Genomic DNA, 57,671 nt, shown 5'->3' with positions numbered 1-57,671 from the left:
TCCGGCGGGAAGAAGTTCCTGTACTGCTCGTAGGTGTTCTTGGAATACTTGGGATGCTGCGGCTTCAGCATGTGAGCTGGGCCGGGGCAGAAGGTGCCGTAGGCCATGTTGTAGAGATACTGCTTGGGGAAGGCGTCCTTGAAGGTCCATTCCACCGTGTAGTCGTCGATCGCCTTCAGCGTCGTACCCTCGCCGAAGGTGGCGGCGGTGGCGCCGTTGGTCGGCGAGACGTTCGGATCGAGGACGTTGTCCTCCCAGTAGAACATCAGGTCTTCGGAGGTGAAGGGCACGCCGTCCGACCACTTGGCACCCTCGATGAGGTGCATGGTCAGCTTGTGGCCGTCCTCGGACCAGTCCCAGCTCTTGGCGAGGTTGGGCAGCGGCTCCATGTCGTCGGCCTTGACCTCGAACAGTTGCGCGGTGCGCGTCAGGCACTCGTACATGCCGATGTCGATGCCGCCCCAGCCCTGGACCTGGCCGGCCTGGTTGTTCCAGCCTTCCGGCCGACCGCCGATGACATGGCGCAGCACGTCGCCGTAGACGCCGATACCGTCGGGCATGTTGGCGGTCTTGAAGACCAGCGGCTCCTTCGGCAGACGGTCCTTGACCGCCGGCAGGCGACCCTTGTCGACGAAGTTCTTGGTGATGTACTCGGGCTCGTGATAGGCCGGCAGCGCCTTGTACTCGTAGATATCGCTGCGGTTCACGTAGTTGACCTTGCCCTGGCCCTGGAATACCGGGGCTTCCGGCACGACGGTAAGCTCGGACGCGAAGGCGGCGGTCGCAAAGAACGACGCGCCGAGCATCAGAGCCGACGTCAATTTCATCCGATATGTCATTCCGTCATGTCCTCCCTCATGAGACCGGCCCCCGGCTCCGGCCGGCGGACGGTCGATGCGATGGGCAGCGTCGGAACGCACCCCCCCGCTCTCTCTTCCCAAGCCGGCCAGCTTCCTCTTGCCTCGGCCGACTTCCTCGATTGCGGCGACCCTCAGTCGCCGCGCCCGACGCGGAATGACCCGCGCCGGAAGCCGTTTCGGTCCTCTCAGACCTTGGTACGCGCCTTCTCGGCACGGATCTCATCGACGCCACGGGCCTCGCGACGGGCAGCCCCCTGCCAGTCGCCCGTCTTGACCGTCGATTTTGCCACTCTCTCCTTAGCGGCATCGATGGCATGGGCATATTGCGGCAGCCAGCGCGCCTGGGCGACCAGCATTTCGTCCACCATCGCCCACACCTCCTCCGGCGTGCAGATGGCGCCGACCAGCGGGTCGTGCAGCACGGCGAGCTTCAGGAGATCGACGTCGCCGCTGACCGCCGCATGCACCGACATGCGCTGCACGTTGATCGAGGCGAGGCAGGTGGCGGCGCAGGCCTCGGGCAGCGTGATGCCCGCCGCCATGTTGATGCCGAAGCGGTCGACGAAGCCGGGCGATTCGATGATGCAGTCTTCCGGCAGGTTGGTGATCACGCCCCTGTTTTTCTGGTTGAAGTGGCCGCGATAGACCCGGCCGGTCTCCAGCGCCTCGATGATGCGGCTGGCGTGCTCGCTCGACCGCTGCGCGGGGTCGATCTTCTCCTCGGCTTCCTTCAGGAATTCCGGATATTCGGTCTCGAACCAGTTGCGCTGCTCGGTGGTGAAGCGCAGGTAGCCGCCGGTCTCGCCATGAATCCAGTCGGACATGTCGATCCAGTTCATGATCTCGCCCGGCCGCTTGCGATACCACGGCAGGTATTCGGAGAGATGGCCGTTGCTCTCGGTGGAGTAGACGCCGAAGCGCTTCAGCACGTCGATGCGCACCTTCTCCTGCTTGGAGTAGACCGGATGTGCCTCGAAGGCGGCGAGAATCTCGTCCTTCTCCACCTTGCGGCCGCGGATGCGGACGTCGACGAACCAGGTCTGGTGGTTGATGCCGGAGCAGATGTAGTCGATCTCGTCGTGGCCGACGCCGAAGATGTCGGCGATCTGCTCGCCGCCGTGCTGCACGCCGTGGCAGAGGCCGATGGCGTCGACCTTGCCGTATTCGATCGCCGCCCAGGTGTTCATGGCCATGGGGTTGGCGTAGTTGAGGAACTTGGCGCCGGGCTCGGCCACCTCGCGGATGTCCTTGCAGAAATCGAGGATCACCGGGATATTGCGCTGGCCGTAGAGGATGCCGCCGGCGCAGATGGTGTCGCCGACGCACTGGTCGACGCCGTATTTCAGGGGGATGCGGATGTCCTCCCTGTAGGCGTCGAGGCCGCCGACGCGGACGCAGGAGATGACGTAGCGCGCCCCCTCCAGCGCCTTGCGGCGGTCGGTGGTGGCGGTGATCGTGGCCGGGAGCTTGTTGACTTCGACGACCTTTCTCAGGATCGTCGCGATCATCGTCAGATTGTGCTCGGAAATGTCGGTCAGGGCGAACTCGACGTCGGCAAACTCCGGCACACAGAGGATGTCGGTGAATAGCTTCTTGGTGAAGCCGACGCTGCCCGCGCCGATGATCGCAACTTTGAAGGCTGCCATGCTGTCCTCGTTCACTCGCCTAAAGCGGTCGGAAATAAGGATACTTTCAGGTAATACGAAAGGGTTGCGCGGCCGACACTGTCGTCGCACAGCTCACATCTTGCCTTGGGAAAGTCCCTGGGTCCGCCCGTTCCGTTCTTCTTGTTGGGCGCATTAAGACGTAATATGGCCAGCAAGGCCAGACGAGGATTGTGCTTCGATGGGTAATTCTATGCTCGAGAAACTGCGGCAAAACGGTCCGGGAATGACCACCATGTCATTGCCGCGCGGGCGAAACCTGTTGCACACCATGCCGACAAGTACCGGCTATGATATTCAAACTTCAAAGGAATATTCCTGGGATGGGCGGAAGCGCGGCCAGACGCCGTTCACCGTCCTGCAACATACAATTTCCGGGCATGGAAATTTGCGCTATGAGGACAAGCATTATCGTATCGGCGAGGGCGAGGCGATGCTGGTGCTTGTACCGCACAACCACCGGTACTGGCTGGAGGACGGCGGCCGCTGGGAGTTCTTCTGGATCTCCATGAACGGCGAGGAGGCGCTGAGGCTGCATCGTTCGGTGATGGCGGTGACCGGACCGGTCTTGCACCTCAAGCCGCGCACCGTGGAAACGCTGGCCGACTGCTGCCTGCGGATGATGGAGGGCGAAGGCGAAACGCCCGGCGCCGCCTCGGCGCTCGCCTACCGCGCCGCCATGGCGCTCTACGACGACGTGTTCGCCGGCACCTATTCCGACGCCACCCAGGCGAGCCCGATGGCGCCAGTGATCCGGCACATCCTCAACAACCTGCAAAGCGACCTTTCCGTGGACGAGCTGGCCGGCGTCGCCGGCCTCAGCCGCGCCCATTTCAGCCGCGTGTTCACCGCCACCGAGGGGCGGCCGCCGTCGGAATACGTGCTGGCCGAGCGGATGCGCCGGGCCGCCAAGCTGTTGGCCGTCAACACCGAGATATCGGTGAAGGAGGTGGCGACGCTGACCGGCTTCTCCGATCCCAACTATTTCTCCAAAGTATTCCGCCGCTTCTTCGGCGCCAGCCCCACCGAGTTCCGCACCACCGGCATGTATGCGACGCAGACCATCGGCACCGATGGCTGAGCGGCCGGCGATTCGGCAGGAACGAAGGGTCCTTTTCCGGTCCGGGATGGTCCGCCTTCGCGGACCATGACACTGAAAATAAAAGGATAGTCATGGTCCGCGAAGGCGGACCATCTCGGGCAGAATGGGGCGCCCCCTACCCGCCGTTGGCGGCGATCCATGCCCCGAGCGCGTCACGCTCGCTCCGCGTGATGCCGGTCTCGTTGCCGAGCGGCATGACCTCCGAATCGACTGCCTGCATCCTGATCAGCGGCGCGTAGCGGCGGATGTGGTCGATGTCGGTGAAGACCAGGCCCTTGGGCGGCTCGGAGAAGCCCTCGTGGGTCGGCCTCGCCGCGTGGCACATCACGCAATGGGTGGCGGTGATGCGGAGCACGTCCGAATCGCTGACGGCGGCGGTCTGGCCGGCCGCCTCGGTGCGCGGCGCCGGTGCGGTGGCGAGGATCGCCAGCGCCAGCGCCAGGGCAGCGCCGGGCAGCGCCCACCAGTACTCCCTGAAGGGGTCGCCGGCCTCGTGGCGGTTGAGGAGGTGACGCACCATGCCGCCGATCACCAGAATCAGCGCCACCAGCAGCCAGCCGTGCGGATGGCCGGTGAGCAGCGGATAATGGTTGGAGACCATCATCAGCAGCACCGGCAGCGTCAGGTAGTTGTTGTGGATGGAGCGCTGCCGGCCCTGCAATCCCAGGGCCGGATCGGGCTTCTCGCCGGCCATCAGCGCGGCGGCGATCTTCTTCTGGTTGGGGATGATCACCCGGAAGACGTTGGCCGCCATGATAGTGCCGACCAGCGCGCCGACGTGGATGAAGGCGCCGCGGCCGGAGAACAGATTTCCGAACAGCACCGCGAAGCCGACGATCAGCAGGAACAGGCAGAGGGCGACGAGGCCGGGATACTCGTCGGTGGTGTGGCGGATCAGCCCGTCATAGGCGAGCCAGCCGAGGAGCAGCGACAGCACGGAAATGGCGATCGCCTGCCAGGGGGCGAGATCGGCCACGCTGGGGTCGATCAGATAGGCGCGGGCGTTGAAATAGTAGACCGTCGTCAGCAGCAAGAAGCCGGAGACAAAGGTAAGATAGGCTTCCCAGCGATACCAGACGAGGTCCTCCGGCAGTTCCTCGGGCGCCACCGCGTATTTCTCGACATTGTAGAAGCCGCCGCCGTGCACCAGCCAGGCGGTGCCGTAGACGCCGGGGTTCATCTTCGCGCGCTTCCTGAGGCTGAGGTCGAGGGCGATGAAGAAGAAGCTGGTGCCGATCCAGCCGATGCCGACCACCAGATGGAACCAGCGGATCAGGATGTGCAGCCATTCGACGGCAAAGCTCAGCATGTCAGCCCGATTCCCCGATGCGCCAGCCGACTGACCCAACAATCAGGCATAGCGCATTCATACGCATTTGCCCTAGGCTAGTTTGGGAACAGCCGGCAGCACAAGCCGAACTTCCGGCGGCCATTGCCCATAAATTCCGCAGACCACCCATGCCTGACTCAGCGGCTCAGGCCTCGGCGTTCGACGGGGCAGCGGCCGATCGGGCGCGGCGCAGGCGGGCGCGCGCCACCGAGCGCTGCACCAGATAGTGGACGGCGAACAGGGCAATCTTGGATGCCACGGGGAAGATGGCGATGAAGGCTGCCCAGGTGGCCGCGTTGGCTTCGCGCGACACCAGGAGATTGAGCGCCGCCGTCGCCAGCATCAGCGCGGCCCACAGGAAGCCGAAGACATAGGCGACGTCGCCGGACAGCTCGCGCGCCCGGTCGCTCATGTAGCGATTGATCCAGCCGGGTTTCAGCATGGCAAGGCCGATGACCGCGTAGATCACCGTCGGCTTCAGCATGGCGATGCGCGGGTCGTCGGCGATCAGGCTGGCGGCGCCGAAGCCGGCCACCAGGAACAGGCTGACGCCCTGCATGGCGCTGACGCTGCGGCCGGCCCTGATTTCCCAGGCAAGCTGGCCGACGCCGATGAGGACGCCGCTGCCGATGGCCAGCGCCAGATGGCCGCTGGCGGCATAGATGAGCGCGAACACCAGCGTGGACACCATGTCCTCGGCCAGACGTCGGCCAGCGTAGAGAAGACCCGCCATGACATGCCCTGCGAAAGATCGGCACCGGGGTACGATTGCCCTGGCCGGCCATGCCGTAAAGGAGAAACGGGGCCGCCATGCGGCGACCCCGTGCCAGGTTCGGTGCGGTCGATCGGCCGGCGCTTACTGCGGCAGCTTGTCGTCGACGCCCTTGACGTACCAGTTCATGCCCAGGAGGTCGCCGTCCGGGGCGACAACGCCGGCCGCGTAGCGCTCCTTGCCGTCCTGATCGACGATCGGGCCGGTGAAGGGGTTCCAGCCGCCGACGATCTTGGCCTGCGTCTCCTCGGCCAGCTTCTTGGTGTCGTCGGCCATGTTGGCGTATTCGGCCATGTGGACGGTGCCGTCCTTGATGCCTTCCCACACGTCGTCGGCCTTCCAGGTGCCGTCGAGAACGGCCTGCACCGCCTTGATGTAGTGCGGGCCCCAGTCGTCGACGATGGCGGTCATCTGCGCCTTGGGCGCGAACTTGATCATGTCCGACGACTGGCCGAAGCCCTTCAGGCCGCGCTCCTCGGCGACCTGGATGGCGGCCGTCGAGTCGGTGTGCTGAACGATGATGTCGGCGCCCTGGTCGAACAGCGCCTTGGCGGCGTCGGCTTCCTTGCCGGGGTCGAACCAGGAGTTCACCCAGACGATCTTCACCTTGAAGTCGGGGTTGATCGACTGCGCGCCGAGCATGAAGGCGTTGATGCCCATCACCACTTCCGGGATCGGGAAGGAGACGATGTAGCCGGCCAGCGCCTTCTTCGACTCCTTGGCGGCGATCTGGCCGAGGATATAGCGGCCCTCGTAGAAGCGGGCGTTGTAGAGGCCCATGTTGGGGGCGCTCTTGTAGCCGGTGGCGTGCTCGAACTTCACGTCGGGGAACTTCTTGGCCACCTTCAGCTCGGCGTCCATGAAGCCGAAGGAGGTGCCGAAGACGATGCCGCAGCCTTCACGGGCGAAGCGCTCGAACACGCGCTCGGCGTCCGGACCTTCCGTGACGTTCTCGACATAGGCGGTCTCCACCTTGTCGCCGAGCGCCTTCTCGACGGCGAGGCGGCCCTGGTCGTGCTGGTAGGAGTAGCCGAAGTCGCCGATCGGGCCGGTGTAGACCCAGCAGGCCTTCAGCTTGTCGGCGGCGGCGGCGCCCGAGACGGCGCCGATGGCGAACGCCAGGGCCGTGCCGGCGAGAAGCGCGAGTTTCTTCATGTCCATTCTCCCCTGGTGTGGGTTGCCCCACGGTCTGTCACGGTCTTTCCGCGAGGCGCCGGTCGACCGTACCGCCGGCGCTTGGAAAGGCGATTGGCCGGCCGCCTCAGCGGTCGGGCACGAAGGGCTTGCCCAGGCTGGCGGGCGTGTTGAACAGCGTCGCCCGCCGATTGCCGGAGATAGCCACCAGCACGACGATCGTGGCGAGGTAGGGCAGCATCGACAGGAACTGCGACGGGAAGCCGATGCCGAGCGCCTGGGCATGAAATTGGAGCACGGTGACGGTGCCGAACAGATAGGCGCCGAACACCGCCCGCCAGGGCAGCCAGGAGGCGAACACCACCAGCGCCAGGGCGATCCAGCCGCGGCCGGCCGTCATGTTCTCCACCCAGAGCGGCGTATAGGCCACCGACATGTAGGCGCCGCCGAGGCCGGCCATGGCGCCACCGAACATCACCGCCAGATAGCGGACGCCGATCACCGGATAGCCGAGCGCGTGCGCCGAGGCATGGTTGTCGCCGACGGCGCGCAGGATCAGACCGCCGCGCGTCCGGTTGAGGAACCAGGAGACGCCGAACACCGACGCGAACGACAGGTAGACGAGGATATCCTGGCCAAACAGCAACTTGCCGACAAAGGGCAGATCGGTGAGGCCGGGGATGTAGAGGCTCTGGAGCTTGATGCCCGGCTGGCCGACGAAGCTCTCGCCGATCAGGCCGGACAGGCCGAGGCCGAACAGCGTCAGGGCGAGGCCGGAGGCCACCTGGTTGGCAACCAGCGTCAGCGTCACGAAGGCGAAGATCAGCGATACCAGCACGCCGGCGACCGCGCCGCCGAGGACGCCGAGAAAGGGACTGCCGGTGGTGATGGTGACGGCGAAGCCGGCGACGGCGCCCATCACCATCATGCCCTCGACGCCGAGGTTGAGCACGCCCGACTTCTCCACCACCAGCTCGCCGATGGCGGCGAGCAGCAGCGGTGTCGCGGCGGTGACGACGGTGAGGAGGATGGCCTCAAGCATGAAGGCTCTCCCCCTCGCGGCCGGCGACGATCCGCACCCTGTAGAGGATCAGCGTGTCGGCAGCCAGCACGAAGAACAGCAGCACGCCCTGGATGACGGTGGCGAGCTTCGACGACATCTGCAACGACGTCTGGATGGCCTCGCCGCCGAGGTAGGACGAGGCGATGACCAGGCCGGCGATCAGGATGCCGACCGGATTGAGCCGACCGAGGAAGGCGACGATGATCGCCGTGAAGCCGTAGCCCGGCGAGATCACCGGTTGCAGCTTGCCGATCTCGCTCATCACCACCATCATGCCGGCGAGGCCGGCCAGCGCGCCCGACAGCGCGAAGGCGAAGGTGGTCATGCGGCGGTTGGAGAAGCCGGCGAAGGTTCCGGCGCGCGGCGACTGGCCGAGCACACGGATTTCGAAGCCCTTCAACGTCGAGCGCATCACCACCGCCAGCACCGCGACGAGGATCAGGGCGATCGGCGCCGACAGGTTGACGTAGACGCCGCCGATGCTGACCGGGTTCAGCACCGCCCACTCGTGGAAGTCGATGGTGATCGGAAAGTTGTAGCCCTGCGGGCTGCGCCAGGGGCCGCGCACCATCCAGTCGAGGAACAGGTTGGCGCAGTAGACCAGCATCAGGCTGGTCAGGATCTCGTTGGTGCCGAAGACGGTCTTCAGCTTGGCGGGGATCATCGCGTAGAGCGCGCCGCCGGCCATGGCCATCACCAGCATCAGCGGCAGGACGATCGGGTTCACGAAATTCGGGAACAGGATCGGCGGGATCGAGCCGACGATGGCGCCGATGGTGAGCTGTCCCTCGGCACCGATGTTCCAGTTATTGGACAGGTAGCAGACCGAGAGGCCGAGGGCGATGATGATGAGCGGCGTCGCCTTGGTGATCAGCTGCTCGACGCCCCACAGCGAGGAGACCGGTTCCAGGAAGAAATACCAGACGCCGGTGAAGGGGTTCTGTCCCTGCGCGGCGAAGACCACGCCGGCGAACACCACCGTCGCCGCCACGGCGAGCAACGGCGACAGCACGCTCATCAGCCGGCTCTTGTGGGTTCTCTTGACGAGTTCAAGGCGCATCATGCCGCCGCCACTCCGTGCTTCTCGGCGCCGCCGGCCATCAGCAGGCCGACCTTTTCCGGCGTCAGCGTATCAGCGTCCTCGGCTGCCGACAGCTGGCCGCGCGAGATGACGGCGATGCGATCGGCGATCTCGAAGATCTCGTCGAGGTCCTGCGAGATGATCAGGATGGCGGCGCCCTGGCGCGACAGGTCGATCAGCGACTGGCGGATCACCGCCGCCGCGCCGGCGTCGACGCCCCAGGTCGGCTGGGCGATGATCAGGATCTTCGGCGTGCGCTGCACCTCGCGGCCGACCACGAATTTTTGCAGATTGCCGCCTGACAGCGACCGCGCCTCGGGATCGACGACGCCCTTGCGGACGTCGAACAGGCTGACGACCTTTTCGACGATACGGCCGGCCCTGCCGAAGCGGGTGAAGCCGCGGCGGGCGATGCCCTCGCCGGTGCCGTGGCGGGTAAGCACGACGTTCTCGGTCAACCTCAGCCCCGGCACGGCACCGTGGCCGAGTCGCTCCTCCGGCACGAAGGCGGCGCCGAGCAAGCGGCGCTCGTTGATTCTCATCCGTCCGGCCGCCTCGCCGGCGAAGATCACCATGTCCGCCCGCTCCGGCCGCTCCTCGCCCGACAGCGCGCCGAACAGCTCCTTCTGGCCGTTGCCGGCGATGCCGGCGATGGCGACGATCTCACCGGCGCGCACCGACAGGTTGATGTCCTGCAGCGACACGCCGAAGGCCTCCTGCGAGGGCAGCGTCAGCCCCTTGATGAGAATGGCTTCCGGCCCGAGTTTGCCCTTCTCGCGGGTGACGCGGGTGATCTCGTTGCCGACCATCAGCTGCGCGAGCGTGCCAACCGTTTCGGTGGCCGGATCGGTCTCGGCCACCACCTTGGCCCGCCGCATGATGGTGGCGTGGTGGCAGAGCGCCCGCACCTCCTCCAGCCGGTGGGAGATGTAGAGAATGGCGCAGCCCTCGGCGGCGAGTCGCCTCAAGGTGACGAACAACTGATCGGCCTCCTGGGGCGTCAGCACCGAGGTCGGCTCGTCCATGATGATCAGTTCGGGATTTTGCAGCAGGCAGCGGACGATCTCGACGCGCTGCCGCTCGCCCACCGAGAGGTCGGCGATATGGGCGTCGGGATCAAGCGACAGGCCGTAGCTTTCCGACACGCGGGAGATGGTGTCGGCCAGTTGGCGCGTCACCCGTCCCTCGGGCAGCGCCAGCGCGATGTTCTCGATCACCGTCATCGCCTCGAACAGCGAGAAGTGCTGGAACACCATGCCGATGCCAAGGGCGCGCGCCTCGGCCGGCGAGGCGATCGTCACCGGCTCGCCCTTCCACAGGATGTCGCCGGCGGTGGGTTGCAGCGAGCCGTAGATGATCTTGACCAGCGTCGACTTGCCGGCGCCGTTCTCGCCGAGCAGCGCGTGGATCTCGCCGGGCATCACCTTCAGCGAGACGTCGTCATTGGCCGCGAAGCGGCCGAAACGCTTGACGACATGGCGGACTTCGAGCAGCGGCGTGTCGCCCCCCACCCGGCGGAGCATCTCTCCGGTACTGTCCCCAGTCACTTCGCTCATCAGAGCCGTTGTCCCCGTTTCGCCGACCTGTCTATTTTCTGTGCAGCATAGAAGCACGATTTCGCCGACCGGACGCGCCAAAAGATTCAGCCGCGATACTCGAATAATTGGGCAGCCTGCCCGCTTGCTGGGCGATCGGTCGTTTCCCCGCCGCCAGACTCTCCGAGCGGGGTCCTACGAAGTTTCTCGTCGACAATCAACAGTTCCGCCACCACGGAAGCGGCGATATGCGCCGGTTCTTTCGAGGTTATCCCCGGCACACCCACCGGACAGGTGAAAGCCCTTATGCGGGGGCCGGGATGGCCCAGTTCGGACAGCCGGTGCTCGAAGCGGGCGCGCTTGGTGCGCGAGCCGATCACCCCGACATACGGGAACCGCTGCTCGGTGAGCGCGGCATGCAGGATGTCGAGATCGAGGGCATGATCGTGCGTCATGATCAGCACGAAGGCGCCTGATGCCGCCGCCTTCAGCTCGGCGGCCGGCGTATCGGTCGCCACCTGTTCCAGACGGGCGAGCGGCAGGTCGGGGAAGACGTCCGCCCGGCCGTCGATCCAGCGGACGCGGAAGGGCAGCGGCGCCAGCGCCAGCACCACCGCCCGGCCGACGTGGCCGGCGCCGAACAGCAGCAGATCGCGGCAGAGTTCGCCGAAACTCTCCGCCAGCCGGCCGTCGGGGCCGATGACGGCGGTCGGCTGGCACCAATCGGTCGCCACCAGGCGCCGGTCGACGGGCGCCTCGCCGTTCAGGGTCGCCACGGTCTGGAACGGTCCCGCCGCCTCGGCCGCGGCGAGCCGGGCCACCGCCGTCAGCCGGGCGGCGGTAAAGGTCTCGATCAGCAGGCTGACGGCACCGCCGCAGCACTGGCCGATCGACGGGCCAAGCGCCAGATCGAGGCGAAGGCTGCCGTCGCGGCCGGCCCGGATGGCGGCAAGCGCCCGCTCCACGGACTCCAGCTCCAGCCGGCCGCCGCCGATGGTGCCGGACAGCGCGCCGTCGGCCGCCACCAGCATGCGGGCGCCAGCCTCGCGCGGCGTCGATCCCCTCGCCCCCACGACCGTCACCAGCGCCGCGATGCCGTCGCGAGCGATCAGGCGATGCAGCGGGGCGAAGGTCTCCCTCATGTCATGCCTCGGCCCGTCGCATGAAGGACACCGCCCGCATGATCGCCTCGGGCGTCGCCGGCGCGTCGAGCGGCGGCACCACGCCGGGCTTCAGGCTGGCGACGGCGTCGAAGATCGCCGAGAACACCGAGGCGGCCAGCATCAGCGGCGGCTCGCCGACCGCCTTCGAGGAATGGATGGTCTCCTCGCGGCTGGCGCCATCCCAGAGGCGGGTGTTGAAGACGGCCGGCACGTCGGAGGCGGTCGGGATCTTGTAGGTGGAGGGGGCGTGCGTCGCGAGGCGGCCCTTGTCGTCCCACACCAGCTCCTCGGTGGTCAGCCAGCCCATGCCCTGCACGAAGCCGCCCTCGATCTGGCCGATGTCGATGGCCGGGTTCAGCGACTTGCCGCAGTCGTGCAGGATGTCGACGCGGTCGACGGTCATTTCGCCGGTCATGGTGTCGATGGTGACTTCCGAGCAGGCGGCGCCATAGGCGAAGTAGAGGAACGGCCGGCCCTCCGCCTTCTGCCGGTTCCAGTGGATTTTCGGCGTCGCGTAGTAGCCGGCGGCCGACAGTTGCACGCGGTTCTCGTGGCAGGCGCGGGCGAGTTCGGAAAAGGCGATGGAGCCGCCCGGCCAGCTCACCCGGCCGCCGGCGAAGGTCACGGTCTCCGGCGCGATGTTGGCGGCGGCCTCAAGGTGGCCGACCATGCGCGCCTTGATCTCGTCGCAGGCCTTCAGCGCCGCCATGCCGTTGAGGTCGGAACCGGAAGACGCGGCCGTCGCCGAGGTGTTCGGCACCTTGGCGGTGCTGGTGGCGGTGATGCGCACGCGATCCAACGGGATGCCGAAGGCATCGGCCGCTACCTGCGCCACCTTGATGTTGAGCCCCTGCCCCATCTCGGTGCCGCCGTGATTGAGGTGGACCGAGCCGTCGGCGTAGACGTGCACCAGCGCGCCGGCCTGGTTGAGCTGGGTCAGCGTGAAAGCGATGCCGAACTTCACCGGCGTCAGGGCGATGCCCTTCCTGAGAATGCGGTTGCGCGAATTGAAGGCGCGGCACTCCTGCCGGCGCTTGGCGTAATCGCAGGCCTTTTCGAGGTCGGCGATCAGCTCGGGCAGGATGTTGTCCTCGACCTTCTGGCCATAGGGCGTCACGTCGCGGCCGGGGCCGTAGATATTGCGCTTGCGGATCTCCAGCGGATCGATGCCGGTGACCACGGCCAGCGTATCCATGATGCGCTCGGCGACCACCACGCCCTGCGGCCCGCCGAAGCCACGGAAGGCGGTGTTGGTCACCGTGTTGGTCTTCAGCCGCTCCGACCTCAGCGCGACGTTGGGATAGAAATAGGCGTTGTCGGCATGGAACAGCGTGCGGTCGTTGACGCCGCCGGAGAGGTCGGCCGAATAGCCGCAGCGGGCGGCGAAGGCGATGTCGGCGGCCAGAATCTTGCCCGAGCTGTCGTAGGCCACCGAGAAGTCGGTCAGCATGTCGTGCCGCTTGCCGGTCATCACCATGTCGTCGTCGCGATCGAGCCGCAGCTTGCACGGCTTGCCGGTGACGCGCGCGGCGAGCGCGGCGAGGCAGGCCCACTGGCTCGCCTGGCTCTCCTTGCCGCCGAAGCCGCCGCCCATGCGCCGCACTTCCACCGTCACCATGGCGCTCGGCAGGCCGAGCATGGCGGCAACGCAGTGCTGCACCTCGCTCGGATGCTGCGTCGAGGAATGCACCAGCATGTCGCCGGCCTCGCCGGGGATGGCCAGCGCCACCTGCCCCTCGAGATAGAAATGCTCCTGACCGCCGGTGCGCAGATGGCCGTCGAAGCGACGCTGGGCGCTCTCGAACGAGCGGGCGACGTCGCCCCGGCCGTAGCCGTAGTCGTCGAGCACGCGCAGGCCCTTGGCCTTCGCCTCCTCGACGGTGAGCACCGGCGGCTCGGCCTCGCCCTCGAACAGCGCGAGGCGGGTCGCCCGGCGGGCGGCATCGCGGCTGGTCGCCACGACGCAGAACAGCACCTCGCCCCAGAACTCCACCTCACCGTCGGCAAGAATGGGATCGCCGCCGATCGACGTCGACCAGTCGTTGCGGCCGGGGATGTCGGCGGCGGTCAGCACGGCGACGACGCCCGGCGCCTGACGGACGCGGGAGAGGTCGATGTCGCGGATGCGGCCGGCCGCCATGTCCGGGCAGAAGCCGGGCGCCAGATGCAGCGTGCCGACCGGCTCGATCATGTCGTCGATGTAGACGGCGCGGCCGGTGACGTGCAGCACGGCGCTGTCGTGCGGCGTCGGGCGGTGGACGGCCGGTTCGGCGGCAACGGCAGGAACATCGGGCTCGGGCGCGTTCATCAGGCCACCTCCGCTTCCGGTGCTTCGCGGCGGCCGACGACGCGGGTGCGGCTCGACGGCGCGCCGGCACACTCGACCAGCGCCTTGGCGAGCAGCGCCTTGGCCGTTTCCATGCGATAGGCGGCCGAGGCACGCATGTCGGACATCGGCGCGAAGTCCTCGACGAGCGCCTCGATGGCGGCGCCCCAGGTGGCCGCCCGCGCCGGCTCGGCGCCGCTCAGGCGGGCCTCGGCGGCGCGCGCCCGCTTCGGCGTCGCCGCCATGCCGCCGAAGGCGACGCGCGCCTCGACGATCACGCCGTCCTCGATGGTGAAGCGGAAGGCACCCATCACCGCCGATATGTCCTGGTCGAAGCGCTTGGACACCTTGTAGGCACGAAACACCTGATTGGGCATCAGCTTCGGCACCAGCAGGCCGGCGACGAACTCGCCCGGCTGGCGGTCCTGCTTGCCGTAGGCGATGAAATAGTCCTCAAGCGGCAGCGCCCGGCCGTCCTCGCCATGGGCCAGCTCCAGCGTGGCGCCGAGGGCGATCAACGCCGGCGGCATGTCGCCGATCGGCGAGCCGTTGGCGATGTTGCCGCCGATGGTGCCGACGGCGCGCACCTGCCGCGAGCCGAGGCGGCGGACCAGTTCGCCGAGATCGGGATCGAGGGCGGCGAAGGCCGGGGCGGCGTCCTCATAGGTGACGCCGGCGCCGAGGATCAGCGCGTCGCCGACGTCCTCGATCTGCCTCAGCGCGGCAACGCGGCCGACGTGGATCACCTGCGAAATCGGCGACATCCGCTTGGTGATCTTGAGGCCGACGTCGGTGCCACCGGCCAGCAGCGTCGCCTCGGGATGCTTCATCGTCAGTTGCGACAGCGCCGTCAGGCTGGCGGGCGCAGCGAAGAAGGCGCTGTTGGAGCCGAGGAAGACGTCCTGCCCGTCGGCGAGGAACTGCAACAGGCCGGCCGTCTGGCCCATGGCCTCGACGAATCGGTCGGCCGGCGGCCCGTCCAGCGCGGCGAGCGCCGCCTCGACGATCGGCCGGTAGCCGGTGCAGCGGCAGAGATTGCCGGCCAGCGCCGTGACGATCTCCTCGCGCGGCGGCGGGCCGTCGCGGCCCTCGCGGTGATAGAGCGCGAACAGGCTCATCACCACGCCGGGCGTACAGAAGCCGCATTGCGAGCCGTGGGCGTCGACGAGAGCCTGCTGCACCGGATGCAGCCGGCCGTCCGGCCAGGCGAGATCCTCGACGGTGACGATCTCCTTGCCGTCCATGGCGCCGAGGAACTGGATACAGGAATTGACCGGCCGGTAGCGAACCCGGCCGCCCTGCCATTCGCCGATGACCACGGTGCAGGCGCCGCAATCGCCCTCGTTGCAGCCTTCCTTGGTGCCGGTGGCGCGCTCGCGAAGGCGCAGATAGTCGAGCAGCGTCTCGGTCGGGCCGACCTCGTCGATCTCGACGATCCGCCCGCGGCGGACGATGCGGATGGAATCGCGCATGGGTTCAGCTCCCGCGATAGGTTGAATAGCCGTAAGGCGAGATCAGCAGCGGCACGTGATAATGGGCCGAGGCGTCGGCGATGCCGAAACGGATGGGGACGACATCGAGGAAGGCCGGAGCGGGCAGCACATGCCCGGCGGCGCGCAGATAGTCGCCGGCATGGAAGACAAGCTCGTAGGTGCCGGCGACCAGCGCCTCGCCCGACAGCAGCGGACCGCCGGTGCGGCCGTCGGTATCGGTGCTGGCCGTAACGACAAGCTGGCGGCCGCCGTCGGCGCCGAGCGCCCAAAGCTCGATCCTGAGGCCGCCGGCCGGCCGGCCCGCAGCCGTGTCGAGGACATGGGTCGTCAGACGCCCCTCGGTCACGCTTCGTCCTTCCTGTCTTTTGCCGGCCCGGACGGCCGGCCTGTTGCACAGACGTTCTGTCTGGCACGACTTGTCGCCTTTAGAAAGGCCCGTTTCCTGAAACGGCCGGCAACGACCAGGATATCCACCGGCCGGAATGCAACATCGGCCGGAAAGGGAATAGACTTAAGAAACAAATCGCTCGCGCCGTTCTTCAAAGCGACGCTTGAAGATGCGTGGCGGGCGCCGGCGATCCGGCGCCCGCCTTGGGGTCAGTGCAGGATCTGGCCGAGGAACAGCTTGGTCCGCTCGTGCATGGGGTTGGAGAAGAATTCCTCCGGCTCGTTCTGCTCGACGATCTGGCCCTGGTCCATGAAGATGACGCGGTTGGCCACCTGGCGGGCGAAGCCCATTTCGTGGGTGACGCAGATCATGGTCATGCCCTCCTCGGCGAGGCCGACCATGGTGTCGAGCACTTCCTTGACCATCTCTGGATCGAGGGCCGAGGTCGGCTCGTCGAACAGCATGATCTTCGGCCGCATGCACAGCGAGCGGGCGATGGCGACGCGCTGCTGCTGTCCGCCGGAGAGCTGGCCCGGATACTTGTTGGCCTGCTCGGGGATCTTGACGCGGGTGAGGAAGTGCATCGCCACCTCCTCGGCCTCCTTCTTCGGCATCTTGCGCACCCAGATCGGCGCCAGCGTGCAGTTCTCCAGGATGGTCAGGTGCGGGAACAGGTTGAAGTGCTGGAACACCATGCCCACCTCGCGCCGCACCTCGTCGATGCGCTTGAGGTCGTTGGTCAGCTCGATGCCGTCGACGATGATCTTGCCCTTCTGGTGCTCTTCCAGACGGTTGATGCAGCGGATGGTCGTCGACTTGCCGGAGCCGGACGGCCCGCAGATGACGATGCGTTCGCCGCGCTTGACGGAGAGGTTGACGTCGCGCAGCACGTGGAACTCGCCGAACCACTTGTTGACGCCGATCATCTCGACGGCGGTCTCGGAGGCGGGTGTGTCGGCTAAGGCAATATCGGCCATGAATTCGAGTCCCTTCGGCGGAATACGGGCAGCGCCGGGCGCGCGGCTAGCGCTTGCGCCCGGTGTTGAGCTTTCTCTCCATGTACATGGAATAGCGTGACATGGAGAAACAGAAAACCCAGAAAACGGCGGCGGCGAAGATCAGGCCCGTCGGGGCGATCGACGGCGTCGACCAGTTGGCATCGGAAAAGTTGCGCTGGATCGAGCCCAGCAAGTCATAGAGGCCGATGATCATCACCAGCGAGGTATCCTTGAACAGCGAGATGAAGCTGTTGACGATGCCGGGAATGACGATCTTCAGCGCCTGCGGCAGCACCACCAGCCGCATCGATTGCCAGTAGCTGAGGCCGAGCGAGGCGGCGCCCTCGTACTGCCCCCTGGGAATGGCCTGCAGGCCGCCGCGTATGGTCTCGGCCATGTAGGCGCCGGTGAACATGGCGACGCCGATCAGGGCGCGCAGCAGCTTGTCGAAGTTGACGCCGTTCGGCAGGAACAGCGGCAGCATCACCGAGGCCATGAACAGCACGGTGATCAGCGGCACGCCGCGCCAGATCTCGATGAACACCACCGACACGATCTTGATGAACGGCAGCTTGGAGCGCCGGCCGAGCGCCAGCAGAATGCCGAGCGGCAGCGAGGCGACGATACCGGTCACCGCCACCACCAGCGTCACCAGCAGGCCGCCCCAGTTGGACGTCTCGACCACCGGCAGGCCGAGGCCGCCGTAAAGCAGCCAGAAGGCGGCGACCGGGAAGGCGGTCAGCATCAGCCAGACGATGCGCCGCCGGCCGGGCGTGCCGGGAACGGCCACGGCGGCGAGGCCGAGGAAGAAGACGATCATCACCAGTGCCGGCCGCCAGCGCTGGTCGGCCGGGTAGGAGCCGAAGGTGAACTGCGCCAGCTTGGCGTTGACGAAGGCCCAGCAGGCGCCCATCGGCTCGCCGTTCTTCGGCAGGCAGGCCTCGCGGTTGCTGCCGGTCCAGACGGCATCGACGAACAGCCAGCGGATGAGCGGCGGCAGCGCCCAGGCGACGAACAGCAGCATCAGCAGGCTGATGGCGATGTTGAGCGGCGAGGAGAACAGGTGGCGGCGCGCCCAGCCGGGGAAACCGCCGAACGAGGCCGGCGGCGGTTCGGGAGAGAGAAAGTCGCGGCGGACGAAGACGGTGTCGGTTTCGATGCGGCTCATGACCGTCTCCTCAGCGTTCGACCAGCGCCACGCGGGCATTGAACCAGTTCATCACCGCAGCGGTGATCAGGCTCAGCGCGAGGTAGACCGCCATGGTGATGGCGATGACCTCGATGGCGTGGCCGGTGATGTTGAGCGTCGAGCCGGCGAACACCGCCACCAGGTCGGGATAGCCGATGGCCAGCGCCAGCGACGAGTTCTTGGTGAGGTTGAGATACTGGCTGGTCAGCGGCGGGATAATGACGCGCATCGCCTGCGGCACGACGATCAGCCGCATGGTCTGGCCGGGCTGGAGGCCGAGCGAAAAGGCCGCCTCGCTCTGACCGACGGAAACGGCGAGGATGCCGGCGCGCACCGTCTCGGCGATGAAGGTGGCGGTATAGAGCGACAGGCCGAGCACCATGGCGATCAGTTCGGGATGGATGACCATGCCGCCGACAAAATTGAAGCCCTTCAGCACCGGAATCTCGAAGGTCAGCGGCGCCCCGAGCGCCAGGAAGACCAGGAGCGGCAACCCGACGACGAGACCCGCCGACGCCCAGAACACCGGAAACGGCTGCCCGGTGGCCGCCTGCCGTGTCCGCGCCCAGCGCGCCAGGCCCCAGGCGATCGCCGCGGCAACCAGCAAGGCCCACATGACGAAGTCGAAGCCCTGGCCGAAGATCGGTCGCGGCATGGTGAGGCCGCGGTTGGACAGGTTGGTGGCGAGCGGCAGCATGTAGCCCTGGCGCGGGCCGGGCAGCACCGACAGCACCGCCTTGTACCAGAACAGGAGTTGCAGCAGCAGCGGGATGTTGCGCAGCGTCTCGACGTAGACGGTGGCCGCCTTGGCCAGCAGCCAGTTGTTGGACAGCCGCGAGATGCCGACGATGAAGCCGATGATCGTCGCGAAGACGATGCCGAGCACCGACAGGATGATCGTGTTGAGCAGGCCGATCTTGAAGGCCTGGGCGTGCGAGGAATCGAGCGTGTAGTCGATCGGCTTCTGCGAGATGTCGAAGCCGGCGCGCATGTGGAGGAAGTCGAAGCCGAAGGGAATATTGGCGGCGCGCAGGTTGGCGGCCGTGTTGTGCAGGATCCAGAGCGTCAGCAGCAGCAGTACAACCAGGACCACAGCCTGGAACACCCAGCCACGAATTCGGGCGTCGTAAAGAGCGGCACGGACCCAGGATCGGGGCGAGTCCTCCGCCGTCTTGTCTCGAAGCGTCATATGCCAGCCTCGCGAGAAGGCGCCGGGCGGCGCCATGAGCCGCGTTTCTTCACGTCAGGAAAACCGTAGTCGAGGCGGCCGGAAACGGTCGCGGCCCGCGTGGGCAGCCGCCTCCGCAGCGAGGACGGCCGTATCCCACGCCGGCGCCGGGCGATGTCCCGTCCGTCGGATGGATGGGGAAGCGCCATCGGCGCCTCCCCTCGCCTCGGCGATCAGCGGATCGGCGGGGCGTATTGCAGGCCGCCCTTCGACCACAGGGCGTTGAGGCCACGGGCGATCTTCAGCGACGAGCCCTCGCCGACGTTGCGCTCGAAGGACTCGCCGTAATTGCCGACGCCCTTGATGATGTTGTAGGCCCAGTCCTTGGTGAGGCCGATCGGCGAGCCGAAGTCGACGCCCTCGCCGACGCCGAGCAGGCGCTGCACTTCCGGGTTCTCCGAGGTCTTCATCTCGTCGACGTTGGCCTGGGTGACGCCGAATTCCTCGGCGATCAGCATGGCGTAATGGGTCCAGCGGACAATCGATTCCCACTGGTCGTCGCCCTGACGGACGGCCGGCCCGAGCGGCTCCTTGGAGATGATCTCCGGCAGCACGATGCTGTCGTCCGGGTTGGTCATCTTGAGGCGGATCGAGTAGAGGCCCGAGGCGTCGGTGGTGTAGGCGTCGCAGCGGCCGGCGTCATAGGCGGCGTCCGCTTCCTCCTGCTTCTCGAACACCACGGCGTTGAAGGTCATGCCGTTGGACTTGAAGTAGTCGGCGAGGTTCAGCTCGGTGGTGGTGCCGGACTGCACGCAGACCGAGGCGCCGTCGAGGTCCTTGGCCGAGGAGACGCCGAGCGATTTCTTCACCATGAAGCCCTGGCCGTCGAAGTAGTTGACGCCGGTGAAGGTGATGCCGAGCTGCGTGTCGCGGCTCATGGTGTTGGTCGAGTTGCGGGCCAGCATGTCGATTTCCTTCGACTGCAGGGCCGTGAAGCGTTCCTTGGCGGAGAGGCCGGTGAACTTCACCTTGGTGGGATCGCCGAAGACGGCGGCCGCGACGGCGCGGCAGGCGTCGACGTCGAGGCCCTTCCAGTTGCCCGCGTCGTCCGGCGCGCCGAAGCCGGCAAGGCCGGCGCCGTTGACGCCGCATTGCACGAAACCCTTGGCCTTGACGTCGTCGAGCGTGCCGGCCGAGGCGGCAACCGCGCCGGCACCCAGGAAGGCGGCGCCGAACAGAAGCTTGCTGAGTGTGTTGGAACCCATGATTGTCTCCCCTGATGACCAACCAGGGCCCGACGCGAGGGTGGTGTTATTGTTGTCGACACCCACCGCGATTGCCGCAGCGCCGAGGCGCCTCCGGCTTTCCGGGCCTGTTCTTGGGAGCGACTTCCGAGGCTTCCCCAGGACCCCTTGAGATCGAAGGAAGAAACCGGCGGCCATCGCCCCGCGCCTGCCGAACCGACAGGCTCTTCAATTACTAGATTACAAATTATGCCGATGGTCAATCGCAAAGCGCCACAAAATGACCACAAACTACACATGCGCAAATGATAATCGAACTACCGCCTACGAAATGGGCACTCAGGTTGTTTTTTATTCAGACGACAGATTACTTAAGAACAGCTGGGGCAATGCGCCCCAGAAGCCCCAAAACAGTCCTGCCGAATTCATGAAAAACGCCGCCGCGCCGTCACGTGTTTTCACGTAGACGATGGTCATCTTGGCACAGGGGCGGACTGACGGGTGCCGGCACGGATGCGACCCGGCGATGACGGTCGGCAGGCAGCAGCGATCCGGGTATCGATCCCCGGATCGCTGTTCATCAATTTGTCCTAGTGGCGAGGCTCACAGCTTCGGCTGGAAGGTGTTCTCGATGCCGGGGAAGCTGCGCGCCTTGACCTCCTCGGCATAGGCGGCGGCCGCCTTCGACACCTCGGCGCCGAGGTCGGCGAAACGCCTGACGTGGCGCGGAATGAACTCGTTGTAGAGGCCGAGCATGTCCTCGCTGACCAGGATCTGGCCGTCGCATTGCGGCGAGGCGCCGATGCCGATCACCGGGATGGGCGATTCCCCGGTGATCTCGCGCGCCACCGGCTCCATGGTGCCTTCCAGCACGAAGCCGAAGGCGCCGGCCTCTGCCACGGCGCGGGCGTCGGACTTCAGCTTGGCGGCCTGGAACTGGTTGCGGCCTTGTGTCTTGTAGCCACCGTAAATGTTGACCATCTGCGGCGTCAGACCGATATGGCCGAGCACCGGCACGCCGCGGTCGGTGAGGAAGCGGATGGTTTCGGCCATCTCCTCGCCGCCCTCCAGCTTCACCGCCTGGGCGCCGGTTTCGGACAGCACGCGCGAGGCCGAGCGGAAGGCCTGCTCGCGGCTCTCCTGGTAGGAGCCGAAGGGCATGTCGACCACCACCAGCGACGTCTTGGAGCCGCGCACCACGGCGGCGCCGTGGGCGATCATCATGTCGAGCGTCACCGGCAGCGTCGTCTCGAAGCCGTAGACCACCATGCCGAGCGAGTCGCCGATCAGCAGGAAATCGACGTGCGGGTCGAGGAGAGCCGCCATCGGCGCCGTATAGGCGGTGAGGCTGACGATCGGGCGCACGCCCCTCAACGCCTTGATGTCGGCGACCGAGGTGCGACGGGAACGGACGGGAGTGCTCATCTCAATACCTCCGGGATATCCGGTCAGGAAACGGCCACGACGCGCTGGTCGATCAGGCGCGTGCGGCCGATGCGGACGGCGATCATCAGGGCAATGGCCGGCGGCGGCGCCTCGGGGTCTATGGAATCGAGCGTGTCGGCGGCGGCGATGGCGACGAGGTCGGGCTCGGCCAGCGGCTCGGCGGCGAGCGTGCTGCGAATGATCGCCTCGATATCGAGGGGATCGACGGTGCCGGCGGCGATCGCCTCGGCGGCGGCGGCGAGCGACCGGCTCAGCACCGGCGCGGCGGCCCGCTCGGCCGGCGAGAGGTAGACGTTGCGCGAGGACAGCGCGACGCCGTCGACATCGCGCACCGTCGGCACGCCGACGATCTCCAGCGGGAAAGACAGGTCGGCCACCATGCGGCGGATCACCTGAAGCTGCTGGTAGTCCTTCTCGCCGAAATAGGCGCGGGTCGGCTGCACGAGGTTGAACAGCTTGCCGACCACTGTGGCGACGCCGCGGAAATGGCCGGGCCGCCGCTCGCCTTCGAGGCGGGCCGAGAGACCCTCCACCTCGATATGCGTGGCGACCGGCCGGGGATACATCTCCTCGACCGACGGCGCGAAAACGATATCGGCGCCGTGCTCGGCCAGCAGCTTGCGGTCGGCGTCGAGGTCGCGCGGGTAGCGCGCGTAATCCTCGTTCGGCCCGAACTGCAACGGATTGACGAACACCGTGACCACCACGACGTCGTTGCCCTCGCGCGCCCGATCGACCAGCGTGGCGTGGCCGCGATGCAGGTACCCCATGGTCGGCACCAGACCGATGCTCCGCCCGGCCAGCCTCGGCTCAAGAAGCCGGCGACGGAGATCGGCGATCGTGGTCACGGTTTCGAGCGGCACTCTGTCCTCCAGCACGGTGTTATCTGGTGCCGCCCTTTTACTGCCGCGAAAAACGCTTTGTCACCCAAGAATCGGGCAGGCCGCGAAAAAGCCGGGCACGGCCTATCGGCGGATATGGCGATGACGGACTGCTCTATCCTTGTCTTCAGGCATTGCCGAGAATTTTAACCATTTGCCCGACAGATTCTTAATACCGTAACGTTCAAGATTGGAGAAATCGCCTATATCAGCGTTTTCGCTCGCGCTTTTAGCAACGATGCGCAACTTATCCGGCGGCTTGCCCAACGCCGCATCCATTGGCTGCATGAGGTTGAAATGATGTCTTACGGCAGCGTGGCACGACAATCCGGGAGCCGGAGCGGGCTTTCCGCCTTCGGCCGGAATCGCCGCGGCTCGATCGGCATTACCATGGCGCTCGCCATGACGGTGCTGCTGGTGGCGGTGGGCGCCGCCGTCGACCTCGCCCAGGTGCTCCGTTCGCGCGAGATCCTGCAAGGGGCGCTCGACCAGGCGACCATCCGCGCCGCGCTGACCAGTGGGTCGGGTTATGCCGACGCCGGCCGCACCGCGCTGGTTGCCAACCTCTCCGACACCGGCGTCGCCGACGAGGGCCTGAGGTCCAGCTTCGTGCGCAACAGCGACAACAGCGTCTCCGCCTCGGCCACCATCACCGTGCAGATGACCTTCATGAGCCTCGTCGGCAAGAGCGAGACGTCGGTCGGTGTCACCGCCAGGGCGACGCCCAAGACCTCCACCACGGCGGCGGCCGGCACGGTCTGCATCCTGCTCACCTCCAGGAACTCTCAGGCGCTGCTCGTCAACTCCGGCGCCGTGGTCAACGCGTCGGACTGCGAGATCCACGTGCAGTCCAGCGCCAGCGGCGCGGCGGTGTTCAATGCCGGCACGACGATCAATTCCAAGAAAATCTGCATCAAGAGCGCCAGCGTCATCGACAACGGTGGCACCCATCCCAATCTTGAGAAGGGCTGCTCGCCGGCCAGCGATCCCTATGCCGGCACCCTGCCCGCGGTGACGGTGGGCGCCTGCACCTACACCAGCCGCAACATCGAAGCCGCCACCTACACCTTCGAGCCGGGCGTGCATTGCGGCGGCGTCAACTTCAACAATTCCAGGACCGTGGCCACCTTCAACCCCGGCCTCTACGTCATCAAGGGCGGCGACTGGAACGTCCAGGGCACGCTGAAGGGAACCGGCGTCACCTTCTATTTCGCCGACACGTCCAAGTTCCAGTTCAACTCCGGCGCCGCCACCTATCTCACGGCGCCGACCAGCGGCACCTATGCCGGCATCCTGATCTACGAGAACCCGAACAACAGCGGGACCTATCAATGGCCGTGGAACGACAGCCCCGGCCACACGCTGTCCGGCCTGATCCACCTGCCGAGCCGGCAGCTCACCATGAATTCGGGCGCCACGGCCTCGCTCGACAAGGTCACCGTCGTCGCCGACTCGCTGATCCTCAACCAGGCGACCTGGAACCTCGCGCCGGATGCCACGGCGATCCCCAACGGCTCGTCGGCGACGATCACCACGACGGACGGCGCCTTCCTGTCGCATTGACGAAAAAGCCCGGGCAGCGACGCCCGGGCCTTGTCATCCTCGGAAAGAAAACGCCGGTCTCAGGTGATGACATCCGGCGCGGCGCGGCCGGTGCGCGCCTTGATCTCGGCCAGCGTATCGGCCGCCTCGATCACCTTGGCCAGCGCCACCTGGGCGTCGAGGCCGTGCCTTGCCACATCCGGCTCGAAGCTTTCGAGGTAGACGCGCAGCGTCGCGCCCTCGGTGCCGGTGCCGGACAGGCGGAAAACCACGCGCTCGCCGCCCTTGAACAGGATGCGCAGACCCTGCTTTTTGGTCACCGAGCCATCGACCGGGTCGTTGTAGGCGAAGTCGTCGGCGCTGGCCACTTCGAGGCCGGCCACCTTGGTGCCCGGCAGCGTCGGCAGCATGTCGCGCAGGCGGCTCACCAGCCCCTCGGCGGCGGCGGTGTCCACCGCCTCGTAGTCGTGGCGGGTGTAGAAGGTGCGGCCGTATTCGGCCCAGTGCTTCTCCTGGATGTCCTTCAGGCTCTCGCCGCGCACGGCGAGAATGTTGAGCCACAAGAGAACCGCCCACAGGCCGTCCTTCTCGCGCACGTGGTCGGAGCCGGTGCCGGCGCTCTCCTCGCCGCACAGCGTCACCTTGCCGGCGTCGAGCAGGTTGCCGAAGAACTTCCAGCCGGTCGGCGTCTCGTAGCAGTCGAGGCCCTTTTTGGCGGCAACGCGGTCGACGGCGCCGGAGGTCGGCATCGAGCGGGCGACGCCGGCCAGGCCCTTGGCATAGCCCTTGGCGAGATGGGCGTTGGCGGCGAGAAGCGCCAGGCTGTCGGACGGCGTCACCACGGCGCCGCGGCCGATGACGATGTTGCGGTCGCCGTCGCCGTCGGAAGCAGCGCCGAAGTCGGTCGCCTCGGGCGACGCCATGAAGTCGTAGAGATCCTTGGCGTAGATCGGGTTCGGGTCGGGGTGGCCGCCACCGAAGTCGGGCAGCGGCACGGCGTTGACGACGCTGCCGGGCGCGGCGCCGAGCAGGTCTTCGAGGATCGCCTTGGCATAGGGACCGGTGGCGGCGTGCATGGCGTCGAAGCGCAGCGTGAAGCCGGACTTGATCACGGCGGCGATCTTGTCGAAGTCGAACAGCTTCTGCATCAGTTCGACATAGTCGGCCACCGGATCGACCACCTCGATCTCGGTGTCGCCGGCCTTCGACGTGCCGATCCTGTCGAGATCGATGTCGGCGATGTCGGCGATCTTGTATTCGGTGATGGCCTTGGTCGCATCGTAGATGGCGTCGGTGACGCTCTCGGGTGCCGGACCGCCGTTCTCGCCATTGAACTTGATGCCGAAGTCGCCGTCCTCGCCGCCGGGATTGTGGCTGGCCGACAGCACGATGCCGCCGAAGGCGCCGAGCTTGCGGATGACGTTGGAGGCGGCCGGCGTCGAGAACAGGCCGCCCTTGCCGATCACCAGCTTGCTGGCGCCGTGGGCGACCGCCATCTTGATGATGACCTGAATGGCCTTGTCGTTGAAGAAGCGGCCGTCGCCGCCGATCACCAGCAGCTTGCCGGAGACGCCGCCGACGCCGGCGAAGATCGCCTCGACATAATTCTCCAGATAGCCCGGCTCCATGAACACGCGGGTCTTCTTCCGGAGGCCGGAGGTGCCCGGCTTCTGGCCGTCGATCGGCTTGGTGGCGATTGTCTTGATCTGCATTCCCGTTCACTCCCCGAAAGGCGAAGTCATCTTACTCAAGCTCTTACCTCGGCGAAAGCGAGGAAGGTGCGGCCCGGCACCTCAACTGCCTGCCAGGCGCGACGCGGCGTGGCGGCGGCGGGACGGCCGGTCGGCATGTCGGAGGTCAGGATCGGCTTCCAGGCGCAGCCTTCGCGCGTCGCCGGCAGGTGGAAGCGTCGATTGCCGCGGTGGGCGTTGAGCACCAGGTAGACGGCGCCGCACTCTGCCTCGGCGTGCGGCAGCGCCGAATCGCGCAGGAGCAGGCCGAAAGCCTTGCATTCGCGGCTGTTCCAGTCGGTCGGCGCCATCGGCCGGCCGGACACGGCGATCCACTCGACGTCCGGCAGCCCGTCGTCGGGGCGCGGCGTACCGTGCAGGAATCGCGTCTGGCGGAAAACCGGATGGGCCTGCCGAAGACGGACGACATGAGCGACGAAATCGGTGAGTTCGAGGTCGTCGGCGCCGTTCCAGCTCACCCAGCCGACCGGATTGTCCTGGCAATAGGCATTGTTGTTGCCGAACTGGCTGTTGGCGATCTCGTCGCCGGCCAGCAGCATCGGCGTTCCCTGCGACAACAGCAGCGTCGCCAGCATGTTGCGCATCTGCCGCTTGCGCGTGGCGATGACTGACGGATCGGCCGACGGTCCCTCGACGCCGTAGTTGGCCGAGTGATTGCTGGAATGGCCGTCGCGATTGTCCTCGAGGTTGGCCTCGTTGTGCTTGGCGGCGTAGGAGACGACATCCTTCAGCGTGAAGCCGTCGTGGGCGGTGATGAAGTTGACCGACGCCGACGGCTGCCGGTCGCAGTTGTCGAAGCGGTCGGGCGAGCCGAGCAGCCGGGCGGCCAGCTCGGGCGCCACCATCTCGTCGCCGCGCCAGAAGGAGCGCACCGTGTCGCGAAAGCGGTCGTTCCACTCGGAGAAGCCGGGCGGGAAGTTGCCGAGCTGGTAACCGCCGGGGCCGATGTCCCAGGGCTCGGCGATCAGCTTCACCGTGGAGAGCAGCGGGTCCTGGCGAAGTGCCTTCAGGAAGCGGCCATCGGGATCGAAGCCGTGCGGCTCGCGCCCCACCGAGGTGGCGAGGTCGAAGCGGAAGCCGTCGACGCCGATCGCCTCCACCCAGTAGCGCAGCGAATCGAGGATCAGCTGCGTCACGCGCGGATGGCCGGCGTTCAGCGTGTTGCCGGTGCCGGTGTCGTTGATGTACCAGCGCGGACGGTCGGGGTTGAGGCGGTAGTAGCTGGCGTTGTCGATGCCACGGAAGCTCAGCGTCGGGCCGAACTGGTCGACCTCGCCGGTGTGGTTGTAGACGACGTCGAGGATGACCTCGATGCCCGCCTCGTGCAGCGCCCGCACCATGTCGCGCACCCGCTCGACCACCGAGACGCCGCGCGTGCCGTGATCGTAGCGCGGTTCCGGTGCGAAATAGCAGAGCGGCGAATAGCCCCAGTAGTTGACGAGGCCCTTGCGGGTGAGAAAGCCGTCGTCCATGAACGCCTGGATGGGCATCAGCTCGATCGCCGTGATGCCGAGCTTGACCAGATGCTCGATGGTCTCCGGCGCCCCGAGGCCCTCATAGGTGCCGGCTTTGGCGCGCGGCAGGCGGGGCAACTGCATGGTCAGCCCGCGGACGTGGGCCTCGTAGATGATGGTATCCCGCCAGGGCCGCGCCGGACGGAAGCCGACGCAGGGCGGCACCCTGGACTCGGTGACCAGCGCCTTCGGCACGACGCGGGCGCTGTCGCGGGTGTCGAAGCTGGCGTCGTCGAAGGTCACCGGCTGGTAGCCGGCCATCAGGTCGCTGGCGCGCAGGCGGCCGGTCAGCACCTTGGCATAGGGGTCGATCACCAGTTTGTGCGGGTTGAAGCGGTGGCCGTGCTCGGGGTCGTAGGGGCCGTGGACGCGAAAGCCGTAGGCGGTGCCGATGCCGATGCCGGAGACGTAGCCGTGAAAGACCTCGTCGGTGCATTCGGGCAGCGTCAGCCGCGCATGCTCGAAGCCGGTGAGCGGCTCGAACAGGCAGACGTCGACGCGCGTCGCGTTGGCGGAGAAAACGGCGAAATTGACGCCCTCCCCGTCGAACTGCGCTCCCAGGGGATACGGTCGCCCGGACCGGATCGACACCGTCATCGGTTTCAGACGCCCTCGGCCATCAGGTCTCGGTAGAGCGAGACGTAGTCGGGCGCCGAATCCTCCCAGCCGACCGGATGGGCCATCGCCCGCGCCTGCAACGCCCGCCAGACCTTCTTGTTGCGGTAAAGCTCGAACAGGCGTTCCAGCGCGAAGCCGAGGCCGCCGGCGGTGACCGGCGCGAACTGGATGCCGGTGGCGATGCCCGCCCGGATCGCCGCGTCGTTGGCGTCGACCACCGTGTCGGCGAGGCCGCCGGTGCGCGCCACCACCGGAATGGTGCCGTAGCGCAGGGCGTAGAGCTGCGTCAGGCCGCAGGGCTCGAAGCGCGAGGGCACCAGGATGGCGTCGGCGCCGGCCTGCATGGCGTGGCTGAGCGGTTCGCTATAGCCGATGTGCACGGCGACGGCGCCCGGATGGGCGGCGGCGGCTTCGACGAAGGCGCGCTCCATGCCGTGCTCGCCGGCGCCGAGGATGGCCACCTGGCCGCCGCGCCGCACGATGTCGCCGATGTTGGGCAACAGCATGTCGAGGCCCTTCTGGCCGGTGAGGCGGCTGACCACGATCATCAGCGGCGCGTCCGGGTCCACCCTGAGGCCCATGCGGTTCTGAAGCTCGGTCTTGCAGGCCGCCTTGCCGGCCATCTTGCGCGGGCCGTACTGGGCGGGGATCAGCGGATCGGTCGACGGATCCCAGACCGCCGTGTCGATACCGTTGACAATGCCGCTCAGCACGTCGGCGCGCTCGTTGAGCACGCCCTCCATGCCGAAGCCGAATTCCGTCGTTCGCAGCTCGCGCGCATAGGTAGGGCTGACCGTGGTCAGCCGGTCGGAGAACACCAGACCGGCCTTCAGGAACGAGCAGTAGCCGTAATATTCGAGGCCGGCCGGCGTGTAGAAGCTCGGCGGCAGGCCGAAGGTGTCGAAATCGGCGCGGCCGCAGATGCCCTGGAAGGCGACGTTGTGGATGGTGAACACCGTCTTCGGCCGCCCCTCGGCCGGGCCGGCCACCAGATAGGGCGCGACGAGGCCGGCCTGCCAGTCGTGTCCGTGCACGACGTCCGGCTTCCAGTCACTGACGCCGAAGCGGCCGACGGCGGCGCCGATCGCCGACAGGGCGGCGAAGCGGCGAACGTTGTCCCACCAGTCGTTGCCATCCGGCCCGAGATAGGGGTTGCCCGGCCGGTCGTAGAGATGAGCGGCGTCGAGCGCCAGCACCTTGAGGCCGTCGGTGGTGCGGCCGGCCAGCAGCCGGGCCGGGCCGCCGAACAGGTCCGGATAGGCGGCCACCTCCTCGGTGTCGGCGAGATGGCCGAGCACGCTCGGATAGGCCGGCATCAGCACGCGGACGTCGCAGTCGAGGCCGGCGAGCGCCAGCGGCAGCGCGCCCGCCACGTCGGCGAGGCCGCCCGTCTTGATCAGCGGGTAGCATTCGGAGGCAACGAAAAGGACGCGCACTTGATCACTCCGGCAGGTGTTTGATCCGCGGGGGGCGGAGCGGCTTCAGGCCCGGTCCTTCACATGGAGGCGCCGCCTTCGGCGGACTGCCGGCAGCGGCGCGGGTCTCCCGGACCGGGTCGGGGCGCGCGGTCGACGCGCCCCGGAGGGTCGTTTCGATACCGCCGTCAGATCTGCAGGCGGTCGATCATGTCCTGGGTGATCAGGCAGACGCCGCCCTCGCTGCGACGGAAGCGCGTGGCGTCGAGTTCCGGATCCTCGCCGACCACCAGGCCGGGCGGGATGATCACGCCCTTGTCGACAACGCATTTGGTCAGGCGGGCGCCGCGGTGGACATTGACGTAGGGCAGCACCACACAGTGCTCGACCTCCGAGTAGGAGTGGGCGTGCACGCCGGTGAACAGCAGCGACTTGTCGACGCGACCGCCGGAGATGATGCAGCCGCCCGATACCAGCGAACTGGTGGCCGAGCCGCGCCGGCCGTCCTCGTCGTGGACGAACTTGGCCGGCGGCGTCAGCTCCGTATAGGTCCAGATCGGCCACTTCTGGTCGTAGAGGTCGAGCGCTGGGATGAAGTCGGTGAGGTCGATGTTGGCTTCCCAGAAGGCGTCGATGGTACCGACGTCGCGCCAGTAGGGCTCGGCCTCCGACGACGAGCGGACGCAGCTGTCGGAGAACTTGTGGGCGATCGCCTTGCCGCCCCTGACGATGGCCGGGATGATGTCCTTGCCGAAGTCGTGGCTGGAGTTGGGGTCGTCCTGGTCCTGGCGCAGGATGTCGATCAGGAAATTGGTACGGAAGACGTAGATGCCCATCGAGGCCAGCGCCAGGTCGGGACGGCCGGGCATGGCCGGCGGATCGGCCGGCTTCTCGACGAAATCGATGATGCGGGCGTTTTCGTCGATCGCCATCACGCCGAAGCCGGTGGCTTCCATGCGCGGCACCTCGATGCAGCCCACCGTCACGTCGGCGCCGGACGAGACATGCTGGTCGAGCATGATCTCGTAGTCCTGCTTGTAGATATGGTCGCCGGCCAGGATGATGATGTACTCGATGTGGTGCGCCTCGATGATGTCGATGTTCTGCGTCACCGCGTCGGCCGTGCCGACGTACCACTTGTCCTCGGCAACGCGCTGCGAGGCGGGCAGGATGTCGAAGCTCTCGTTGCGCTCCTGGCGGAAGAAGTTCCAGCCGTATTGCAGATGGCGGATCAGGCTGTGCGCCTTGTACTGGGTGGCCACGGAAATGCGGCGGATGCCCGAGTTGAGCGCGTTGGACAGCGCGAAATCGATGATGCGGCTCTTGCCGCCGAAATAGACCGCCGGCTTGGCCCGCCGGTCGGTCAGCTCCTTCAGGCGACTACCCCGGCCACCGGCCAGCACGAAAGCCATCGCCTCGCGCGCCAACCGTCGATTCGTGTGAGAATTGTCTATCATGCGTGTCCTCCCGGCTTGTCCTCCGTCGGCCCGGTTCCGTCGATGGCATGGCCGGTTTTACCGGCCCGGAACGGAACCAGAGGCGGACGGCGGGCGCTTCATCTCCCGGCCCCCGACCGCCTTACATGGCCTAGACGCGAGGGCACTATGGCGCGGCAGGGTTAATTTGTCTTCCCCCTATTTCGGCTCTCGAAGGAATTCAAACTCTTGACGAAAAGCGCCGCAGCGCCCCGCCGAAGCGGGGCGCGCCGGGATCAGACGACGGGGGGCACCGCCACGCCCAGCACCTCGACGACGGTACCGACCGGCACGCGATTGAACAGGTCGATGGCGTCCTGGTTGATCATGCGGATGCAGCCGGAGGAGACGTTGCTGCCGATCGTCCACGGCTCCGAGGTGCCGTGGATTCGGTAGAGCGTGTCCACGTTGCCCTGGTAGAGATACAAGGCGCGGGCGCCGAGCGGATTGTCCGGCCCGCCGGGCATGCCGCCGGCCCATTTCCGCGCCTTGGCATCGCGCGCCTGCATCTCCACCGGCGGATGCCAGGACGGCCACGCGGCCTTGCGGCGGATGACGGCGGCGCCGTCCCAGGCGAAGCCCTCGCGGCCGACGCCGATGCCGTAGCGGATGGCCCGGCCGTCGCCCAGCACCAGGTAGAGATAGCGGGCCGGCGTGTCGACGACGATGGTGCCGGCCGGCTCCAGGGTGTCGTAGAAGACCTCCCGGCGCAGGAAGGACGGGTTGACGCGGGTGAGATCGACGGCCGGCACGATGAAGCCGCCGTCGTGTATCTCGCCGTACATCATCACGTAGTCGGCGGACGGCCGGGGATAATGCTTCGGCTTCGACGGATCGATGATCGGCGGCATCGCGGGCGTGCCGGGGCTGGTGACGCAAGCGGCAAGCGCAAGGGGGAGCGTTGCGGCGAGAAACGCGCGCCTGGACGGTCGATTCATGATCTCCACTTTCTGCTGAGTCTCCGATGGCGGTTCAGTCAACCCGATGAACCCGCGATTCGCCATTCGGGTTGCAAAACTTGTCGCTCATCCGTCAGTTTTCCTTAACAGCCTGCCGGATGCCATCACCGAAGCGCCGGTGGAAGGTGGTCAGCGACTTGTCGGCGACGCGTACCGCCAGATGCAGCCGGCCGTCCTCACCCTCTCGCCGCTCCAGCACCTCGCCATGGGCGTAGAGCCAGGCGAGCCCGGCTCCATCGGTGGGATCGAGCGTCAGCTCGTGCACCGGCCGGCTGCCGAGGAGGCGCGCCTCGATGGCGGCGAGCAGTTCGGGCAACCCTTCGCCGGTGACGGCGGAGACCACGTGACGCTCCTGCCCGCCGGGCGAGTCGCTGGCGGCCTGGGCGAGCAGCATGTCGCGACGCGGTTCCTCAACGAGGTCGATCTTGTTCCAGACCTCAATGATGCGGTCGCGGTCCTCGGGGTCGAGGCCGAGCTGCTTCAGCACCTCGGCGACGTCGGCGGCCTGCGCCTCGGTGTCCTTGTGCGAGATGTCGCGCACGTGGAGGATGATCGACGCCTCGATCACCTCTTCCAGCGTCGCCCGGAAGGCGGCGACGAGATGGGTCGGCAGGTTGGAGATGAACCCCACCGTATCCGACAGGATGGCGTCGGTGCCGTGCGGCAGCTTGATGCGGCGCAGCGTCGGGTCGAGCGTCGCGAACAGCAGGTCCTTGGCGAAGACGTCGGCTTCGGTCAGCCGGTTGAACAGCGTCGATTTGCCGGCGTTGGTGTAGCCGACCAGCGCCACCACCGGATGCGGCACCTTGCGCCGCTGCCGCCGGTGCAGGTCGCGCGTGCGCTTGACCTGTTCGAGATCGGCCTCGATGCGGGTGATCTTTTCCTGGAGCTGCCGGCGGTCGGCCTCGATCTGGGTTTCGCCGGGGCCGCCGAGGAAGCCGAAGCCGCCGCGCTGGCGCTCAAGGTGGGTCCAGGAGCGGACGAGGCGCGACTTCTGGTACTTGAGATGGGCAAGCTCGACCTGCAGCCGGCCCTCGCGGGTGCGGGCACGCTCGCCGAAGATTTCGAGGATCAGGCCGGTACGGTCGATGACCTTGGCCTTCCAGGCCTTTTCGAGATTGCGCTGCTGGATCGGCGTCAGCGCATGATCGACGATGACCAGGTCGATCTCGTCGGCCTTCACCATCCCGGCGATCTCTTCCACCTTGCCGGTTCCGAACAGCGTCGCCGGCCTCGGCTGGTTGACCGGCACGGGAATGGTGGCGCGGATGTCGAGTTCGATGGCTTGCGCGAGACCAAAAGCCTCTTCGACACGCGCCTCGAGATCGCGTTGGGCGGCGAGGGACGCCTCGTCGCGCGGCGCCCGCTGGCGCAGGTCGGGGACGACAACCAAGGCGCTCGCCGGTTCCTCGACGCGATCGACACCCTTCTTGCGAGGACGGCCGCCCTCTTCAAGGTCCTGTTCGGTCACTTAACCTCCCGCGGGCCGCGTCCGGCGCGGCCGAAATGCACGTTCCGGATGGCCCGCCGGCCGGCGGCACGAACCGCCGCCGACGGACATCTACGGAACCAGCCGGACTCAGTTCGGTTCCTCGCTCCCCTCGAAAAGGGCCAGCGGCTGCGCCGGCATGATGGTCGAGATGGCGTGCTTGTAGACGAGCTGGGAGTGCCCGTCGCGCCTGAGGAGGACGCAGAAGTTATCGAACCAGGTGACGACGCCTTGCAGCTTGACGCCGTTGATCAGAAAAATCGTGAGTGATATCTTGTTCTTACGGACATGATTGAGAAAAGTGTCCTGAAGGTTCTGGGCTCTGTCCGCCATTTTATCCGGCCTTTTCGACTTCGTTTTTTTGTTAAGGGGCAAACGCCCTGAGCGACACCCGCGCGTCGCCAGCTTATGGTTACGCCGGGCGCGCCGGCAATTACCAGTCCATTTCGCGCGCGTGTCACGGTCGGTACGTTCGTCCTATCCGTGTTTGACAAAGCATGTGACAATTTTGCCTACGGCGATGCAAGCCGTCAAATCGGCTTGCGTTCGTCGATCGCCGCTTTCCGTCCAACCTCGATCGCCGGCCAGCCGGCGGCTCGGGACCATTCCCTAGATCGGCGTCTTCTCGGCGATGTCGTGGAAGCGCCGCCTGAGGCGGGCGGCGATGCTGCCCGGCACGCCGTTGGCCACCGTCTCGCCGTCGACGCTGATCACCGGGCAGAGCGTCGCGCCGGCCGAAGTGAGGAACACCTCGCGCGCCGCCTTCATCTCGGCCACCGTGAAGCGCCGCTCGACGACCGGCACGCCCTCGGCGGCGGCCACCTCGATCAGCACGGAACGGGTGATGCCGCGCAGGATGCCGCGATCGGCCGGCCGCGTGACGAGCCGCCCTTCCCCGTCGACGATCCAGACGTTGGCGGACGATCCCTCCGTCACATGGCCGTCGGCGTCGACGAACACCGCCTCGAAGGCGCCCGCCTCGCGCGCCGCCTGCTTGGCGAGCGCGTTGGGCAACAGGCCGACCGTCTTGATGTCGACGCGCTCCCAGCGATTGTCGGGAATGGTGATCACCGGCACGCCCTTCTCGTAGCGGGCCGCCACGGCGGCGACATCGATCGACTTGGCGGTCGCCGTGAAGGTCGGCGCGGCATTCTCGGGGAAGGCATGGTCGCGCGGCGCGGCGCCGCGCGAAATCTGCCAGTAGACGTAGCCGTTCGCGACGCGATTGCGGCGCGCCACCTGGCGCAGCACGTGGGTCATGGCCGCCCGGCTCATCGGCGCTGCAATGCGCAGCTCGGACAGCGAGCGGTCGAGCCGGTCGAGGTGGCGGCTGAGGTCGATGATGGCGCCGTCCTTGATCTGGCAGGCCTCGTAGACGGCGTCGGCGAACTGGTTGCCGCGATCCTCGACGCTGACGACGGCCTCGCGCGAGGGAACATAACGCCCGTTGACGTAGGTAATGCGCGAGGTCATGGAAGCTTCTCCGGAAAGGCTCTGGGCGCTACTCGAGTTCGACGATGCGCCCCTCGTCGAGGGTGATGCGCCGATCCATGCGCTCGGCCAGCGCCATGTTGTGGGTGGCGATGATGGCGGCAAGGCCGGTGGCCCTGACCAGCGCCGCCAGCGCGTCGAACACGTAATGCGAGGTCTTGGGGTCGAGGTTGCCGGTCGGTTCGTCGGCGAGCAGCACCTTGGGCGCGTTGGCGACGGCGCGGGCGATGGCGACGCGCTGCCGCTCGCCGCCGGACAGCTGCGACGGCAGGTGCGTGGCCCGCTTGTCGAGCCGCATGTAGGCGAGGAGATCGTGGCCGCGCTTGGCCGCTTCCTTCTTGTCGAGGCCGGCGATCATCTGCGGCATCATCAGGTTCTCAAGCGCGGTGAACTCCGGCAGCAGATGATGAAACTGGTAGACGAAGCCGATCTCGGTGCGGCGCAGGCGGGTGCGGGTGGCGTCGTCGAGCTTGCCGCAGGCATTGCCGCCGATGACGATGTCGCCGGCGTCCGGCTTCTCCAGAAGGCCGGTGATGTGCAAGAGCGTCGACTTGCCGGCACCCGACGGGGCGACCAGCGCCGTCAGTTCGCCGGCGAACAGGTTGAAATCGCAGCCACGGAGGATCGGCAGCGTACCGGTGCCCTCCTTGTAGGACTTCTCGATGCCGACCAGCTTCAGGACCGGATCTTCCACGCCGGTGATCAGGGTTTCGATGGCCGGCATCACTCGTACCTCAGCGCGTCGACGGGATCGAGACGGGCCGCCTTCCAGGCGGGGTAGATGGTGGCGGCGAACGACAGCACCAGCGCCATGATCAGCACGCTGATCGTCTCGTGCATCTGCATGTCGGCCGGCAGCTGGCTGAGATAGTAGAGTTCGGGCGAGAACAGCTCGGTCGAGGTCAGCCAGGAGACGAACTGGCGGATCTTCTCGATGTTGAGGCAGACCAGCAGGCCGAGCCCGAAGCCGGCCACCGTGCCGGCGAAGCCGATCGCCGAACCGGTGATCAGGAACACGCGCAGGATGGAGCCGCGGCTGGCGCCCATGGTCCTGAGGATGGCGATGTCGTGGCTCTTGTCCTTGACCAGCATGGTCATGCCGGAGACGATGTTGAGCGCCGCCACCAGCACGATCAGCGTCAGGATCATGAACATGACGTTGCGCTCGACCTCCAGCGCCGAGAAGAAGGTGACGTTGCGCTGCCGCCAGTCGGTGATCAGCACCGGACGGCCGGCGTCGATGGTCATCTTCTCCTTGAGGGTGCCGATGTCGTCGGGCCGGTCGACGAACACGTCGATGGCCGTGACCTTGTCCTCCATCATGAAGTATTTCTGCGCCTCGGCGATCGGCATGAACACGAAGGTGCCGTCGTATTCGCTCATGCCGATCTTGAAGATGGCGGCCACCGGATAGGCTTTTACGCGCGGCGTGGTGCCAAGCGCCGTGACGTTGCCCTTGGGGCTGACCAGGGTGATCTTGTCGCCGACCGTCACGCCGAGACTCTCGGCAAGGCGCTGGCCGATGGCGACGCCGATGCCGTCGTCGAACTTGTCGAAGGTGCCGACCTGCACCGTGTCGTAGACGAGCGGCAGCTTCTGGAGATCGGCGCTGCGCACGCCGCGCACCAGCACGCCGAATGCGCCGGACGGGCCGGAGGCCAGCACCTGGCCCTCGACGAACGGCATGGCCAGCCGGACGCCGTCGATGCCGGCGATGCGGTCGGCCACCGAGGCGTAGTCGGTGAGCGGGCTGTCGATCGGCTGGATGACGGCGTGGCCGTTGATGCCGAGGATCTTCTCCATCAACTGGCCGCGGAAACCGTTCATCACCGCCATGACGATGATCAGCGTGGCGACGCCCAGCATGATGCCGACGAAGGAAAAGCCGGCGATCACCGAGATGAAGGCTTCCTTGCGACGGGACCTCAGATAGCGGCCGGCCAGTTTCCACTCGAAGGGGGCGAAGGGACGCCCCGCTTTCGCCTCGCTCATCCAAAGACCTCCAAATGCCGGCCGAACGCCGGAACGCCGCGGCCGCCAGAGTCGCCCGTCGACTCGCGGCCACCGCGCGAGACTAGCAAATTCCTTCCGACGGCATGGCGTCCCGTCGGCGTTATCCAGACGGAATCGAGGAGCGCTGTCGGAGGAGCGGCAGCTTGCCGCCCCTCTTCCGCGACAATCAGGCCTTTTCTGTGACGCGGGCGACCGCCGATTCCAGCGACACCAGCGCCTTCTCGCCGGTGGCGCGCCGCTTCAGTTCGACGACGCCGTCGGCAAGGCCCTTCGGACCGACAATGATCTGCCATGGCAGGCCGATCAGGTCCATGGAGGCGAACTTGGCGCCCGGCCGGGCGGCGGTGTCGTCGTAGAGCGGGTCCTTGCCGGCGTTGGCGAGCTGCTCGTAGGCGCTCTCGCAGGCCGCCGTCACGGCCGCGTCATCGGAACGCAGGCTGACGATGCCGGCGCCGAACGGCGCGACGCTCTCCGGCCAGATGATGCCGGCGTCGTCGTGGCTCGCCTCGATGATGGCACCGATCAGCCGCGACACGCCGATGCCGTAGGAACCCATGATCACCGGCTGCTCGCTGCCGTCGGCCATAGCCACCCTGGCGCCCATCGGCTCGGAATATTTGGTGCCGAAGGAGAAGATGTGGCCAACCTCGATGCCGCGGGCCGAAACGCGCCGCTCCTCGGGCAGCGCCGCGAAGGCGGCTTCGTCGTGCATCTCGTCGGTGGCGGCGTAGCGGCTGGTGAAGGCATCGACGACCGGCGAGAGATCGGCGTCGAAGTCGACGTCGTCGCCGGGCACCGGCAGATCGAGCAGGTCCTTGTCGCAGAACACGGCGCTCTCGCCGGTCGAGGCGAGGATGATGAACTCGTGGCTGAGCTTGCCGCCGATGGGACCGGTGTCGGCGCGCATCGGGATGGCGGTGAGGCCGAGCCGCTTGTAGGTCCTGAGATAGGCGACGAACATCTTGTGATAGGCGCGCAGCGCGCCGGCCTGGTCGACGTCGAAGGAATAGGCGTCCTTCATCAGGAACTCGCGGCCGCGCATCACGCCGAAGCGCGGACGCACCTCATCGCGGAACTTCCACTGGATATTGTAGAGGTTGAGCGGCAGGTCGCGGTAGGAGCGCACATAGGTGCGGAAGATGTCGGTGACCACCTCCTCGGCCGTCGGGCCGTAGAGCATCTCGCGCTCGTGCCGGTCGACGATGCGCAGCATCTCCTTGCCGTAGGCGTCGTAGCGGCCGCTCTCGCGCCAGAGATCGGCCGGCTGGATCGACGGCATCAGGATCTCGACGGCGCCGGAGCGGTTCTGCTCCTCGCGGACGATCTCCTCGATCTTCTTCAGCACCTTGAGGCCGAGCGGCAGCCAGGAATAGATGCCGGCGTTCTGCTGGCGCATCATGCCGGCGCGCAGCATCAGGCGGTGCGAGACGATCTCGGCCTCCTTGGGTGCCTCTTTGAGAATGGGCAGGAAATACCGGCTGAGACGCATGGAATCCTCTCGCGCATTGGGGTGAGCGCGCTACTCAAAGCGCATCGACCCCGAAAAAACAAGACCGATCGGTCACCGACCGGACGAAAGCAATGCCGCGTCCCCCGTCCGCTATGACTTTAGTCTATGATATAAACCACGGATAGCAGACCAGTCCGGAACCGATCCAGAGATTTCCGACAAGTTATTGATATGGCGATATTTCCGGAGTGCGTCTGCAATCGCGGGCGACGTGTTTCGGTCTGCCGCGAACGCATGCAACGCCTGCACAAACGGATGACAAACCGAAAAACCCAGTGTATGGTACCCGCCATAAACAAGGACGGCACAGCCAAACGACGAAATGCTTCAGTAAATGAAGCCGTTGAAACAGGCAAAACAGAGTGCTTTCCAGTTATCGCGGTCTGAGTCTTGGGAGGGAAAACCCATATAGGCGCGGAAATCGCTGCCGCCGGCGGATGGACTGGGAGGTCTTTCGATCTGTAGGCTTTATGGGCTGACACGCGGAACTAAAGGCAGGGCTTCGGCCCTGCTTTTTTATTTTTAGTCTTGCCGGAAGACCTGTCGTTGCTGCCGGCGGGCGCGGTTGTCGTCACCTTGAAAACACCGTTCAATAAAGCGCTACTACCGTTCAGGCCATTGTCCACGTATCTTTCCCTATGAAACAGGAAAGGACAAGCCATGAGCATTCCCGGCAAGGGCGGAACCGACCGCATCGAGCAGATCCTGCTGCCGAACGTCCGCGATCTCGGCGGCTTCAAGGTTCGCCGGGCGCTGCCGTCGGCGCAGCGGCGCATGGTCGGGCCGTTCATCTTCTTCGACCAGATGGGGCCGGTGATGTTCGGCGCCGGCGAGGCGGAGGACGTGCGGCCGCACCCGCATATCGGCCTCTCGACGCTCACCTATCTGTTCGACGGCGAAATGGTGCATCGCGACAGCGCCGGCCACAAGGAGACGATCAAGGCCGGCGAGGTCAACTGGATGACGGCCGGCAACGGCATTGTCCACTCCGAGCGCTTTCCGACCGAGGTGCACGCGGCCGGCGGCCGGCTGTTCGGCACGCAGATCTGGGTGGCGCTGCCGAAAACCAGCGAGGAAATCCCGCCGCGCTTCAGCCATCACGACAAGGACGCCCTGCCCGCCCTCAGCGACACCGGCCTGCGGCTGACGCTGGTGGCCGGCGACGGCTTCGGCCTGCGCTCGCCGGTGCCGGTCTATTCCGACCTGATGTATGCCGACGTCCATCTCGATGCCGGCACGCGCTTCAAGGTGCCGCCCGACCATATCGAGCGCGGCGCCTACGTGATCAGCGGCGGCGTTTCGATCGAGGGGCAGGACGGCGTGTTCCCGCCCAACCAGCTCGTCATCTTCCGACCCGGCGCCGAGGTGATCCTGACGGCCACCGAGCCGACGCGCCTGGTGCTGATCGGCGGCGAACCCTTCCCGGAGAAGCGGCACATCTACTGGAACTTCGTCTCCTCCTCGCGGGAACGCATCGAGGCGGCCAAGGCCGACTGGCGCGCCCGCCGCTTCCCGGAGATCGCTGGCGAGACGGAGTTCATCCCGCTGCCGCCCGATCCGCCGGGGCTGCGGGTGAAGGAGTAATCCCCCAAACGAGAAGGGCGGCGCCATCGGCACCGCCCTTTCCATATTCCGATCCGAGAGCCGGATCAGCGCTTCGAGAACTGGAAGCTGCGGCGAGCCTTGCGCTTGCCGTACTTCTTGCGCTCGACGACGCGGCTGTCGCGGGTCAGGAAGCCGAGCTTCTTGAGCACGCCGCGCAGGCCCGGCTCGTAGTAGGTCAGCGCCTTGGAGATGCCGTGACGCAGCGCGCCGGCCTGGCCGGACAGACCGCCGCCGGACACGGTGGCGATGATGTCGAACTGGCCGTCGCGGGCGGCGGCGTAGATCGGCTGCTGGACGATCATCTGGAGCACCGGACGACCGAAGTAGACCGTGAACTCCTTGCCGTTGACCGTGATCTTGCCGGAGCCCGGCTTGACCCAGACGCGCGCGATGGCGTTCTTGCGCTTGCCGGTGGCATAGGCGCGGCCGAACTTGTCGAGCTTCTGGACGTGGACCGGGGCCTCGGCCACCGGAGCGACGTCGGCAGTGCCGAGTTCGGCGAGGGAGGAAAGCTCAGCCATGGATCAAGGCCTCGTGTTCATCTTGTTCATCGACTTGACGTCGAGGACTTCCGGCTGCTGGGCGGCATGGGGATGCTCGGCACCGGCGTAGACGCGGAGGTTGGAAAGCTGGCGACGGCCGAGCGGACCCTCGGGGATCATGCGCTCGACGGCCTTCTCGAGCACGCGCTCCGGGAAGCGGCCTTCGAGGATCTGGCGCGCCTTGCGCTCCTTGATGCCGCCGATGTAGCCGGTGTGCCAGTAGTAGGTCTTGTCGGTGTACTTGCGGCCGGTCAGCACCACCTTGTCCGCGTTGATGACGATGACGTTGTCGCCGTCGTCCATGTGCGGGGTGTAGGTGGCCTTGTGCTTGCCGCGGAGGCGCATCGCGATCACAGTCGCGAGGCGGCCGACCACGAGGCCTTCGGCGTCGATCAAGACCCACTTCTTCTCGATGTCCGCCGGCTTCGCCGAATAGGTCGTCATGGGCGTTACCGTCTTCCGGTTGGGCCGCCGCCCTCAAGATCGGGAGCACACGGCCGGTTCGTCTCACCATCGCATCGCTGCCGATGCGAAAGGGCGGCTCCCGTCGCCAGGCGCCGCCGTCGCGTCTCCATTATGGAAATGCCGCCCGTTTGTCAAGCGACACGGACGGCATCCTTCGTATATGAATCAATGCGTTAGACCATGCGGTATCATGATACCGCATAAATCTCGCCTCAGGCGAGACCGAGCAGCGCCTTGACGTCGGCGATGTCGGAGGGCTTGCCGTAGTCGATCACCCCTTCGGCCGGCGCGATGCGGCGGATCAGGCCGGACAGCACCTTGCCGGCGCCCACCTCGACGAACTTGTCGACGCCGGCGCCGGCCATGGCCGACACGCTCTCGCGCCAGCGGACGGTGCCGGTCACCTGCGCCACCAACTGCTGGCGGATGGCCTCGGGATCGTCGGTCGGCGCGGCTGTGACGTTGGCGAAGATCGGCACGATCGGCGCGGCGATGGTCGCCGCGGCCAGCGCCTCGGCCATCGCCTCGGCGGCCGGCTTCATCAGCTGGCAGTGGAAGGGCGCCGAGACGTTGAGCAGCATGGCGCGCTTGGCGCCCTTGGCCTTGGCGATGTCGACGGCGCGGATGACGGCGAGCTTGCTGCCCGACACCACCACCTGTCCGGGGGCGTTGTCGTTGGCGGCCTCGCAGACATCGCCCTGGGCGGCCTCCCTGGCGACGGCCACCGCCGTCTCGAAATCAAGCCCGAGCAGGGCGGCCATGGCGCCCTCGCCCACCGGCACCGCCTTCTGCATGGCGTTGCCGCGCGTCCTGAGCAGGCGGGCGGCGTCGGTCACCGTCAGCGCGCCGGCGGCGGCCAGCGCCGAGTATTCGCCGAGCGAGTGGCCGGCGACGTAAGCGGCATGCTGCTTGATGGTGATGCCTTCGGCTTCGAGGGCGCGCAGCGCGGCGAGGCTGACGGCCATCAGCGCCGGCTGGGTGTTGGCGGTCAGCGTCAACTGGTCCTCGGGACCGTTGAAGACGATGTCGGACAGCTTCTCGCCGAGCGCGTCGTCCACCTCCTCGAACACCGCCCTGGCGGCCGGATACTGGTCGGCGAGGGCCTTGCCCATGCCGATGGCCTGACTGCCCTGGCCGGGAAACACGAAGGCATTGGTCATCTGTTGGCTTTCCTCAATGGTTTTCGGCCGGACACGACCATCCGGCCGCGGCAAAGTCAAGGCCGGGCCGCCGGATTCCGGGGAAAAGCCGACGTCATGGCCGGCGCGGCAGCAGCGACCCGACGGCGATGGCGAGCCAGCCGAGGATCAGCGACACGCCGCCCGACGGCGCCGCCATGGGAAACAGGCTGCGTGCCGTCGCGGCCTTGAACACCAGTTCGCCGGAGAACAACAGGCAGCCGGCGACGATGAGCAGCGCCGAAAGGCCGCGCAGCCGACGTCCCTCGGCATTGGCAAGCGCCAGCAGCGCCGCGGCGTGGAACAGCAGGACATTGCCCGCCACGTCGAGATTGGCGCCGGTGACGGCGTGGGCGCCGACGGCCAGCGTCGCCACCCCGGCCGCGCCGGCAAGTCCCGCCGATAATCCGATCAGTCGATGGGCGGACATGACATCATCCTCTGGCATCCATGCCGTTCAGCTACTAACGGTGTCGGTAATAATCCATCCGTCGATAAGCCGAAAGCGCCGCCATGCTCATTCCGGTCACCGATCCGGCCGATCCACGCCTCGCCCCGTTCATGAACGTCCGCGACCGCGACCTCAGGCAGGCGCACGGCGACGCTTTCATCGCCGAGGGCGAGAGCGTGCTCGCCGTCTTCCTGTCGGCGGGCTCGCGCTTCCGACCGGAGGCGTTGATGATCGCCGGCAACCGAGTGGAGGCGGTGCTGGCGCTGTCGCCGCGCGACGACCTGCCGATCTTCGTCGCCGACCAGCCCGTGATGGACGCCATCGTCGGCTTTCCGATCCATCGCGGCATGATCGGCCTCGGCCGACGTGGGGCCTTGCCCGCCCTCGCCGACCTGCTCGCCGCGCGGCCGGCCGTGGTGGTCGGGCTGGTCGGCATCGCTAATCACGACAACATGGGCGGCATCTTCCGCAACGCCGCCGCCTTCGGCGCCGGGGCGGTCGTGCTCGATGCCACCTCGTGCGATCCGCTCTATCGCAAAGCGATCCGGGTGTCGGTGGGCGGCGCGCTGCGGGTGCCGTTCACGCGACTTGCGGCCGACGCCAGCGTCGCGGCAAGCCTCGCCGCCTCGGGCTACCGGGTGCTGGCCCTGTCGCCGCGCGGCGAAAAGCGGCTCGGCGAGGTGGCCGTCGACCGTCCCGTAGCGCTGCTCTTGGGCACGGAGGGCCCGGGCCTGCCGGATGCCGAGATGGCGGCGGCCGAAACGGTGCGCATCGACATGGCCGGCGGCTTCGACAGCCTCAACGTGGCCACCACCTGCGGCATCGCGCTCTACGAACTGACGCGGCGGACGACGGCAAGATCCTGATATGATTACCCCTCTCCCGGTGGGGAGAGGGGCATGGCTGTTCCAACGGAAAGATCGGCGCCCTCCCCTCAGCCGCCGGAGATCACCGCGGCACGGTCGCGCCAGGAGCGGGCCGGGGTCGGCTCGCCGAGTGCCTTTTCTCGGGCGAGCAACTGGGCCTCCCGCTCGGGGATGTAGTCGCGGGTAATCGGCACCACGTCGTTCCGGTGGGTAAGCTGGAACTGGTAGACCACCACGTCGAGGAAGCGGAAGGCGGCCTCGCACATGGCGAGATAGCATTCCCACATGCGGCAGAAGCGCTCGTCGTAGAGGGCAAGCGCCTTGTCGCGCTGGGCCATGAAGCGGGCGCGCCATTCGCGCAGCGTGTCGGCGTAGTGATGGCGCAGCACCTCGACGTCGGCCATCATCAGGCCAGACTTCTCGACGGCGGTCACCACTTCCGACAGGGCCGGCAGGTGGCCGCCGGGGAAGATGTACTTGGTGATCCAGCCGTTGGTGAGGCCGGGCGTCGAGGTGTGGCCGATGGTGTGCAGCATGAACACGCCGTTCTCGGCGAGAAGGTCGGCCGTCTTGCGGAAGAAGGTATCGTAATTCTGCGGCCCGACGTGCTCGAACATGCCGACGGAGATGATGCGGTCGAAGGTGCCGCGGGTGTTGCGGTAGTCCTCCAGCTCGAACTTCACGTGCTCGTAGCCCTTGTCGGCAGCGCGCTTGCGGGCAATGGCCAGCTGTTCGTCGGAGAGCGTCACGCCCTTGACCTGGCCGGCCCCGCCCACCTCGGCGAGATAGAGGCCGAGCCCGCCCCAGCCGCTGCCGATGTCGAGCACGCTCATGCCCGGCTCGACCAGCAGCTTGGCGGCAAGGTGCCGGCACTTGGCACGCTGTGCCTCCTCGAGCGTCAGCTCCGGCGAGGCGAAATAGGCACAGGAATACTGGCGGTCGGCATCGAGGAACAGATCGTAGAAGGCGGCGTCGAGATCGTAGTGGTGGACGACGTTGCGGCGCGACCGGCCCAGCGTGTTGCGGCCGAACAGAACATGCCGGACCTTGCGGGCGGCGAGCAGCAGCTTGCGGCCGGTGAAGCTGCGCATGGCCGTGCCGTGCTGGAGCAGCAGCTTGAGGAGGTCGTAGAGCGTGCCCTCGACGACGTCGAGCCGGCCGTCCATATAAAGTTCGCCGAATCGCACTTCCGGGTCGCGGATCAGTTCGCCGGCCGTCGCCTTGTCGGCGATGCGAACCACGACGCGCTGGCCGCTGCCGTCGCCGAATACCCAGCGCGTGCCGTTGTAAAGCTCAACCTCAAGTGAACCGCGTGTCACCAGCTTGTTCAGCAAGCCGCGGAGAATATTTTCCGCCCAGACCATGGCAGGTCCCCCACCATCGCTATCGCGGCGGCACCGGTCTTGCGGTCTTCAACAAGGCCGAAATCGTCTACATCCGATGTCGCCAAACGAAACTGCAACCGAGGCCGTAGAGGATCGTCGTAACGAAAATGTAGTCCGGTCCGGAGCCGCGTCCACCGATGGCGGACGTCAGCGCCTGTCGGCGGCCCGTTCATAAATATGATCGAAATCAAAAAAGGTTCCAGAGAATTCCTTGGGGAACACCCGCCTGGGCCGGTCACGAACGCGCGATCCATCTCCTTGAGAGATCAATGATCCCGCTGCCGGCGATCGCCGGGCAAGCCGGCCAGCGCGCCTTGCGGCGGCAACACGCCGTCACCCCTTCCGGCCGGCGCCGTCCTTCAGCGCCAGTTGCTCGGGCACCGGCAGACCGCGCTCGACGAACAGCCTGATCACGCCGTCCGGCATGGCGCGGCAGCCGCAATTGGCGGCATGGCCGGCGTGCCAGGCCATGCGCTGGTCGGGCTTAGGGTTCTTCGGCATGGGGTTGGCCTCGTGCCAGGCGCGATTGATCCTGCTCATCGTTTTCCTTTCCCGGCGTTCGGCGTTCCGTCATCTGCGGTCGGCCGGGCGACAGGAGATGTCAGCAGGCTTCGCGCATCGGGAATTGGACGGATGCCCTTGAAAGCGGAACGGCCCCCGTTGCCGGGGGCCGTCCTTCATCTCGTCAGTGAAGCCTTGGGCTTACCGGAAACCGGTCAGTCCTCGAGGGTCCAGACGGCCGGCGAACGCTCAAGGCGGGCGACCAGCAGCTGACGCTCCAGATCCATCTCCTTGGGCAGGCGATCGCCGAACTTGGCGAAGTGCGAGATCTGGTCCTCGGCCTCGGCCAGACCCTTGTCCTTCTCGACCTTGACGATCTCGTCGTACTTGGCCTTCGGGAAGTCGACGCCTTCCATGTTCAGGTCCGAGTAGCGCGGAACGAGGCCATAGGGGCTCTCGACAGCGGCAGCCGTGCCCTTGACGCGGCCGACGATCCACTCGAGGGCGCGCATGTTCTCGCCGTAGCCCGGCCACATGAACTTGCCGTTCTCGTCCTTGCGGAACCAGTTGACGCGGAAGATGCCAGGCGCGGCCGGCAGCTTGCGGCCGATGTTCAGCCAGTGCGCCCAATAGTCGGCCATGTTGTAGCCGCAGAACGGCAGCATGGCGAACGGGTCGCGGCGCATGGCGGCCTGGCCGACGGCGGCAGCGGTCGCTTCCGAACCCATGGTGGCGGCAAGATAGACGCCGTGGGTCCAGGAGAAGGACTGCATGACCAGCGGGAAGGCCTTGGAAACGCGGCCGCCGACGATGAAGGCATCGATCGGCACGCCAGCGGGATCTTCCCAGGCGGCGTCGATCGACGGCACCTGCGAGGCCGGAGCGGTGAAGCGGCTGTTCGGATGGGCGGCAGCGCGGCCGCAATCCGGGGTCCAGTCCTGGCCGGTCCAGTCGATCAGGTGCGCCGGCTTCTCGCCGTCGAGACCTTCCCACCACACGTCGCCATCGTCGGTCAGCGCGACGTTGGTGAAGATGCAGTTGGCCTTGAGGGTGGCAAGCGCGTTCGGGTTCGAGACGGCGTTGGTGCCGGGGGCGACGCCGAACAGGCCGTTCTCGGGGTTGATGGCGCGCAGGCGGCCATGGGCGTCCGGCTTGATCCAGGCGATGTCGTCACCGATGGTGGTGACTTCCCAGCCCTTGTAGGCCGGCGGCGGGATCAGCATGGCGAAGTTGGTCTTGCCGCAGGCCGACGGGAAGGCGGCGGCGACGTAGGCCTTCTCACCCTTGGGGTTCTTGACGCCGAGGATGAGCATGTGCTCGGCGAGCCAGCCCTCGTCGCGGGCCATGACCGAGGCGATGCGCAGGGCGAGACACTTCTTGCCGAGCAGGGCGTTGCCGCCGTAGCCCGAACCGAACGACATGATCTCGCGGGTTTCGGGGAAGTGGACGATGTACTTGGTGTCGTTGCAGGGCCAGGCGACGTCCTTCTGGCCGGCTTCGAGCGGGGCACCGACCGAGTGGATGCACGGCACGAAATCGCCGTTGCCGAGCACGTCGAGCACCTTCTGACCCATGCGGGTCATGATGCGCATGTGGACGGCGACGTAGGCGCTGTCGGAGAGTTCAACGCCGATCTGGGCGATGTCCGAACCGAGCGGACCCATGGAGAAGGGGATCACGTACATCGTGCGGCCCTTCATGCAGCCCTTGAACAGGCCGTTCATGGTGGCGCGCATCTCGGCCGGATCGGCCCAGTTGTTGGTCGGGCCGGCTTCGTCCTTCGTCTTCGAGCAGATGTAGGTGCGGTCCTCGACGCGAGCGACGTCCGACGGATTGGAACGGGCAAGGAAGCTGTTCGGGCGCTTCTCGGGGTTCAGGCGCGTGAAGGTGCCGCCGTCGACCAGCTCCTGGCAGAGACGATCATATTCTTCCTGCGAACCGTCGCACCAGTAGATGCGATCCGGGGTCGTCAGCTTGGCGACTTCCTCGACCCAGGCGATAAGCTTTGCATTCTTGGTAGGAGCTTGTGACATCAGCTTTCTCCGATGGACATATCGCCGCCCGTTCCGGTCTCATTGGTGAGAGAGGACTTATGAGACGAAGCGCCGACAAGGGTGGGTAAGGTTCGCAGCCTGATGAAAGAAGCTTCTGCCGTGGTGGCTACACCATAAAAGAGCATCGCCGGGAACCCTTCGGCACCCTTGAGACAACCCCAAGACAGTCGCATCTCCTGCCAGTCTCTCCAACGCTCGGCACCCATAACCGAGCGGCCCGGATTAGCGTTCCGGAAAAAGACAATACCGACTGAAGTATGAGGGATCAATCGTTGTAAGACCGTACGAGATCACCGTCCGATGGATCGGAATTTTGGAACAAAAATAGAACAAAATAGAGACGAAAAGGATGGTCAATTCAGCAATTCGGCTAATTTCTGCGCTTTTTCATGGCCGCCTTGGGAGGGCTATCCTTTTCACCGAAAGTTCTACGTGCCATTACGTATCCAATACGTAGTTTATACTAGGAGACGTAAAAATGCATTCCAATTCGGACCGATTGCCGGCAATCGCCTCGCCGAAAGGCCGGGATCGCGGCATTCAATCGATATGATTCCCGATACCGCCAACCGGGCGGTTCGGTCAGGCCGGACGTGTTTCCTCCCGGACGCCGCCGAGATCGACGCGGCGGCCGACGCCAATGGCCGCGAGGAAGGCTTCGTCGTGGCTTACAACCAGAAGTGCGCCGTCATAGGCACGGAGACCGGCCTCCACCGTCTCGACCGATTCGATGTCTAGATGGTTGGTCGGCTCATCCAGGATGAGGAGCTGCGGCGGCCGGCTCCGTCCGAGAACGCAGGCGAGACCGGCCCTCAGCCGTTCGCCGCCGGACAGGCTGCCGACCGTCCGGAGCGCGGCATCGGCGCGGAAGCGGAAGCGGGCCAGACTCGCCCGGCAGGCTTCCTCGCCGGCATCGGGGTCGAGGCGGCGGCAGGCGTCGCGAATGGTCTCGCCGTCGTCGAGCAGCGACACCCGCTGGTCGAGGAAGGCGAAGTCGACGCGGCGGTCGATGGTGCCGGTCAGCGGCGCGAGATCGCCGACGATCGTGCGGAGCAGCGTCGTCTTGCCGGAGCCGTTGGGGCCGGCGACGGCAACGCGTTCAGGCCCCCTGATCTCCAGCGTGAGGTCGCGGACCAGCGCTTCGCCGCCATGGCCGGCGCTCAGCCGGTCGAGCCGCAGCACCAGGCGGTCGGCGACGAGGCCGGACGGCGGCAGGCTGACCGAGAAAGGCACCAGGATTTCCAGCTTCTTCCGCGCTTCGTCGGCCGCCGAGGTGGCGGCGGCCGTCCGCCGCTCGGCAAGGCGGGCGTCGGCGGCGCGCGTCTCCTCGGCGCGCCGGGCGAGACCGCCGGCGACGATCTTCGGCATGTCGCCCTTCTTGCCCTTGCGCGCCCCTGCCCCGGCCCGGCGGGCCTGCCGCTCGGCCTGCGTCTGCGCCGCCTGCCGCTCGACGGCCAGCCGCCGCTCGGCGTCGTCGAGATCATGTCGGGCGGCGGCCAGCTCCACCGCCTTGCGTGCCCGGTAGGCGCTCCAGCCGCCGCCATAGCGGCCGGCGCCGAGCGGCGTCAGTTCGACGATGGCATCCATGCCTTCCAGCAGATCGCGGTCGTGGCTGACCACCACCGCGCCGCCGCGCCAGCCGGCCAGGAGTTCGGCCACCGCCCGGCGACCGTCGCGATCGAGATTGTTGGTCGGCTCGTCGAGCAGCAGCATGTCCGGTTCGTCGAAGGTCAGCGCGGCCAGCGCCGCCCGCGTCGTCTGCCCGCCCGACAGCGCGACGAGCGGTGTCTCGGGCGCAACGGCAAGGCCGAGCCCGGCGAGCGACGCCTCCATCCGGGCCGGCAGCGTCCAGTCGGCGGCGGAAAGCTCGGACAGGCTTGCCTCCCCTGCCTCGGCGCGGTCGAGCAGGGCGAGCGCCTCGCGCACGCCATAGAGGTCGGCGACGGTCATCCCCGGCGGCGGGGCGACGATCTGGCGCAGCACGGCGAGCCGGCCGGCGACGGCGATGCTGCCGGCCTGCGGCTGCAGTTCGCCGGCGATCAGGTGGATGAGCGTCGACTTGCCGACGCCGTTGCGGCCGACCAGGCCGGTGCGCTCGGCGCCGAAGGCGATGTCGAGATGATCGAAGAAGGGGCGGCCGTCAGGCGTAGAATAGCTGAGACCGGAAAGCGTGATGGAAGCGGGCATGAATGCGATTCCTGATGGCAGGGAAAACGAGGTCTGCGATCAGGCTGTCGTTCATTGCGGCAAATCCAGCTTCAGCCGGGCGATGATGCCCGGAGGGCGCCGCTATAGTCCGGTTGCCGGCGGCGCGCAAGGGGAAACGAGCGGAATGCCGCGCGTCCGGCGGCTCCGCCCGCCGGTTCCGGAGCATGTCCGATGAAAGCCGATTGATCGGACATGCTCTCTCTTTGTATGGCGCAACTCCGGAGGCAAAACCGGTTCCCGACTTTTGCCGGAACTGCCCTAAAGGCGGGCGACGCCGCGCCGGCGCAGGAGATCGATGACGCGATCGGGCGAGCGGAAGCAGGGAATGCCGATGCGCTGCTGGTCGATGATCAGCTCCAGCACCATGAAATGGCCGGGCACGCTTTCCGGCGGCGGCAGCAGGCGGAAGGCGTTCACCGCCGGCAGGCAGATATAAGTCCGGCGGTAGGCGTAGTGCGCGAAGAAGCGCCGCCGCATCGGCGCGTCGCGGTCGATGACCACCAGTTCGCCGCCCGACAGCAGGATCAGCGTGCCGGTGGTGACGCGGCGGCGGTTCTGGGCGTTGCGGCAGGGCCGGCCCGGCGGATCGAAATAGATCGGCAGCATGAACTGGCCGCCGCGCCGCTCCTCGGACAGCATGGCGTTGAAGAAGAAGCCCTCGAACTCCTCCGCCTCGCCGCCCGGCGGCGAGCGGAACTCGTCCGGCCCGGCGATGCGCTGGCGGGCGAAGGCGAGAACGCGCGCCATCAGGTCGGCGGAGACCGAATTGTAGGTGACGCTCAGCGCGTCGCCCTCCTTGAGGAGCAGCGCGAAATCGGCGTGCAGCAGATTGTGCCCGGCCCGGACGGCGGCGACATCGTCCCAGGCGACCTCGCGGGCCATGAAGCCCTCGGCGTCGACCGGCGCCGACAGCAGGGTGAAGCCGTGGGCATCGGCGGCAAACACCGCGCCGTAGAGGTCGGCGCCCGGACAGGCTTCGCGCCGGTCTATCGGGCGCGGGATCTTGACGATGTAGTCGGCGCCCTTCAACCCGTCGTAGGCCGACCGGAAGCGGGGCGGCATGTCGATCGCCGAACTGACCGGCAGCAGCCAGGGGCCGAAGGCATCGTATTCCCGGAGATCGTCCGGATCGGCGTCCGCCCGGCTCCAGGCCGAACGACGCGGCGAGCGTCTGAATTGGCTGAACACCACGTTCCTCCACTCGTTGCAGCATACCGACATCGCGCGAAAGGCGCCGCGCCCTCCCCGCCACAAGCCGCCGGACGCCGCCATGACGGGCGCCCCGCACAGGCCCGCGGCCGACGGCCGGCAGCCACATCATTGTGCGGACAATCGCGGCGCCTGACCAGTTGGCATTCCCACGGCCACCCGCTTGCCGCATCCCACGCAAGGCCACTCGCGAGGCCTGTCCGATCGACGAACCGGCGTCTCATCCGGACAACCGTCTCAGGGCCGACGCCCTCGCCGCCAGTCAGGTCCACCCGGTAGGCGGTTCCGATTCCCGAATGGTTCGACAGGAATAGAGAAGCAATGCACGACCGTCCGGGGACCGCCCGCCGGGCATCGGCTCGGGCGCATCCGCCATCGGATAGCCGGGGATCACCCTCGGCAACCAATTCCACAACCTGTCTATCACCGAACCACTCTACCACCAATTGTCCTTTCGCCCCGTCCGCGCCAGCGGCGGCCGGAAAGCGCATGCTTCGGGTGGCAGCGCGCCGCCATGAGGCGAAAAGCCGTGGCGATCCAATCCGAGGCGCCGCCGGGGTCGAGTCCGGGACGCCAGCGACCGGCGCCGCGACGTCTCCGGCTCGAAAAATGGCGAGCGACCGTCGTCATCCCTCCCGGTTACGTCCCTGCAACGTTTCAAATCGTCAAAAACGACCTCATCCCGGCGAGAACCTCCGCAACAGCGTGACAACGGCAGCCCAGCGATCGCTCCTTTCCCCTTGAAAGCGCTTTGAATCGGGCTTCGACAGCGGTCGGCCTCGGCGGCCACTACGTAATAACCCAAGGTGAGCTTGCATCCGACCCCGGAATGGGCCTAGACCTTTAGTCGTATCGTTTTCGGTGGCTTCACCGAAGAATGTCGCGTTTTCAATGGACCACCGTCAGGAGACCGCACAGCCCCGCCAACGCCCCCTTGGACATAAGTCGAAGATGCGACTATTGCTCAACGAACTCGCCTGTGATACTCCATGGAAACGCTTCCACACGATGTTCGCCCACATGCACCCGACCATTAAGGACATAGCGGAGAGAGCAGGCGTCGGCCTCGGCACCGTCTCGCGGGTGCTGAATGATCACCCGCGCGTGTCCGAGACGACACGGGCCAAGGTGCTGGGCGCGGTGCGCGAGCTCAACTACGTACCGAGCCTCGCCGCCCGCGGCCTGTCGATGGGCAAGACGCAAAGCATTGCGGTCATTGCGCCTTTCTTCACGCGATCGGCCTTCGTCGAGCGGCTGCACGGCATTGAGGAGACGACGTCGGCCAATGGCTACGACCTCGTCATCTATAATGTCGACGCCGTCGAGAAGCGCGACCGCTACTTCCGCACCGTGCCCGATCCGCGCCGGGTGGACGGCGTCATCATCATTTCCCTGCCCCCTTCGGCGTCGGACGTCGCCCGCTTCCAGCGGTCTGCCGTTCCGGTTGTTTTCGCCGACGTCGGCAATCCCGTTTGCGAGCCGTTCGATCGTATCGTTATCAACGATATTCAGGGCGGCCGCCTGGCGACGCAGCATCTGATCGATCTCGGCCACCGCGGCATCGGCTATATCGGCGACCTGCCGGTCGCCGGCTTCAACTTCACCGCCGGCGAGGATCGCTTCGAGGGCTATCGGCGCGCGCTGATCGGCGCCGGCCTTCCGGTCCGGCCGGAGCACCATCTCGACGGCCGCTTCGGCCGTGAGGTGGCGCGCGAACTCGCCCGCCGCATGCTGGCCTCCGCCGGCCGGCCGACGGCGATCTTCGCTTCCAACGACACGCAGGCCCTGGGAGTCATCGAGGCGGCCGGAGACCTTGGCCTTGATGTGCCCGGCGACCTGTCGGTGGTCGGCTATGACGACATCGAGACCGCCGATTTCCTGGGGCTGACGACGGTCCGCCAGCTCCTTTTCGAATCCGGGCGCCGCAGCGTCGAAGCCCTGCTCGGGAGATTGCAGTCTCCCGAGCGGGCGCCGCTCTGCGACACGCTGCCCGTCGAGCTCATCGTGCGCCGGACGACTGCTCCGCCACGCTGATGATGCCGCCGCTTTCCGTCGAGCGGTGGCGTCAAGATCGCGCGAGGTGCGCGATCGTTCTTTAGGAAGACCCGATTTTTGGGAGGTTTGCATGAAATTGAAATCGCTTAACGCCTGCCTGATGGCGTCGGCTTTCGTCGCTTTCGCCGCTGTCACGGCCGCCGCCGCGGCCGACAACATGCCGGCCGAGCTGGCCGACGCCTTCGCCGGCAAGTTCAAGGGCACCAAGGTCACCGCCTTCGGTCCGTTCACCGCCGGCGACGAAGTCCGCTTCAACGACACGGTCAAGGCCTTCGAGGAAGCCACCGGCATCGACATCCAGTACGAGGGCTCGAAGCAGTTCGAGGCGACGATCGCCACGCGTTCCGACGCCGGCAACCCGCCCGACATCGCCGACTTCCCGCAGCCCGGCCTGCTGGCCAACTTCGCCAAGTCCGGCAAGCTGGTCGACCTCAGCGCCAACAAGGACTACTACCTCCAGCAGTACATCCCGAGCTGGGTGGACATGGCCACCAAGCCCGGCAAGGACGGCAACCCCGGTCTCTACGGCGTGTGGGAGCGCGTCAACGTCAAGAGCCTGGTCTGGTATCCGAAGAAGGCCTTCGACGCCGCCGGCTACAAGGTGCCGACGACCTGGGCCGAACTCGAGGCCCTGCAGGACCAGATCGTCGCCGACGGCGATACGCCGTGGTGCGTCGGCATCGAGTCGGGTGCCGCCACGGGCTGGCCGGCCACCGACTGGCTCGAGGAGTTCATGCTGCGCACGACCTCGCTCGAGAACTATGATGCCTGGACCGAGGGCAAGCTGCCGTTCTCCTCGCCCGAGGTGAAGCATGCCGCCGAGCTGATCGGCAAGATCTGGCTCGACGAGAAGTATGTCTACGGCGGCCGCAAGGGCATCGTGTCGACCAGCTTCGGCGATTCGCCGGTCAACATGTTCTCCGATCCGCCGAAGTGCTGGCTGCACAAGCAGGGCAACTTCATCACCGCCTTCTTCCCGGAGAAGGCCAAGGCCGGCGTCGACTACTCCTTCTTCTACCTGCCGGGCATCGACCCCGCCTATGGCAAGCCGGTTGAAGTCGGTGGCGACATCTGGGGCGCCTTCAACGACCGTCCGGAAGTCCGCGCCGTCATGCAGTACTTCGCCAAGGCCGAGCATCTGAAGGCCTGGCTCGCCGTCGGCGGCGCCATCGCGCCGCAGAAGGACGCCGATCTCGCCTGGTACAAGAACGACGTCGACAAGGGCGTCGCCGAGATCCTGGCCGGCGCCACCGCCGTCCGCTTCGACGGTTCGGACCTGATGCCGGGCGAAGTCGGCGCCGGTTCGTTCTGGAAGCAGATGACCGCCTGGGTGTCCGGTACCACCGACCTCGACACCGCCCTCAAGGACATCGACGCCTCCTGGCCGAAGAAGTAAGTCCTCGACTTAATCCGACTGGCCAACGTCGTTGACTTTCGGTTAAGACTTACGACAAGCGCGCCCCCGCCCGAGCGGGGGCCGCGACCCAAAAAAGGCGGGGCGGACCATGGTGATGCTTGGCAAAAGCGTCTTCATCCAAACCGACCTTTCACGCGGATTCGCCGGGTGGAGCGATGCTCTCCGACCCGCGCAGCGCCGGCCGCAACGCCGGACGCCTCGCCTGAATCCGCCGATCGGGTCGACGCTGGGCTGGGAAGGCCCGGTCGGACTGCCCGGTTTCTCACTCGCCGCTGTGCATAAGGACGAGCCGGCCGCCATGGGGTCGCGCTCCGGGGGACAGACATGACGCTTCTCAATCCCGACGCGGACGAGCGGTCCGCCGAGCTTGCGCGCGCCCGCCGACGGCGAAACCGCGCCCTCTTCACCCTCCTGAGCGGCATCATCGCGGCCGTCGTCCTGTTCGAGGGCTTCTTCGCGCTGCGCGACAGCCAGGCGCCCAAGCTGGTGGTGGCCCTGTTCGCCATGGTCTGGGGCGGCGGCGGCATGGCGATCCTCTACCTGATCGCCAACCAGTTGGTCGAGTTCACGCCGTCTGCCTGGCAGCGGCGCCTGACGCCGATCGTCTTCGTGCTGCCGGCCATCGCCTTCGTCGTCTACTTCCTGGCCCTGCCGGCGGTGCGCACCTTCATCGCCAGCCTGTTCGACCGCGACGGCAGCAACTTCGTCGGGCTCGCCAACTACATCACGGTATTCACCGAACCGTTCATGCTGGTGACCTTCCGCAACAACGTGCTGTGGATCGTGTTTGGCGCCAGCTTCACCATCATCTTCGGCCTCCTCGTGGCCGCGCTGGCCGACCGCAGCAAGTTCGAGAACCTCGCCAAGGCGATCATCTTCATGCCGATGGCCATCTCGCTGGTCGGCGCCGGCGTCATCTGGAAGTTCATCTATGCCGTCCGCGATCCGAGCGACGTGCAGATCGGCCTGCTGAATGCCATCGTCGTCGCCTTCGGCGGCGAGCCGCAGGCCTGGATCGCCATGCTGCAACCGTGGAACAATCTGTTTCTGATCGTCATCGTCGTCTGGATGCAGACCGGCTACGCCATGGTGCTGTTCTCGGCGGCCATCAAGTCGGTGCCGACCGACATCATCGAGGCGGCCCGCGTCGACGGCGCCGGCGAGTTCAAGATCTTCTTCTCGATCATCATTCCCTCGATCATGGGCACCGTCGTCACGGTGTCGGCCACCGTCATCATCTTCACGCTGAAGATCTTCGACGTGGTGCTGGTGATGACCGGCGGCCAGTTCGGCACCGACGTCATCGCCACCCAGTTCTACAACCAGTATTTCGTCAACCGCAATTTCGGCCTCGGCTCGGCGATCGCCATCGTCCTGCTGCTGACCGTCATTCCGGTGATGGTCTACAACCTGCGCCAGTTCAACAAGAGGGAGACCCTGTGATGGCCAAGTCAAAGGGCAACCCCTTCCCGCGCGTCTTCGTCAACGTCACGCTGGTGGTCATCTGCCTCTTGTGGCTGATCCCGACGCTCGGCCTGTTCGTCTCCTCCTTCCGGCCGCGCGACGAGATCATGTCGTCGGGCTGGTGGACGATCATCCCGCACAAGGTCTGGGTGACCACCGAGCAGTTCACGCCCGATCCGTCGATCGACCGCAACGGCGTCATGACCTTCGAGGGCGCCACCGGCACCTTCGAGGAGCTGCGCAAGGGCGTCGAATCGGCCGACGGCGACAAGCGCGTCGTCTGGATCGGCAACAAGCGCGCCGGCACCGTGCAGGTGCAGGAGAAGGAGTGGAGCGGCGCGCCCGCCACCACGCTCCAGAACTACCACGACGTGCTGGCCGGCAAGAACGTCACCATCGCCAACAATCAGGAGGAAGCCGCCCGCAAGGGCGAGGACATGGCCGATGCCTTCATCAACTCGATGGCGGTCACCTTCCCGGCCGTGGTCATTCCGATCCTGATGGCCGCCTTCGCCGCCTACGGCTTCGCCTGGATGCGCTTCCCCGGCCGCAAGATGGTGTTCGCACTGATGGTGGCGCTCCTGGTGGTGCCCCTGCAGATCGCGCTGGTGCCGGTGCTCACCGACTATGTGCACCTGAGGCTGAACGGCACCTACATGGCGGTCTGGCTGGCGCATACCGGCTTCGGTCTGCCGCTCGCGGTATTCCTCCTCTACAACTATATCTCGACGCTGCCGCGCGAGATCATGGAGGCGGCGATCGTCGACGGTGCGTCGCACTTCAAGATCTTCTGGCGGCTGGTGTTGCCGCTGTCGACGCCGGCGCTCGCCTCGTTCGCCATCTTCCAGTTCCTTTGGGTCTGGAACGACTATCTGGTGGCGTTAATCTTCATCGGCAACGTGCCGGGCGTCCAGGTGCTGACCATGCGGCTCGCCGACATGGTGGGCTCGCGCGGCTCCGACTGGCATCTGCTGACGGCCGGCGGCTTCGTGTCGATGATCCTGCCGCTGATCATCTTCTTCTCGCTCCAGCGCTACTTCGTCCGCGGCCTGACGGCCGGCTCGGTGAAGTGAACGGCTGAAACAAGGACAGCAGCCCCGCGCGTGCGGTTCCGGCAAGACGGAACCCGCCGGGGCCAAGGGAAACAAGGGAGTACCGCATGGCCAGTCTCACGATGCGCGATGTGCGCAAGAGCTTCGGACGGGTTGAGATCATCAAGGGCGTCGATCTGGACATTGGCGACGGCGAGTTCGTGGTGTTCGTCGGCCCGTCGGGCTGCGGCAAGTCGACGCTGCTCAGGATGGTCGCCGGTCTGGAGGAGATCACCTCCGGCGAGATCCTGATCGACGACAAGGTGTGCAACGACATCGCCCCCAAGGACCGCGGCATCGCCATGGTGTTCCAGTCCTACGCGCTCTATCCGCACAAGTCGGTCTACGCCAACATGGCCTTCGCGCTGGAGATCGCCGGCTTCTCCAAGGCCGAGATCGCCGAGAAGGTGCAGAAGGCCGCCAAGATCCTGCACATCGAGCACCTCTTGGACCGCAAGCCCGGCCAGCTCTCCGGCGGCCAGCGCCAGCGCGTCGCCATCGGCCGCGCCATCGTGCGCGAGCCGAAGATCTTCCTGTTCGACGAGCCGCTCTCCAACCTCGACGCC

At 66.6% G+C, this 57,671-nt stretch carries 48 protein-coding genes and 1 pseudogene (1 of these 49 running past the window's edge); 10 read left to right on the top strand and 39 right to left on the bottom strand.

Going from position 1 to position 57,671, the window contains the following annotated elements:
• Together H512_RS0117535 and melA are read right to left on the bottom strand one after the other, a co-directional pair.
• Positions 1–827: the 5' portion of an ABC transporter substrate-binding protein gene (locus tag H512_RS0117535; RefSeq protein ID WP_026784560.1), read on the bottom strand. Its footprint begins 1,240 nt before the window's first position; 827 of the gene's 2,067 nt are visible here — the first part of the coding sequence; its start codon is at positions 825–827; its stop codon lies beyond the left edge, outside the window.
• Positions 828–1,045: 218 nt separating this feature from the next.
• Positions 1,046–2,506, bottom strand: coding sequence for an alpha-glucosidase/alpha-galactosidase (gene melA / locus H512_RS0117530; RefSeq protein WP_026784559.1), 1,461 nt, complete (start codon positions 2,504–2,506; stop codon positions 1,046–1,048).
• Between the two features lie 199 nt (positions 2,507–2,705).
• Between melA and H512_RS0117525 the strand changes: the two genes are divergently transcribed.
• Positions 2,706–3,605 carry an AraC family transcriptional regulator gene (locus tag H512_RS0117525; RefSeq protein ID WP_026784558.1) on the top strand — a complete coding sequence of 300 codons (900 nt, stop codon included), beginning with the start codon at positions 2,706–2,708 and terminating at the stop codon, positions 3,603–3,605.
• A gap of 136 nt (positions 3,606–3,741) precedes the next feature.
• On the opposite strand, the gene H512_RS0117520 is transcribed toward H512_RS0117525, so the two are convergent.
• The 17 genes from H512_RS0117520 to H512_RS27115 all read right to left on the bottom strand — a co-directional run bounded on the left by H512_RS0117520 (position 3,742) and on the right by H512_RS27115 (position 23,104).
• Positions 3,742–4,935 (bottom strand): urate hydroxylase PuuD, encoded by a 1,194-nt coding sequence (locus tag H512_RS0117520; RefSeq protein WP_026784557.1) that lies wholly within the window; start codon positions 4,933–4,935, stop codon positions 3,742–3,744.
• A 166-nt stretch (positions 4,936–5,101) separates the two neighbouring features.
• Complete coding sequence (locus tag H512_RS0117515; RefSeq protein ID WP_026784556.1) at positions 5,102–5,689, bottom strand: septation protein IspZ; 588 nt, start codon at positions 5,687–5,689, stop codon at positions 5,102–5,104.
• Between the two features lie 123 nt (positions 5,690–5,812).
• On the bottom strand, positions 5,813–6,883 hold the full coding sequence (locus tag H512_RS0117510; RefSeq protein ID WP_026784555.1) for a BMP family ABC transporter substrate-binding protein: 1,071 nt from the start codon (positions 6,881–6,883) through the stop codon (positions 5,813–5,815).
• A gap of 106 nt (positions 6,884–6,989) precedes the next feature.
• Positions 6,990–7,904, bottom strand: coding sequence for an ABC transporter permease (locus H512_RS0117505; protein WP_026784554.1), 915 nt, complete (start codon positions 7,902–7,904; stop codon positions 6,990–6,992).
• Entirely contained in the window at positions 7,897–8,985 is a 1,089-nt protein-coding gene (locus tag H512_RS0117500; protein WP_026784553.1) for an ABC transporter permease, read from the bottom strand. Before H512_RS0117500 ends, H512_RS0117505 begins: the two co-directional genes overlap by 8 nt.
• Positions 8,985–10,529, bottom strand: a complete 1,545-nt coding sequence (locus H512_RS0117495) for an ABC transporter ATP-binding protein (RefSeq protein WP_036792392.1) — start codon at positions 10,527–10,529, stop codon at positions 8,985–8,987. Before H512_RS0117495 ends, H512_RS0117500 begins: the two co-directional genes overlap by 1 nt.
• 119 nt (positions 10,530–10,648) lie before the next feature.
• A complete protein-coding gene (gene xdhC / locus H512_RS24655) occupies positions 10,649–11,683 on the bottom strand; it encodes a xanthine dehydrogenase accessory protein XdhC (protein WP_053240008.1) in 1,035 nt (344 codons plus the stop codon).
• Between the two features lies 1 nt (position 11,684).
• Positions 11,685–14,012: a xanthine dehydrogenase molybdopterin binding subunit gene (gene xdhB / locus H512_RS0117485; protein ID WP_026784551.1), complete on the bottom strand. Its 2,328-nt coding sequence runs from the start codon at positions 14,010–14,012 to the stop codon at positions 11,685–11,687.
• Complete coding sequence (gene xdhA, locus H512_RS0117480; RefSeq protein ID WP_026784550.1) at positions 14,012–15,502, bottom strand: xanthine dehydrogenase small subunit; 1,491 nt, start codon at positions 15,500–15,502, stop codon at positions 14,012–14,014. Before xdhA ends, xdhB begins: the two co-directional genes overlap by 1 nt.
• A gap of 4 nt (positions 15,503–15,506) precedes the next feature.
• Positions 15,507–15,869 (bottom strand): hydroxyisourate hydrolase, encoded by a 363-nt coding sequence (gene uraH / locus H512_RS0117475; protein WP_026784549.1) that lies wholly within the window; start codon positions 15,867–15,869, stop codon positions 15,507–15,509.
• A gap of 251 nt (positions 15,870–16,120) precedes the next feature.
• Positions 16,121–16,888: an amino acid ABC transporter ATP-binding protein gene (locus H512_RS0117470; protein WP_026784548.1), complete on the bottom strand. Its 768-nt coding sequence runs from the start codon at positions 16,886–16,888 to the stop codon at positions 16,121–16,123.
• Positions 16,889–16,934: 46 nt separating this feature from the next.
• Positions 16,935–18,077, bottom strand: coding sequence for an amino acid ABC transporter permease (locus H512_RS0117465; protein ID WP_026784547.1), 1,143 nt, complete (start codon positions 18,075–18,077; stop codon positions 16,935–16,937).
• A 10-nt stretch (positions 18,078–18,087) separates the two neighbouring features.
• A complete protein-coding gene (locus H512_RS0117460) occupies positions 18,088–19,287 on the bottom strand; it encodes an amino acid ABC transporter permease (RefSeq protein WP_084798583.1) in 1,200 nt (399 codons plus the stop codon).
• 212 nt (positions 19,288–19,499) lie between these two features.
• Positions 19,500–20,531 (bottom strand): amino acid ABC transporter substrate-binding protein, encoded by a 1,032-nt coding sequence (locus H512_RS0117455; RefSeq protein ID WP_026784545.1) that lies wholly within the window; start codon positions 20,529–20,531, stop codon positions 19,500–19,502.
• Positions 20,532–21,113: 582 nt separating this feature from the next.
• Positions 21,114–21,935: a 3-methyl-2-oxobutanoate hydroxymethyltransferase gene (gene panB, locus H512_RS0117450; protein WP_026784544.1), complete on the bottom strand. Its 822-nt coding sequence runs from the start codon at positions 21,933–21,935 to the stop codon at positions 21,114–21,116.
• 23 nt (positions 21,936–21,958) lie between these two features.
• Positions 21,959–22,819, bottom strand: coding sequence for a pantoate--beta-alanine ligase (gene panC / locus H512_RS0117445; protein WP_036792389.1), 861 nt, complete (start codon positions 22,817–22,819; stop codon positions 21,959–21,961).
• 102 nt (positions 22,820–22,921) lie between these two features.
• The gene (locus H512_RS27115; protein WP_156899556.1) at positions 22,922–23,104 is read right to left on the bottom strand and encodes a hypothetical protein; all 183 of its coding nucleotides are present in this window, start codon (positions 23,102–23,104) and stop codon (positions 22,922–22,924) included.
• A gap of 30 nt (positions 23,105–23,134) precedes the next feature.
• On the opposite strand from H512_RS27115, the gene H512_RS0117440 reads away from it, so the two are divergent.
• On the top strand, positions 23,135–24,400 hold the full coding sequence (locus H512_RS0117440; protein ID WP_084798581.1) for a pilus assembly protein TadG-related protein: 1,266 nt from the start codon (positions 23,135–23,137) through the stop codon (positions 24,398–24,400).
• A gap of 59 nt (positions 24,401–24,459) precedes the next feature.
• On the opposite strand, the gene H512_RS0117435 is transcribed toward H512_RS0117440, so the two are convergent.
• From H512_RS0117435 to proS, 11 genes are all read right to left on the bottom strand, one after another.
• Complete coding sequence (locus H512_RS0117435; RefSeq protein WP_026784541.1) at positions 24,460–26,091, bottom strand: alpha-D-glucose phosphate-specific phosphoglucomutase; 1,632 nt, start codon at positions 26,089–26,091, stop codon at positions 24,460–24,462.
• Positions 26,092–26,126: 35 nt separating this feature from the next.
• Positions 26,127–28,235 carry a glycogen debranching protein GlgX gene (gene glgX / locus H512_RS24650; protein WP_245585443.1) on the bottom strand — a complete coding sequence of 703 codons (2,109 nt, stop codon included), beginning with the start codon at positions 28,233–28,235 and terminating at the stop codon, positions 26,127–26,129.
• Between the two features lie 11 nt (positions 28,236–28,246).
• Positions 28,247–29,698 carry a glycogen synthase GlgA gene (gene glgA, locus H512_RS0117425; protein ID WP_026784540.1) on the bottom strand — a complete coding sequence of 484 codons (1,452 nt, stop codon included), beginning with the start codon at positions 29,696–29,698 and terminating at the stop codon, positions 28,247–28,249.
• Positions 29,699–29,865: 167 nt separating this feature from the next.
• Entirely contained in the window at positions 29,866–31,134 is a 1,269-nt protein-coding gene (gene glgC, locus H512_RS0117420) for a glucose-1-phosphate adenylyltransferase (protein ID WP_026784539.1), read from the bottom strand.
• Positions 31,135–31,388: 254 nt separating this feature from the next.
• Positions 31,389–32,090, bottom strand: coding sequence for a L,D-transpeptidase (locus tag H512_RS0117415; RefSeq protein ID WP_026784538.1), 702 nt, complete (start codon positions 32,088–32,090; stop codon positions 31,389–31,391).
• Positions 32,091–32,184: 94 nt separating this feature from the next.
• Positions 32,185–33,582 (bottom strand): GTPase HflX, encoded by a 1,398-nt coding sequence (gene hflX / locus H512_RS24645; RefSeq protein WP_053240006.1) that lies wholly within the window; start codon positions 33,580–33,582, stop codon positions 32,185–32,187.
• Between the two features lie 108 nt (positions 33,583–33,690).
• On the bottom strand, positions 33,691–33,933 hold the full coding sequence (hfq, locus tag H512_RS0117405) for an RNA chaperone Hfq (RefSeq protein ID WP_026784537.1): 243 nt from the start codon (positions 33,931–33,933) through the stop codon (positions 33,691–33,693).
• Positions 33,934–34,209: 276 nt separating this feature from the next.
• On the bottom strand, positions 34,210–35,073 hold the full coding sequence (locus H512_RS0117400; RefSeq protein ID WP_026784536.1) for a D-amino-acid transaminase: 864 nt from the start codon (positions 35,071–35,073) through the stop codon (positions 34,210–34,212).
• Between the two features lie 28 nt (positions 35,074–35,101).
• Entirely contained in the window at positions 35,102–35,815 is a 714-nt protein-coding gene (locus tag H512_RS0117395) for an ABC transporter ATP-binding protein (RefSeq protein ID WP_053240005.1), read from the bottom strand.
• A complete protein-coding gene (locus H512_RS0117390; RefSeq protein ID WP_026784534.1) occupies positions 35,815–37,083 on the bottom strand; it encodes a lipoprotein-releasing ABC transporter permease subunit in 1,269 nt (422 codons plus the stop codon). Before H512_RS0117390 ends, H512_RS0117395 begins: the two co-directional genes overlap by 1 nt.
• A gap of 187 nt (positions 37,084–37,270) precedes the next feature.
• Entirely contained in the window at positions 37,271–38,593 is a 1,323-nt protein-coding gene (gene proS / locus H512_RS0117385; RefSeq protein ID WP_026784533.1) for a proline--tRNA ligase, read from the bottom strand.
• Positions 38,594–39,274: 681 nt separating this feature from the next.
• Here proS and H512_RS0117380 point away from each other — a divergent pair.
• A complete protein-coding gene (locus H512_RS0117380) occupies positions 39,275–40,198 on the top strand; it encodes a pirin family protein (RefSeq protein ID WP_026784532.1) in 924 nt (307 codons plus the stop codon).
• A gap of 65 nt (positions 40,199–40,263) precedes the next feature.
• Here H512_RS0117380 and rpsI read toward each other — a convergent pair whose 3' ends face one another.
• The 4 genes from rpsI to H512_RS0117360 all read right to left on the bottom strand — a co-directional run bounded on the left by rpsI (position 40,264) and on the right by H512_RS0117360 (position 42,834).
• Positions 40,264–40,740 (bottom strand): 30S ribosomal protein S9, encoded by a 477-nt coding sequence (gene rpsI, locus H512_RS0117375; protein ID WP_026784531.1) that lies wholly within the window; start codon positions 40,738–40,740, stop codon positions 40,264–40,266.
• Positions 40,741–40,743: 3 nt separating this feature from the next.
• Positions 40,744–41,205, bottom strand: a complete 462-nt coding sequence (rplM, locus tag H512_RS0117370) for a 50S ribosomal protein L13 (RefSeq protein WP_026784530.1) — start codon at positions 41,203–41,205, stop codon at positions 40,744–40,746.
• A 233-nt stretch (positions 41,206–41,438) separates the two neighbouring features.
• Positions 41,439–42,386 carry an ACP S-malonyltransferase gene (gene fabD, locus H512_RS0117365; protein ID WP_026784529.1) on the bottom strand — a complete coding sequence of 316 codons (948 nt, stop codon included), beginning with the start codon at positions 42,384–42,386 and terminating at the stop codon, positions 41,439–41,441.
• Positions 42,387–42,480: 94 nt separating this feature from the next.
• The gene (locus H512_RS0117360) at positions 42,481–42,834 is read right to left on the bottom strand and encodes a DUF423 domain-containing protein (protein ID WP_026784528.1); all 354 of its coding nucleotides are present in this window, start codon (positions 42,832–42,834) and stop codon (positions 42,481–42,483) included.
• Between the two features lie 83 nt (positions 42,835–42,917).
• Here H512_RS0117360 and H512_RS0117355 point away from each other — a divergent pair, with 83 nt between their 5' ends.
• Entirely contained in the window at positions 42,918–43,721 is an 804-nt protein-coding gene (locus H512_RS0117355) for a TrmH family RNA methyltransferase (RefSeq protein ID WP_026784527.1), read from the top strand.
• A 68-nt stretch (positions 43,722–43,789) separates the two neighbouring features.
• Here the strand turns inward: H512_RS0117355 and H512_RS24640 are convergent, their stop codons facing one another.
• The 4 genes and pseudogenes from H512_RS24640 to H512_RS0117335 form a co-directional block, all read right to left on the bottom strand.
• On the bottom strand, positions 43,790–45,085 hold the full coding sequence (locus tag H512_RS24640; RefSeq protein ID WP_053240004.1) for an SAM-dependent methyltransferase: 1,296 nt from the start codon (positions 45,083–45,085) through the stop codon (positions 43,790–43,792).
• Positions 45,086–45,439: 354 nt separating this feature from the next.
• Positions 45,440–45,646 carry a hypothetical protein gene (locus H512_RS24635; protein ID WP_036792383.1) on the bottom strand — a complete coding sequence of 69 codons (207 nt, stop codon included), beginning with the start codon at positions 45,644–45,646 and terminating at the stop codon, positions 45,440–45,442.
• 176 nt (positions 45,647–45,822) lie between these two features.
• Positions 45,823–47,649: pseudogene (locus H512_RS0117340) on the bottom strand (phosphoenolpyruvate carboxykinase (GTP)); the annotation flags it as partial.
• A 594-nt stretch (positions 47,650–48,243) separates the two neighbouring features.
• A complete protein-coding gene (locus H512_RS0117335; protein ID WP_026784525.1) occupies positions 48,244–49,848 on the bottom strand; it encodes an ABC-F family ATP-binding cassette domain-containing protein in 1,605 nt (534 codons plus the stop codon).
• Here H512_RS0117335 and H512_RS27110 point away from each other — a divergent pair.
• Positions 49,835–50,044, top strand: a complete 210-nt coding sequence (locus H512_RS27110) for a hypothetical protein (protein WP_156899555.1) — start codon at positions 49,835–49,837, stop codon at positions 50,042–50,044. The genes H512_RS0117335 and H512_RS27110 overlap by 14 nt on opposite strands.
• Positions 50,045–50,127: 83 nt before the next feature.
• Here the strand turns inward: H512_RS27110 and H512_RS0117330 are convergent, their stop codons facing one another.
• A complete protein-coding gene (locus tag H512_RS0117330; protein ID WP_026784524.1) occupies positions 50,128–51,057 on the bottom strand; it encodes a hypothetical protein in 930 nt (309 codons plus the stop codon).
• Between the two features lie 912 nt (positions 51,058–51,969).
• On the opposite strand from H512_RS0117330, the gene H512_RS0117325 reads away from it, so the two are divergent.
• The 5 genes from H512_RS0117325 to H512_RS0117305 form a co-directional block, all read left to right on the top strand.
• Positions 51,970–53,112, top strand: coding sequence for a LacI family DNA-binding transcriptional regulator (locus tag H512_RS0117325; protein ID WP_084798580.1), 1,143 nt, complete (start codon positions 51,970–51,972; stop codon positions 53,110–53,112).
• 91 nt (positions 53,113–53,203) lie between these two features.
• A complete protein-coding gene (locus H512_RS0117320; RefSeq protein WP_026784522.1) occupies positions 53,204–54,529 on the top strand; it encodes an ABC transporter substrate-binding protein in 1,326 nt (441 codons plus the stop codon).
• Positions 54,530–54,874: 345 nt separating this feature from the next.
• A complete protein-coding gene (locus H512_RS0117315) occupies positions 54,875–55,993 on the top strand; it encodes a carbohydrate ABC transporter permease (protein WP_026784521.1) in 1,119 nt (372 codons plus the stop codon).
• Positions 55,993–57,087: a carbohydrate ABC transporter permease gene (locus H512_RS0117310; RefSeq protein ID WP_026784520.1), complete on the top strand. Its 1,095-nt coding sequence runs from the start codon at positions 55,993–55,995 to the stop codon at positions 57,085–57,087. Before H512_RS0117315 ends, H512_RS0117310 begins: the two co-directional genes overlap by 1 nt.
• Before the next feature lie 86 nt (positions 57,088–57,173).
• On the top strand, positions 57,174–57,671 hold a 498-nt coding region (locus H512_RS0117305; protein WP_026784519.1), incomplete at its 3' end, for an ABC transporter ATP-binding protein.

Source organism: Pleomorphomonas koreensis DSM 23070 (assembly GCF_000425185.1).
Lineage (GTDB): Bacteria > Pseudomonadota > Alphaproteobacteria > Rhizobiales > Pleomorphomonadaceae > Pleomorphomonas > Pleomorphomonas koreensis.
Note: the sequence above shows the minus strand (reverse complement) of the source record. Positions and strands in the feature narration are given on the sequence as shown.

Bases quoted from the DNA above. Each gene is read 5' to 3' on its own strand.
- H512_RS0117515 (WP_026784556.1), bottom strand. From the start codon at position 5,689: ATGGCGGGTCTTCTCTACGCTGGCCGACGTCTGGCCGAGGACATGGTG.
- melA (WP_026784559.1), bottom strand. From the start codon at position 2,506: ATGGCAGCCTTCAAAGTTGCGATCATCGGCGCGGGCAGCGTCGGCTTC.
- H512_RS24640 (WP_053240004.1), bottom strand. From the start codon at position 45,085: ATGGTCTGGGCGGAAAATATTCTCCGCGGCTTGCTGAACAAGCTGGTG.
- H512_RS0117360 (WP_026784528.1), bottom strand. From the start codon at position 42,834: ATGTCCGCCCATCGACTGATCGGATTATCGGCGGGACTTGCCGGCGCG.
- fabD (WP_026784529.1), bottom strand. From the start codon at position 42,386: ATGACCAATGCCTTCGTGTTTCCCGGCCAGGGCAGTCAGGCCATCGGC.
- xdhA (WP_026784550.1), bottom strand. From the start codon at position 15,502: ATGCGCGATTCCATCCGCATCGTCCGCCGCGGGCGGATCGTCGAGATC.
- H512_RS0117455 (WP_026784545.1), bottom strand. From the start codon at position 20,531: ATGGGTTCCAACACACTCAGCAAGCTTCTGTTCGGCGCCGCCTTCCTG.
- H512_RS0117380 (WP_026784532.1), top strand. From the start codon at position 39,275: ATGAGCATTCCCGGCAAGGGCGGAACCGACCGCATCGAGCAGATCCTG.
- glgC (WP_026784539.1), bottom strand. From the start codon at position 31,134: ATGATAGACAATTCTCACACGAATCGACGGTTGGCGCGCGAGGCGATG.
- H512_RS0117440 (WP_084798581.1), top strand. From the start codon at position 23,135: ATGATGTCTTACGGCAGCGTGGCACGACAATCCGGGAGCCGGAGCGGG.
- panB (WP_026784544.1), bottom strand. From the start codon at position 21,935: ATGAGCACTCCCGTCCGTTCCCGTCGCACCTCGGTCGCCGACATCAAG.
- H512_RS0117510 (WP_026784555.1), bottom strand. From the start codon at position 6,883: ATGAAGAAACTCGCGCTTCTCGCCGGCACGGCCCTGGCGTTCGCCATC.
- hfq (WP_026784537.1), bottom strand. From the start codon at position 33,933: ATGGCGGACAGAGCCCAGAACCTTCAGGACACTTTTCTCAATCATGTC.
- H512_RS0117470 (WP_026784548.1), bottom strand. From the start codon at position 16,888: ATGGCCGATATTGCCTTAGCCGACACACCCGCCTCCGAGACCGCCGTC.
- H512_RS0117335 (WP_026784525.1), bottom strand. From the start codon at position 49,848: ATGCCCGCTTCCATCACGCTTTCCGGTCTCAGCTATTCTACGCCTGAC.
- H512_RS0117465 (WP_026784547.1), bottom strand. From the start codon at position 18,077: ATGAGCCGCATCGAAACCGACACCGTCTTCGTCCGCCGCGACTTTCTC.
- H512_RS0117390 (WP_026784534.1), bottom strand. From the start codon at position 37,083: ATGAGCGAGGCGAAAGCGGGGCGTCCCTTCGCCCCCTTCGAGTGGAAA.
- H512_RS0117315 (WP_026784521.1), top strand. From the start codon at position 54,875: ATGACGCTTCTCAATCCCGACGCGGACGAGCGGTCCGCCGAGCTTGCG.
- H512_RS0117525 (WP_026784558.1), top strand. From the start codon at position 2,706: ATGGGTAATTCTATGCTCGAGAAACTGCGGCAAAACGGTCCGGGAATG.
- H512_RS0117500 (WP_026784553.1), bottom strand. From the start codon at position 8,985: ATGCGCCTTGAACTCGTCAAGAGAACCCACAAGAGCCGGCTGATGAGC.
- rplM (WP_026784530.1), bottom strand. From the start codon at position 41,205: ATGACGACCTATTCGGCGAAGCCGGCGGACATCGAGAAGAAGTGGGTC.
- H512_RS0117320 (WP_026784522.1), top strand. From the start codon at position 53,204: ATGAAATTGAAATCGCTTAACGCCTGCCTGATGGCGTCGGCTTTCGTC.
- H512_RS0117520 (WP_026784557.1), bottom strand. From the start codon at position 4,935: ATGCTGAGCTTTGCCGTCGAATGGCTGCACATCCTGATCCGCTGGTTC.
- H512_RS0117415 (WP_026784538.1), bottom strand. From the start codon at position 32,090: ATGAATCGACCGTCCAGGCGCGCGTTTCTCGCCGCAACGCTCCCCCTT.
- proS (WP_026784533.1), bottom strand. From the start codon at position 38,593: ATGCGTCTCAGCCGGTATTTCCTGCCCATTCTCAAAGAGGCACCCAAG.
- xdhB (WP_026784551.1), bottom strand. From the start codon at position 14,012: ATGAACGCGCCCGAGCCCGATGTTCCTGCCGTTGCCGCCGAACCGGCC.
- xdhC (WP_053240008.1), bottom strand. From the start codon at position 11,683: ATGAGGGAGACCTTCGCCCCGCTGCATCGCCTGATCGCTCGCGACGGC.
- H512_RS0117435 (WP_026784541.1), bottom strand. From the start codon at position 26,091: ATGCAGATCAAGACAATCGCCACCAAGCCGATCGACGGCCAGAAGCCG.
- H512_RS0117395 (WP_053240005.1), bottom strand. From the start codon at position 35,815: ATGCCGGCCATCGAAACCCTGATCACCGGCGTGGAAGATCCGGTCCTG.
- H512_RS24635 (WP_036792383.1), bottom strand. From the start codon at position 45,646: ATGAGCAGGATCAATCGCGCCTGGCACGAGGCCAACCCCATGCCGAAG.
- H512_RS0117310 (WP_026784520.1), top strand. From the start codon at position 55,993: ATGGCCAAGTCAAAGGGCAACCCCTTCCCGCGCGTCTTCGTCAACGTC.
- rpsI (WP_026784531.1), bottom strand. From the start codon at position 40,740: ATGGCTGAGCTTTCCTCCCTCGCCGAACTCGGCACTGCCGACGTCGCT.
- H512_RS0117400 (WP_026784536.1), bottom strand. From the start codon at position 35,073: ATGACCTCGCGCATTACCTACGTCAACGGGCGTTATGTTCCCTCGCGC.
- H512_RS27110 (WP_156899555.1), top strand. From the start codon at position 49,835: ATGGAAGCGGGCATGAATGCGATTCCTGATGGCAGGGAAAACGAGGTC.
- H512_RS0117495 (WP_036792392.1), bottom strand. From the start codon at position 10,529: ATGCTCCGCCGGGTGGGGGGCGACACGCCGCTGCTCGAAGTCCGCCAT.
- H512_RS0117460 (WP_084798583.1), bottom strand. From the start codon at position 19,287: ATGACGCTTCGAGACAAGACGGCGGAGGACTCGCCCCGATCCTGGGTC.
- H512_RS0117325 (WP_084798580.1), top strand. From the start codon at position 51,970: ATGGACCACCGTCAGGAGACCGCACAGCCCCGCCAACGCCCCCTTGGA.
- H512_RS0117505 (WP_026784554.1), bottom strand. From the start codon at position 7,904: ATGCTTGAGGCCATCCTCCTCACCGTCGTCACCGCCGCGACACCGCTG.
- H512_RS0117355 (WP_026784527.1), top strand. From the start codon at position 42,918: ATGCTCATTCCGGTCACCGATCCGGCCGATCCACGCCTCGCCCCGTTC.